This window comes from Lysobacter sp. MMG2, from assembly GCF_016735495.2.
Classification (GTDB): domain Bacteria; phylum Pseudomonadota; class Gammaproteobacteria; order Xanthomonadales; family Xanthomonadaceae; genus Lysobacter_J.
Window position 1 is genome coordinate 336,250 of record NZ_JAERQY020000004.1, and the last position, 57,477, is coordinate 393,726.

Annotated in this window: 47 protein-coding genes and 1 riboswitch (2 of these 48 cut by a window edge); of the genes, 22 read left to right on the top strand and 25 right to left on the bottom strand. The window is 68.6% G+C overall.

What is annotated here, in order from left to right; all coding sequences use genetic code 11:
• The 3 genes from groL to glnE all read left to right on the top strand — a co-directional run.
• Positions 1-1,155, top strand: partial view of a chaperonin GroEL gene (groL, locus tag JI752_RS16195; protein ID WP_216966003.1) — the 3' portion only. The gene continues 483 nt to the left of window position 1, outside the view; 1,155 of the gene's 1,638 nt are visible here — the last part of the coding sequence; its start codon lies beyond the left edge, outside the window; it ends in the stop codon at positions 1,153-1,155.
• 105 nt (positions 1,156-1,260) lie between these two features.
• The gene (locus JI752_RS16200) at positions 1,261-1,869 is read left to right on the top strand and encodes a DUF6445 family protein (RefSeq protein WP_216966005.1); all 609 of its coding nucleotides are present in this window, start codon (positions 1,261-1,263) and stop codon (positions 1,867-1,869) included.
• A gap of 340 nt (positions 1,870-2,209) precedes the next feature.
• On the top strand, positions 2,210-5,038 hold the full coding sequence (gene glnE, locus JI752_RS16205; RefSeq protein WP_216966007.1) for a bifunctional [glutamate--ammonia ligase]-adenylyl-L-tyrosine phosphorylase/[glutamate--ammonia-ligase] adenylyltransferase: 2,829 nt from the start codon (positions 2,210-2,212) through the stop codon (positions 5,036-5,038).
• Between the two features lie 11 nt (positions 5,039-5,049).
• Here glnE and JI752_RS16210 read toward each other — a convergent pair whose 3' ends face one another.
• Entirely contained in the window at positions 5,050-6,015 is a 966-nt protein-coding gene (locus tag JI752_RS16210) for a mitochondrial fission ELM1 family protein (protein ID WP_342316106.1), read from the bottom strand.
• Between the two features lie 106 nt (positions 6,016-6,121).
• On the opposite strand from JI752_RS16210, the gene JI752_RS16215 reads away from it, so the two are divergent.
• The 6 genes from JI752_RS16215 to JI752_RS16240 all read left to right on the top strand — a co-directional run bounded on the left by JI752_RS16215 (position 6,122) and on the right by JI752_RS16240 (position 10,859).
• The gene (locus tag JI752_RS16215) at positions 6,122-6,721 is read left to right on the top strand and encodes a malonic semialdehyde reductase (protein ID WP_216966010.1); all 600 of its coding nucleotides are present in this window, start codon (positions 6,122-6,124) and stop codon (positions 6,719-6,721) included.
• A 40-nt stretch (positions 6,722-6,761) separates the two neighbouring features.
• On the top strand, positions 6,762-7,343 hold the full coding sequence (locus JI752_RS16220; RefSeq protein ID WP_254200959.1) for a YceI family protein: 582 nt from the start codon (positions 6,762-6,764) through the stop codon (positions 7,341-7,343).
• A 68-nt stretch (positions 7,344-7,411) separates the two neighbouring features.
• A complete protein-coding gene (locus tag JI752_RS16225; RefSeq protein ID WP_216966014.1) occupies positions 7,412-8,122 on the top strand; it encodes a pirin family protein in 711 nt (236 codons plus the stop codon).
• An 84-nt stretch (positions 8,123-8,206) separates the two neighbouring features.
• Positions 8,207-8,407, top strand: a complete 201-nt coding sequence (locus JI752_RS16230; protein ID WP_216966016.1) for a zinc-finger domain-containing protein — start codon at positions 8,207-8,209, stop codon at positions 8,405-8,407.
• Positions 8,408-8,440: 33 nt separating this feature from the next.
• Complete coding sequence (locus tag JI752_RS16235; RefSeq protein ID WP_216966018.1) at positions 8,441-9,565, top strand: glycosyltransferase; 1,125 nt, start codon at positions 8,441-8,443, stop codon at positions 9,563-9,565.
• On the top strand, positions 9,549-10,859 hold the full coding sequence (locus JI752_RS16240; protein WP_216966020.1) for an O-antigen ligase: 1,311 nt from the start codon (positions 9,549-9,551) through the stop codon (positions 10,857-10,859). The genes JI752_RS16235 and JI752_RS16240 overlap by 17 nt, the downstream gene beginning before the upstream one ends.
• Positions 10,860-10,874: 15 nt before the next feature.
• Here the strand turns inward: JI752_RS16240 and lpxL are convergent, their stop codons facing one another.
• Positions 10,875-11,807, bottom strand: coding sequence for an LpxL/LpxP family Kdo(2)-lipid IV(A) lauroyl/palmitoleoyl acyltransferase (lpxL, locus tag JI752_RS16245; protein ID WP_254200962.1), 933 nt, complete (start codon positions 11,805-11,807; stop codon positions 10,875-10,877).
• A gap of 113 nt (positions 11,808-11,920) precedes the next feature.
• Between lpxL and waaA the strand changes: the two genes are divergently transcribed.
• On the top strand, positions 11,921-13,219 hold the full coding sequence (waaA, locus tag JI752_RS16250) for a lipid IV(A) 3-deoxy-D-manno-octulosonic acid transferase (RefSeq protein ID WP_216966022.1): 1,299 nt from the start codon (positions 11,921-11,923) through the stop codon (positions 13,217-13,219).
• 82 nt (positions 13,220-13,301) lie between these two features.
• On the opposite strand, the gene JI752_RS16255 is transcribed toward waaA, so the two are convergent.
• The 3 genes from JI752_RS16255 to JI752_RS16265 all read right to left on the bottom strand — a co-directional run bounded on the left by JI752_RS16255 (position 13,302) and on the right by JI752_RS16265 (position 16,211).
• Positions 13,302-14,720, bottom strand: a complete 1,419-nt coding sequence (locus tag JI752_RS16255) for a TolC family outer membrane protein (RefSeq protein WP_216966024.1) — start codon at positions 14,718-14,720, stop codon at positions 13,302-13,304.
• A 74-nt stretch (positions 14,721-14,794) separates the two neighbouring features.
• Positions 14,795-15,451, bottom strand: a complete 657-nt coding sequence (locus tag JI752_RS16260; RefSeq protein ID WP_216966026.1) for a protein-L-isoaspartate O-methyltransferase — start codon at positions 15,449-15,451, stop codon at positions 14,795-14,797.
• Positions 15,452-15,578: 127 nt separating this feature from the next.
• Positions 15,579-16,211: a TetR/AcrR family transcriptional regulator gene (locus tag JI752_RS16265; protein WP_254201040.1), complete on the bottom strand. Its 633-nt coding sequence runs from the start codon at positions 16,209-16,211 to the stop codon at positions 15,579-15,581.
• 171 nt (positions 16,212-16,382) lie between these two features.
• On the opposite strand from JI752_RS16265, the gene JI752_RS16270 reads away from it, so the two are divergent.
• Positions 16,383-17,516 (top strand): efflux RND transporter periplasmic adaptor subunit, encoded by a 1,134-nt coding sequence (locus tag JI752_RS16270; protein ID WP_216966030.1) that lies wholly within the window; start codon positions 16,383-16,385, stop codon positions 17,514-17,516.
• A gap of 7 nt (positions 17,517-17,523) precedes the next feature.
• On the top strand, positions 17,524-20,688 hold the full coding sequence (locus JI752_RS16275; protein WP_216966032.1) for an efflux RND transporter permease subunit: 3,165 nt from the start codon (positions 17,524-17,526) through the stop codon (positions 20,686-20,688).
• Between the two features lie 46 nt (positions 20,689-20,734).
• Here JI752_RS16275 and JI752_RS16280 read toward each other — a convergent pair whose 3' ends face one another.
• From JI752_RS16280 to thrA, 15 genes are all read right to left on the bottom strand, one after another.
• The gene (locus tag JI752_RS16280; protein ID WP_216966034.1) at positions 20,735-21,346 is read right to left on the bottom strand and encodes a hypothetical protein; all 612 of its coding nucleotides are present in this window, start codon (positions 21,344-21,346) and stop codon (positions 20,735-20,737) included.
• Between the two features lie 58 nt (positions 21,347-21,404).
• On the bottom strand, positions 21,405-22,592 hold the full coding sequence (gene leuB, locus JI752_RS16285; RefSeq protein WP_216966036.1) for a 3-isopropylmalate dehydrogenase: 1,188 nt from the start codon (positions 22,590-22,592) through the stop codon (positions 21,405-21,407).
• The gene (gene leuD / locus JI752_RS16290; protein WP_216966038.1) at positions 22,582-23,196 is read right to left on the bottom strand and encodes a 3-isopropylmalate dehydratase small subunit; all 615 of its coding nucleotides are present in this window, start codon (positions 23,194-23,196) and stop codon (positions 22,582-22,584) included. Before leuD ends, leuB begins: the two co-directional genes overlap by 11 nt.
• Positions 23,196-24,641 carry a 3-isopropylmalate dehydratase large subunit gene (gene leuC, locus JI752_RS16295; RefSeq protein WP_216966040.1) on the bottom strand — a complete coding sequence of 482 codons (1,446 nt, stop codon included), beginning with the start codon at positions 24,639-24,641 and terminating at the stop codon, positions 23,196-23,198. The genes leuD and leuC overlap by 1 nt, the downstream gene beginning before the upstream one ends.
• A gap of 70 nt (positions 24,642-24,711) precedes the next feature.
• Positions 24,712-26,289 carry a 2-isopropylmalate synthase gene (locus tag JI752_RS16300; RefSeq protein ID WP_216966042.1) on the bottom strand — a complete coding sequence of 526 codons (1,578 nt, stop codon included), beginning with the start codon at positions 26,287-26,289 and terminating at the stop codon, positions 24,712-24,714.
• Positions 26,286-27,380 carry a threonine dehydratase gene (locus tag JI752_RS16305; protein ID WP_216966044.1) on the bottom strand — a complete coding sequence of 365 codons (1,095 nt, stop codon included), beginning with the start codon at positions 27,378-27,380 and terminating at the stop codon, positions 26,286-26,288. Before JI752_RS16305 ends, JI752_RS16300 begins: the two co-directional genes overlap by 4 nt.
• Before the next feature lie 4 nt (positions 27,381-27,384).
• On the bottom strand, positions 27,385-28,359 hold the full coding sequence (locus JI752_RS16310) for an aminotransferase class IV (protein WP_216966046.1): 975 nt from the start codon (positions 28,357-28,359) through the stop codon (positions 27,385-27,387).
• Complete coding sequence (locus JI752_RS16315) at positions 28,350-28,586, bottom strand: ACT domain-containing protein (protein ID WP_216966048.1); 237 nt, start codon at positions 28,584-28,586, stop codon at positions 28,350-28,352. The genes JI752_RS16310 and JI752_RS16315 overlap by 10 nt, the downstream gene beginning before the upstream one ends.
• A complete protein-coding gene (ilvG, locus tag JI752_RS16320) occupies positions 28,570-30,306 on the bottom strand; it encodes an acetolactate synthase 2 catalytic subunit (protein ID WP_216966050.1) in 1,737 nt (578 codons plus the stop codon). The genes JI752_RS16315 and ilvG overlap by 17 nt, the downstream gene beginning before the upstream one ends.
• Positions 30,306-31,325, bottom strand: a complete 1,020-nt coding sequence (ilvC, locus tag JI752_RS16325) for a ketol-acid reductoisomerase (RefSeq protein WP_216966052.1) — start codon at positions 31,323-31,325, stop codon at positions 30,306-30,308. The genes ilvG and ilvC overlap by 1 nt, the downstream gene beginning before the upstream one ends.
• Positions 31,326-31,391: 66 nt before the next feature.
• The gene (locus tag JI752_RS16330; protein ID WP_216966054.1) at positions 31,392-33,143 is read right to left on the bottom strand and encodes a dihydroxy-acid dehydratase; all 1,752 of its coding nucleotides are present in this window, start codon (positions 33,141-33,143) and stop codon (positions 31,392-31,394) included.
• Between the two features lie 105 nt (positions 33,144-33,248).
• A complete protein-coding gene (locus JI752_RS16335; RefSeq protein WP_216966055.1) occupies positions 33,249-33,434 on the bottom strand; it encodes a hypothetical protein in 186 nt (61 codons plus the stop codon).
• Between the two features lie 94 nt (positions 33,435-33,528).
• Positions 33,529-34,818, bottom strand: a complete 1,290-nt coding sequence (thrC, locus tag JI752_RS16340) for a threonine synthase (protein ID WP_216966057.1) — start codon at positions 34,816-34,818, stop codon at positions 33,529-33,531.
• The gene (locus JI752_RS16345; RefSeq protein WP_216966059.1) at positions 34,815-35,771 is read right to left on the bottom strand and encodes a homoserine kinase; all 957 of its coding nucleotides are present in this window, start codon (positions 35,769-35,771) and stop codon (positions 34,815-34,817) included. The genes thrC and JI752_RS16345 overlap by 4 nt, the downstream gene beginning before the upstream one ends.
• Positions 35,768-38,305: a bifunctional aspartate kinase/homoserine dehydrogenase I gene (gene thrA, locus JI752_RS16350; RefSeq protein ID WP_216966061.1), complete on the bottom strand. Its 2,538-nt coding sequence runs from the start codon at positions 38,303-38,305 to the stop codon at positions 35,768-35,770. The genes JI752_RS16345 and thrA overlap by 4 nt, the downstream gene beginning before the upstream one ends.
• 454 nt (positions 38,306-38,759) lie before the next feature.
• Here thrA and JI752_RS19560 point away from each other — a divergent pair, with 454 nt between their 5' ends.
• The 7 genes from JI752_RS19560 (at position 38,760) to JI752_RS16385 (ending at position 50,169) form a co-directional block, all read left to right on the top strand.
• On the top strand, positions 38,760-39,416 hold the full coding sequence (locus JI752_RS19560; protein ID WP_216966063.1) for a CPBP family intramembrane glutamic endopeptidase: 657 nt from the start codon (positions 38,760-38,762) through the stop codon (positions 39,414-39,416).
• A 32-nt stretch (positions 39,417-39,448) separates the two neighbouring features.
• A riboswitch (TPP riboswitch) is annotated at positions 39,449-39,546 on the top strand.
• Positions 39,547-39,596: 50 nt separating this feature from the next.
• On the top strand, positions 39,597-41,474 hold the full coding sequence (gene thiC, locus JI752_RS16360) for a phosphomethylpyrimidine synthase ThiC (RefSeq protein WP_216966065.1): 1,878 nt from the start codon (positions 39,597-39,599) through the stop codon (positions 41,472-41,474).
• An 88-nt stretch (positions 41,475-41,562) separates the two neighbouring features.
• Positions 41,563-42,249, top strand: a complete 687-nt coding sequence (locus JI752_RS16365; protein WP_216966068.1) for a potassium channel family protein — start codon at positions 41,563-41,565, stop codon at positions 42,247-42,249.
• 262 nt (positions 42,250-42,511) lie between these two features.
• Positions 42,512-44,863: a winged helix-turn-helix domain-containing protein gene (locus JI752_RS16370; protein ID WP_216966070.1), complete on the top strand. Its 2,352-nt coding sequence runs from the start codon at positions 42,512-42,514 to the stop codon at positions 44,861-44,863.
• A 144-nt stretch (positions 44,864-45,007) separates the two neighbouring features.
• The gene (locus JI752_RS16375) at positions 45,008-45,931 is read left to right on the top strand and encodes a helix-turn-helix domain-containing protein (protein ID WP_216966072.1); all 924 of its coding nucleotides are present in this window, start codon (positions 45,008-45,010) and stop codon (positions 45,929-45,931) included.
• Positions 45,932-46,206: 275 nt separating this feature from the next.
• Entirely contained in the window at positions 46,207-49,035 is a 2,829-nt protein-coding gene (locus tag JI752_RS16380) for a TonB-dependent receptor (protein ID WP_216966073.1), read from the top strand.
• 144 nt (positions 49,036-49,179) lie between these two features.
• Positions 49,180-50,169 (top strand): aspartyl/asparaginyl beta-hydroxylase domain-containing protein, encoded by a 990-nt coding sequence (locus JI752_RS16385; RefSeq protein ID WP_216966075.1) that lies wholly within the window; start codon positions 49,180-49,182, stop codon positions 50,167-50,169.
• A 134-nt stretch (positions 50,170-50,303) separates the two neighbouring features.
• Here JI752_RS16385 and ppa read toward each other — a convergent pair whose 3' ends face one another.
• Together ppa and JI752_RS16395 are read right to left on the bottom strand one after the other, a co-directional pair.
• Positions 50,304-50,852 carry an inorganic diphosphatase gene (gene ppa / locus JI752_RS16390; protein WP_216966077.1) on the bottom strand — a complete coding sequence of 183 codons (549 nt, stop codon included), beginning with the start codon at positions 50,850-50,852 and terminating at the stop codon, positions 50,304-50,306.
• 198 nt (positions 50,853-51,050) lie between these two features.
• Positions 51,051-53,081 carry a sodium-translocating pyrophosphatase gene (locus JI752_RS16395; protein WP_216966079.1) on the bottom strand — a complete coding sequence of 677 codons (2,031 nt, stop codon included), beginning with the start codon at positions 53,079-53,081 and terminating at the stop codon, positions 51,051-51,053.
• Between the two features lie 202 nt (positions 53,082-53,283).
• Here JI752_RS16395 and JI752_RS16400 point away from each other — a divergent pair, with 202 nt between their 5' ends.
• A complete protein-coding gene (locus tag JI752_RS16400; RefSeq protein ID WP_216966081.1) occupies positions 53,284-53,793 on the top strand; it encodes a hypothetical protein in 510 nt (169 codons plus the stop codon).
• 60 nt (positions 53,794-53,853) lie between these two features.
• Here the strand turns inward: JI752_RS16400 and JI752_RS16405 are convergent, their stop codons facing one another.
• Genes JI752_RS16405 through JI752_RS16415 form a run of 3 tightly spaced genes read right to left on the bottom strand, consistent with a single transcriptional unit; the run spans position 53,854 to position 56,280 of the window.
• Positions 53,854-54,309 carry a DUF2846 domain-containing protein gene (locus tag JI752_RS16405; RefSeq protein WP_216966083.1) on the bottom strand — a complete coding sequence of 152 codons (456 nt, stop codon included), beginning with the start codon at positions 54,307-54,309 and terminating at the stop codon, positions 53,854-53,856.
• A gap of 13 nt (positions 54,310-54,322) precedes the next feature.
• On the bottom strand, positions 54,323-54,973 hold the full coding sequence (locus JI752_RS16410; protein WP_216966085.1) for a hypothetical protein: 651 nt from the start codon (positions 54,971-54,973) through the stop codon (positions 54,323-54,325).
• 50 nt (positions 54,974-55,023) lie between these two features.
• Positions 55,024-56,280 carry a 6-phosphofructokinase gene (locus JI752_RS16415; protein ID WP_216966087.1) on the bottom strand — a complete coding sequence of 419 codons (1,257 nt, stop codon included), beginning with the start codon at positions 56,278-56,280 and terminating at the stop codon, positions 55,024-55,026.
• Between the two features lie 179 nt (positions 56,281-56,459).
• Between JI752_RS16415 and JI752_RS16420 the strand changes: the two genes are divergently transcribed.
• Positions 56,460-57,038 carry an adenylate kinase gene (locus tag JI752_RS16420; RefSeq protein WP_216966089.1) on the top strand — a complete coding sequence of 193 codons (579 nt, stop codon included), beginning with the start codon at positions 56,460-56,462 and terminating at the stop codon, positions 57,036-57,038.
• Positions 57,039-57,211: 173 nt separating this feature from the next.
• Positions 57,212-57,477, top strand: the start of a protein-coding gene (mpl, locus tag JI752_RS16425; RefSeq protein ID WP_216966161.1) for a UDP-N-acetylmuramate:L-alanyl-gamma-D-glutamyl-meso-diaminopimelate ligase. The gene runs 1,171 nt beyond the window's last position; only the first 266 of its 1,437 coding nucleotides appear in the window; its start codon is at positions 57,212-57,214; its stop codon lies beyond the right edge, outside the window.

Sequence of the window (57,477 nt, forward strand, 5' to 3'; positions counted from 1 at the left end):
ATCGCCCAGGCGATGGACAAGGTCGGCAAGGAAGGCGTGATCACCGTCGAAGACGGCTCGGGCCTGGAGAACGAACTCGACGTCGTCGAGGGCATGCAGTTCGACCGCGGCTACCTGTCGCCGTACTTCATCAACAACCAGCAGTCGATGCAGGCCGAACTGGACGATCCGTTCATCCTGCTGCACGACAAGAAGATCTCCAACGTGCGTGACCTGCTGCCGGTGCTGGAAGGCGTCGCGAAGGCCGGCAAGCCGCTGCTGATCATCGCCGAGGAAGTCGAAGGCGAAGCGCTGGCGACCCTGGTGGTCAACACCATCCGCGGCATCGTGAAGGTCTGCGCCGTGAAGGCCCCGGGTTTCGGCGACCGTCGCAAGGCGATGCTGGAAGACATGGCCATCCTGACCGGCGGCACCGTGATCTCCGAAGAGGTCGGCCTGCAGCTCGACAAGGCCACCATCAAGGATCTGGGCCGCGCCAAGAAGGTGCAGGTCTCGAAGGAAAACACCACGATCATCGACGGCGCGGGCGAGAGCTCGGGCATCGAAGGCCGCATCAAGCAGATCAAGGCGCAGATCGAGGAGACCTCCTCCGACTACGACCGCGAGAAGCTGCAGGAGCGCGTGGCCAAGCTGGCCGGCGGCGTGGCGGTGATCAAGGTCGGTGCTTCGACCGAAATCGAAATGAAGGAAAAGAAGGCACGCGTTGAAGACGCGCTGCACGCCACCCGCGCTGCCGTGGAAGAAGGCATCGTCCCGGGCGGCGGCGTCGCGCTGCTGCGTGCCAAGGAGGCGATCGCCGGCCTGAAGGGTGCCAACGAAGACCAGAATCACGGCATCCAGATCGCCCTGCGCGCGATGGAAGCGCCGCTGCGCGAGATCGTCACCAACGCCGGTGAAGAGCCCTCCGTCATCCTCAACAAGGTGATCGAAGGCAAGGGCGCGTTTGGCTACAACGCCGCCAACGGCGAGTACGTCGACATGCTCGAAGCCGGTATCCTGGACCCGACCAAGGTCACCCGCACCGCGCTGCAGAACGCCGCGTCGATCGCCGGTCTGATGATCACGACCGAAGCGATGGTCGCCGAGCTGCCGAAGAAGGACGAGCCGGCGATGCCGGGCGGCGGCATGGGCGGCATGGGCGGCATGGACTTCTAAGTCCGGCTTTCCGCGGCACCTGGCAACACGAAGAACCCCGCAGCGATGCGGGGTTCTTTTTTGGCCGGCGTGCGGCCGGCGTGCGCGCCCGCTAAGCTCGCGCGCATGCCGACCTCCCTGATCATCGTCGACGACTTCCTCAGCCACCGCGATGCGTTGCAGTTGCGCGACGTGGGCCTGCAACTGACGTATCCCGATCAGCAGGGCGCATTCCCGGGGCGCAACTCGCTGGAACGCATCGAGATCGACGGCCTGGACCGGCGCGTCTCCGAACTCGTCGGCGAGAACGTGCGGCCGATCGCGCCGTTGCAATCGCACGCGAAGTTCCGCATGACGCTGGCGGCCGACGTGGGGCGCGCGAAGGTGCACATCGACCAGGCGTACTGGTCGGGGATTCTCTTCCTCAGCCGTCCGGAAGACTGCCGTGGCGGCACCGAGTTCTTCCGCCACCGCGCCACGAACTCCGACCGCGCCCCGCTCGACGATGCCGAGATGCGCGCGATGGGCTACGACTCGCTGGAGCAGATGCACCGCGAGATCATCGAGCGCGACAGCGTGGACGATTCCAAGTGGGAGCCGACCATGCAGGCGCCGATGCGCTTCAACCGCCTGGTGTTGCTGCGCCCGTGGCTGTGGCACACCGCGGGGCCGGCGTTCGGTGACCGCATGGAGAACGGCCGGCTGGTCTACCTGATGTTTTTCGAGGCGGTCTGACGGCGCCGATCCGTCCTTCCCGGGCTCATCGCGTCCGGGCCCAAGCCTCTTCCATACCTGAACAGGGATGCTTGTAAAGGTCTGATTGGCATGCATTTTGAACCGCAGAGTTCTATTTTGCAGTGCAGCGTGCAAACCCCCTAACGCTTCCTTCACGATCGCCCTGCATCCCGACGTGGGGGAGGGAGCAGGCCCGCAACCGGTTCGACCGGGGCGGGCTTTTTATTTGCCCGTTCGCTGGAATCCCGCGGCGCGCAGCGAAAAGGTCTCGTCGTCGCGCGCTGGCACGGTGTCTGCCGCAAGCGCGGGCTGGCACGGGCCGCATGACAGAATCGGCGCGATGATCCTCACCGCCACGTCTCCCTCGCATTCCGTCCAGTTCGAGCCATTGCTGGCACGAGCGCTCGCGCGCTTGCGCGCGGCGCTGCCCGGGCAGGACGGACGGTTGTCCGATCCGCACGCGATCGCACGCATCGAGCGCGTCGCCATCGCCAGCGACTTCGCCATCGACACCCTCGCGCGCCAGCCGGCCCTGCTCGAACGCCTGCTGCACGACGACGGCGCGCAGCCGCTCGAGGAGCCGGTGCTCGACGCCATCAACCGCGCCGACTGGCCGGCATTGCTGCGCCGCTATCGCGCCGCCGGCTCCACGCGCCTGATCTGGCGCGACGTGCTGGGCCTGGACGATGTCGACGGCACGCTCGCCGGCAGCACGCATCTGGCCGAACGCTGCCTGCAGATCGCGCTCGCCGCGATCGAGCAGGAGTTCGCACAACGCCACGGCCTCGTGCGTGATCGCGATGGCGTACCGCAGCGCCTGGTCGTGTTCGGGCTGGGCAAGTTGGGCGGTGGCGAACTCAACTTCAGTTCCGACGTCGACCTGGTCTACACCTACGAGCACGACGGCGAGTCCGACGGCGCGCGCCCGCTCGATGCCGAGCACTACTTCGCGCGTCTGGGCCAGCAACTGGCGAAGCTGCTCGACGAGCTGACCGTCGACGGCTTCTGCCACCGCGTCGATCTGCGCTTGCGTCCCTACGGCAACGCGGGCCGGGTGGCGTGGTCGTTCACCGCGATGGAGCAGTACTTTCAGCGCGAAGGCCGCGACTGGGAGCGCTACGCGTGGCAGAAGGCGCGGCCCGTCGCCGGTGACGCCGCCGCGGGCGAACGCTTCCTTGAGAGCCTGCGACCGTTCGTCTATCGCCGCTACCTGGATTTCGGCGCGCTCGACGGCCTGCGCGGCATGAAGGCGGCGATCAGCGCGGAAGTCGCGCGCAAGGAGCTGGCCGATGACATCAAGCGCGGGCCCGGCGGCATTCGCGAGATCGAATTCCTGGTGCAGGCCTTGCAGCTCATCTACGGCGGTCGCGAACCCAGCCTGCGCGATCGCCGGCTGCTGCCCTCGCTCGCCGCGCTGATGGAGGCGCGACAGATGAGCGTCGAGGCGGGCGACATGCTCGCCACCGCTTACCGCTTCCTGCGCGGCCTGGAGAATCGCCTGCAGATGCTCCGCGATGCGCAGACGCATGCGCTGCCCGAACGCGAGGAAGATCGCGACCGCATCGCCGCGTCGCTGGGCTACGCCGATTGGAGCGGGCTGCGCGAAGCACTGGATGCGCAGCGTGCGCGCGTCACCGCCGAGTTCGAGGCGCTGCTCACGCCGCGCCGTCGCCGCAACGCGCCCGACGCGCTGACCCGCTACTGGCACGCACTGCCCGACGGCAGCGACAGCGAAGCGCTGGCCGATGCCGGTTTCATCGAAGCCGGAAACGCCGACGCGGCGCTGCGCGACTTCGCGCGAAGCCCCGGCGTGCGCGGCCTATCGGACAACGCACGCGCGCGCCTGGATCGCGTGCTGCCGTCGCTCTTGCAGGCCGCGGCCGCGTCGAGCGAGCCGATGCTCGCGCTGCGGCGCCTGCTGGCGCTGCTGCACAACGTGCTGCGACGCAGCGCGTACCTCGCCCTGCTGGACGAACAGCCCGTTGCGCTTGCGCGTCTGGTGGAAGTGGTGACGCACAGCGCGCTGCTGGCCGAACGCCTCGCCTCGTATCCGTTGCTGCTCGACGAACTGCTCGACGCGCGCGTCGCCGGACCGCTGCCGGGACGCGACGAACTGCACGCCGCCTGCGCGGACGTCGCACGCGATGACGACGACGATGCCGAAGCGGTCCTGCAGGCGCTAAACGAAGTGCGCCAGGCGCTGAGCTTCCGCATCGCCATGGCGGTGCGCGACGGACGCCTGTCGGCCGCGGACGGCGCGCGCCAGCTCGCGTGGCTGGCAGACGGCGTGGTGATGCGCGTGCTGCGCCTGGCCGAGCACGAAGTCGCCGGCGCGCACGGTCGCGTGCCCGGCGCGCGCTTCGCGGTGATCGGCTACGGCAGTCTCGGCGGCGAGGAACTGGGTTTCGGTTCGGACCTGGACCTGGTCTTCATCTACGACTCGCCCGGCGGTGAGCACGCGCATTCCGATGGTGCGCGCCCACTCGAAGCCACGCGCTGGTTCGCGCGCGTGGCGCAGAAGGTCGTCGCGTTGCTGGGCGCGGTGACCGGGGCCGGTCGCCTGTACGACGTCGACGTCCGCCTGCGTCCGGACGGCGCGAAAGGACTGCTCGTGTCGAGCCTGGCGAGCTATCGCGACTACCAGCGCGAGCGCGCATGGACGTGGGAGCATCAGGCGCTGGTGCGCGCACGGTTCGTGGCAGGCGACGAATCGCTCGGCGCCGACGTGGAGGACGTGCGTCGGCAGACGCTCTCGCGCGAACGCGACGCGCAACGCGTGTGCGAGGACGTGGTCTCGATGCGCCGCCGCATGCGCGCCGAGCTCGACCGCAGCGACGCGGCAGCGTTCGATCTCAAGCAGGGCGAGGGCGGTCTGGTTGATCTGGAGTTCCTGCTGCAATACGCCGTGCTCGCGCATTCGGCACGGCACGCGCAGTGGCTTTCGTCGCGCAATACGCGCGAACTCATCCACGCGCTGGGCGAAAGCGCGTGGTTGAGCGAAGAGGAAGTCGCCGGATTGACGCAAGCGCACGCCGTGTTTGTCGATGCGGGACTGGCGTGCACGCTCGACCGCCGTCCGCGCCGGCTGCCGATCAACGACGCCATCGCGCAGGCGCGCGAGGCGATCATCGCCGCCTCGCATGCGCATGGGCTGGTGTTCGACGCCTGAGTTCGCCCGCGTTATGCGTCGATGCGTTGCCGCACCTCGGCGGCTACGCGCGCGGTCTCGCGCAGCGGCGTGATGTCGGACGCAGCGGCCCCATCGCCCAGCACGCGGATGCGGTCCATGCGCAGCAGCGCATCGACGAAACGGCGCGGGCGGCCTTCGACGCGCTCGTGTCCGGCGACGAACACCGGGGCCCAGGTGGCCGCAGCTTCGGAAAGCATGTTGACCGAATCGGCCGTGCAGACGATGCGGTCGGCCCAGGCGAGCAGGCCGGCATAGGGATTCTGGCCGTCGGCGCTGTCGGTCCAGACGATGCCGGGGATGCCGCGCAGTCGTTCGCGCACTTCAGCGCTCACGCCCGACGGCGTGCGGCGCGACGTGGTGGCCATGACGCTGCCGCCTTCGTCGCGCGCCACGCGCTCCACGTGGTGCAGCAGTGATTCGTACACGCCCGCGTCGAAGCGCGCGTGCGCGCTGTCGCCGCCGACGAGCAGCGCGGTGCGCGGGCCGGGCAGGGTGCCCAGGTCGGGAAAGGCGTGTCGTCCCGTCGCGAGCCAGAGGTCGTCCACCGGATGCAGACTGCCGAGCACGGTGATGACGTTGTCGCCGCGCAGCCCGTCGTGCTCGGGCGCGATGACGAGGTCCCAATGGCGCGTGCTCATGCGGGGATCGAGGATCTGCACCGCCCGCGCGCCGCGCTTGCGCAGCAGGCGCGTGGCGAGGGCCGCCTGACGGCCGCAGCCGATCGCCAGCGACGGCGGCATCCGCATCGCCTGTTCGAAAGTGGGGCCGAACGCGCCGTCCGCTCCCGGCCACGCACGCGGCGCGAACCATCGCCAGGGCCTGTGCGGGGCCAGCGTCCACGCGCGGAACGGTTCGCCCAGCACCGCCGCCAGCGCCTGCGCCTGGCGCACGTTGCCGGCGTGGCCGTCGGTCAGCGTCCAGGTGTCGGGGGCGTAATCGGGGCTTGTTCGTTGCACGTTTGTGATTAATCCGTTCTGGATCAGTCGGCTGTTGCGAACGTGCCAGACTCTACACTCTCGAACCTTGGCCGCGGCGATGTCGCGGTCTCCCATGGAGCACACGATGTCGCACACCCTGCACCCGCTGCCCGAGTCCGCGCTGGACCAGCTCTTCCGCACCGCCCGCACGCACAACGAGCTCAAGGGCGACGTCAGCGACGAGACCCTGCGCCAGCTCTACGACCTGGCCAAGTGGGGGCCGACCAGCGCCAACATGTCGCCGCTGCGGCTGGTGTTCGTGAAGTCGAAGGAAGCCAAGGCCAAGCTCGGCCCGGCGCTGGACGAAGGCAATTACGCCAAGACCATGGCCGCGCCGGTCACCGCCATCGTCGCCTACGACCTGGGCTTCTACGAGAAACTGCCGTACCTGTTCCCGCACACCGATGCGCGCGGCTGGTTCGACACCAAGCCCGAGGACGCGCTGACCACCATCGCACTGCGCAACGGCAGCCTGCAGGGCGCCTACGTGCTGATGGCCGCGCGCGCGCTCGGCCTGGACACCGGCCCGATGTCGGGTTTCAACAACGCGCTCGTCGACCAGACGTTCTTCGCCGGCACGAAGATCAAGTCCAACTTCCTCATCAACCTTGGCCATGGCGACACGGCCAAGCTGTTTCCCCGTTCGCCGCGCCTGTCTTTCGACGAAGCGGCGCGGATCGAGTAACCACGCAGTTCGCCCGACCACCCTCACCGGAGAACCACCCATGTTCAAGCGCATCGCCCTGGCCGCGACCCTCGCGACCCTCAGCACCGCCGCCTTCGCCGCGCCGGTCACGTACAAGATCGATCCGAACCACACCTCCGTGGTCGCCAGCTGGAGCCACTTCGGCTTCTCCAACCCGATCGCCAACTTCGGCGACGTCGACGGCTCCATCACCTACGATCCGACCAACGTCGGCACCTCGAAGGTGGAAGTGACGCTGCCGCTGTCGGGCCTGGACTCGCACGTCGCCAAGTTCGACGAACACCTGCGCAGCGCCGATTTCTTCGACGCCGAGAAGCACCCGAACATCACCTTCAAGAGCACCAAGGTCGAGGCCGCCGGCGACAAGAAGCTGCGCGTGTTCGGCGACCTGACCATCAAGGGCATCACCAAGCCGGTCGTGCTCGACACCACCATCAACAAGATCGGCGAGCAGCCGATGGCCAAGCGCGCCGCGGCGGGCTTCGACGCCACCACCACCATCAAGCGCAGCGACTTCGGTGTGGACAAGTACGCGCCGAACGTGAGCGACAACGTCACCCTGCGCATCACCACCGAAGCCGTGGTGCCGGCCGCGAAGTAAGCGGCAGGGCGGACATCCGGGGCGGGAACAGGGACAATCGCGTCCGGTTCCCGCCCTTTGTGTTTTCGATGATCCTCCAGCGTCCCTCCAGCGAACGCGGCCACGCCGCCGCCGGCCGGCCCGAGAGCCGCTACGGCTTCTCCTTCGGCGGGTACTACGACCCGGCGTGGATGGGCTTCGGCCCGCTGCGCGTGCTGAACGAGGATCGCCTCGCGCCCGGGGCCGGTTTTCCCGCGACTCGGGGCGCGAACATGGAATTGCTGGCGTTCGTCGTTTCCGGCGAACTCGCGCACGAGGACGCGATCGGCGGCCACGGCACGGTCCGTGCCGGCGAGTTGCAGTGGCTCAGCGCCGGCCACGGTGTCGAGCACACCGAGCGCAACGCCTCGGCCAGCGAACCGTTGCACCTGTTGCAGATGTGGATCCAGCCGTCGCGGCTGAACCACGAACCGGCCTACGCCCGCCGTGAGGCCGTCCCCGTGGATGCCCGCGGCTGGACGCTGCTCGCCTCCGGCGACGGTCGCGAGGGCAGCCTGGCGATCCGGCAGGACGCCCGCGTGCTGCAAATCCGGCTGGATCGCGGCGAGACGGCCGCGCTCGAACTCGATGCCTCGCGCCTGTACTGGGCGCAGGTGGTGCTGGGGCAGGTCACCGCCAACGAGGAGCGCCCGCTCGATGCCGGCGATGCCCTGGGCCTGCGCGAGGAGTCCGGCACGCTGCGCCTGCAGGGCCGCGGCGACGAGCGCGCGCTGGTCCTGCTGTTCGATCTGCCCGGATAAGCACGGCCCGCCGCGACGCGGCGAGCCGGTCTTCGCGCCGGGACTGGTAAACTTGCGGCCCCGCGTCGCCACAGCCTTCGTCCCATGACCGCAGCCAACGCCCACCCGACCCAGGCCAACGCCGAGCAGCGCTACGTCGTGCACCGCGCCGACCTTCCGCTGAGCTGCCCGCTGCCGTCGATGGCGCTGTGGAACTCGCATCCGCGCGTGTACCTGCCGATCGAGGCCGATGGCGGGGAAGTGCAGTGCCCGTACTGCGGCTCGCACTTCGTCCTGCAAGACTGATCCCGCGCCTGCCGACGCAACTCGCGACGACGCATGCGCCGGCTGACCGTCGTCCAGCTGCTGCCGGCCCTGCACTCGGGCGGCGTCGAACGTTCGACGCTTGAGATCGCCCAGGCGCTGGTCGAGGCCGGCCATCGCGCGATCGTCGTCTCCAGGGCCGGAAGGCTGGTGCCGCGCCTGGTCGACCTGGGCGCGGAGCACGTGGCCCTCGATCTGGGACGCAAATCTCCGCTGACCTTCCGCCATGCGCTCGCGCTGCGCGCATTGTTCGTGCGCGAAGGCGTGGACATCGTGCATGCGCGCTCGCGCCTGCCGGCGTGGGTCGGTGAGTTGGCGCTGCGCAGCCTGCCCAAGGCGACGCGGCCGCGCTGGGTCACGACGGTGCATGGGCTCAACTCGCCGTCGCGCTACAGCGCGGTGATGACCCACGGCGAGCGCGTGATCTGCGTGTCGCAGACCGTGCGTGAGTACGTGCTGCGCCAGTACCCTGCGACCGATCCTTCGATCTTGCGCGTGATCCCGCGCGGCATCGATCCGCGCACCTTTCCGCGCGCGCCGATGCCCGATCGCGATGCGCGCGCCTGGGCCGCGGGCCTGCATCCCGCGCTGGGCGGCGACGGACCGCTGCTGCTCCTGCCCGGCCGCGGCACGCGCCTGAAGGGGCACGCCGATGCACTCGTGCTGCTGGCGCGGCTGCGCGCGGACGGGCTCGATGCGCGGCTGTGGCTGCCCGGTGCGCGCGAGCCGGGACGCGAGGCCTACATCGCCGAGCTCGAGCGCGAGGCCGACACCTTCCACGTCGCCGACGCGGTGGCCTTCACCGCACCGACCGACGCCATCGCACGCGCCTACGCCGCCAGCGACCTGGTGTTGCAGCTCTCGCGCAAGCCCGAGGCGTTCGGCCGTACGGTGCTGGAGGCGTGGTCGGTCGGTCGTCCGGTGCTGGGCTGGGCGCATGGCGGTGTGGGCGAACTGCTCGCGCAATGGCAACCGGCAGGCGCGGTGGCGCCGTTCGACATCGACGCGCTGCACCGTGGCGGCTACGAACTTCTTACGCATCCCGTCGCCACGCCGGCTACGATTCCGCATTCCTTGCGCGACATGCAGGAGGCCACGCTTGCCGTCTACGCCGAGCTCGTCGATGAACCCCGCCGCTGACGCCACGCCGCCGGCCGGTCGGCGCGTGCGCGGCTGGCGCTGGGCGCCGGCGTGGATCCTGGCCTACGTCGCGCTGTGGCCGGCGCCGGGCTATGCCGAAGGTGTGCTCGTGCTCGGCGCGCTGGCGGCGATCGTGCACCTGGCGCTGTCGCGTTTCCGCGGCGGCGCGCAATTGCTGAGCAATCCGGCCTGGGCGCTGACCAGCGTGCTGTTCTTCGCGTACTGGACGCCGGAACTGGTCTCCGCCATCGACGCCATCGATCCGGCACGCGCGCTGCGCGAAGCGCTGGTCGATCTGCGCTACCTGCCCTTCCTGTGGCTGGTCGCCTCGGCGGTGGCCGATCCGCGCGGCCGGCGCATCACCTTCGGCGGCCTGGCGATCATCGTCGGCATCTGGACGCTCGATGCGCTGGCACAGGCGGTGAGCGGATCGAGCCCGCTGTTCTCCGGGATCGACGCCATCAAGCGCGCCATCAGCGGCCACGGCATGTGCACGCCGCAGGAAGTCGCCGGCGCCGACCGCCTCAGCGGTGTGCTGGGGCCGTGCAACCTGAAGCTCGGGCAGGTGCTGGCCAGCCTGTCGCCCTTCCTCTTGTTCGCCGGCGGACGGCGTCTGGGCACGGTCGGTTGGCTGCTGGCCGCGGCGGCGGTGGGCGTGGTGCTGGTGCTGGCCGGTTCGCGCGCTTCATGGATCACCTATGCCGTCGCGCTGGTGCTGTCGGGCTGGCGCCTGGTGGGGTGGAAGAAGCTGATCGGCGTGTTCGCCATCGGTGCGATCGCGGTGGGCACGCTGAGCATCAGCGTGCCGCAGGTGCGCGATCGCTTCACGCGCACCGCGCACGCGCTCACCGCGGACGTGGAGGGCGTGGACAGCGCGCTGTCGGGACGCGCGCGCATCTGGAGCGCCGCCGGCTGCATGGTGCGCGAGCACCCGTTCAACGGCGTCGGCGCGCGCGGCTTCCGCGAGGCCTTCCCGGCCTGCGATCCGGAGCCGGGCGAGCGCGCCATCTGGGGCGTGGGCCCGGCGCTGCATGCGCACCAGATCGTGCTGGAAATCCTCAGCGAGACGGGCGCGTTCGGCATGCTGATGTGGCTGGCCGGCGTTGCGCTGGCCTGGCGTGCATGGCGTTTCGCCGACGAAACGGCGCGCGAGCGCGCGCGGCCGGCGATGTGGGCACTGGTGGTCACCATCTTCCCGTTCAACACGCACCTGGCGTTCTATTCGACGTTCTGGGGCGGGCTGACGCTGCTGCTTGCGGCGCTGTACGCGGGCAGCCTGCTCGCGCGGGAATGAGGGCTTACTGACGCCTCAGGGCTTGGCGTAGGGCGAGCTCATTCCCGGCGGCCGGCGCTTGAAGCGGCGGTGGATCCACAGGTACTGCGTCGGTGCTTCGCGCACCATCGCCTCGATCGCCGCGTTGACGCGCGCGCTGTCCACGGCCGCGTCGCTGGACGGGAACTCCGCCAGCGGGGCGCCCACGCGCAGCACGTAGTGCGCACCTTCGCGGCGATGGAAGAACGGCACCACGGCGCAGCCGCTCAGGCGCGAGAACTGGTGCGTGGCGGTGATCGTCGCCGCCGGCACGCCGAAGAACGGCGCGAACACCGTGTCCTTGCCGCGCATGTCCTGGTCCGGCGCATACCACAGGAAGCCGCCTTGCTTGAGGTGGCGGATGGCCGGGCGGATCTCGTCGTTGGTGAACATCGCCTTGGCATAGCGCAGGCGGCCGCGCTTGACCGCCCATTCCATCACCGGGCTGCGGTGGCGGCGGTACATGCCGGTGAGCGGCAGGTGGTCGCACATCAGGCGGCCGCAGATCTCCAGCGTCATGAAGTGGCCCGAGACCATCAGCACGCCGCGGCCCTCCGCGCGGATCGCATCGAGTTGCTCCAGGCCCTCGATGCGCACCGTGCGCCGCATCGGCTCGACCGAACCCCACCATGCGCGGGCGAATTCGAAGAAGCCGATGCCTAGGTCGCGGAAGCTTTCGCGCAGGAGCCGTTCGCGTTCGCCCGGTGTCATTTCGGGAAAGCACAGCGCCAGGTTGATCTGCGCCGCGCGACGTCGAGCACCGGCCACGCGCAACGCGACCGCGCCGATCATCCGGCCAAGCCCGCGTTGCACCGGCCAGGGGAGGCTTGCGCCCACGCACATCACGCCCAGCGCGAACCACATCGGCCAGTGGCGCGGGCCGAACGGTGGCGAAGGTGGCGTGGTGGGGGACTCGACTGCCTTGGGCATGACGCGATTCTACGGGCCGACGCCCGCGCGCAGTAGACGCAAGGCCGGCATCGGCCGTGCGCATCGCGCGATCTCTTCGCCCGCTCGTCACGGGCTTCGCTATCCTAGTGCCGATGCCGACGGACACCATCGAGCGCCTGCTGCGCGGCCTGTATTCGGTCGCCCTCTATCTGTTGGCACCCATCACGGTCTATCACCTGATCTGGCGTGGCCTTCGCCAACCGGCGTATTTCCTGCGCTGGCAGGAGCGCTATGCCTTCTACGGCGACACGCCGGCGATGCGCACGCTGTGGGTGCACGCGGTGTCGGTGGGCGAGGTCAACGCCGCCGTGCCGCTGGTCAACGCGTTGCGCCGTGCGCGGCCGGACCTGCGCCTGCTCGTCACCACCATCACCCCCACCGGCTCCGAACGCGTGCAGGCGCTGTGGGGCGATGCGGTCGAACACGTCTACCTGCCGTACGACCTGCCCGGCGCGGTCGGACGCTTCCTCGCGCACTACCGCCCCCACGCCGCGCTGATCATGGAAACCGAACTGTGGCCGAGCCTGTTGTTCGGCTGCCGTGATGCGGGCATTCCCGCGGTGATCCTCAATGCGCGGTTGTCGGAGCGCTCGCTGCGCGGCTACCGCGTGCTCGCGCCGCTGGTGGCGCGCGCGCTACGCACCGTGCGCACCGTCGCCGCGCAGTCGCGCGCGGACGGCGAGCGCTTCGTGCGCCTGGGCGCGCGGCCGGAGCAGGTGCTCGAGGTCGGCAACCTCAAGTTCGACGTCGCCGTGCCCGAAGACCTGGCCGGTTTCGCCGCACGATGCCGCACGCACTGCGGTTCGCGCCCGGTGTGGATCGCGGCGAGCACGCACGAGGACGAAGAGCCGGCGGTCATCGCCATCCACCGTCAGTTGCGCGCGAAGTTTCCCGACCTGCTGATGCTGTGGGCGCCACGCCATCCGGAACGTTTCCGCACCGTCGCCGACGCCGCGCGTGCATCGGGCTGGTCGGTGTCCACGCGCTCGCGCCAGCAGTGGCCGCAAGCGGACGACGCGGTGTTCGTCATCGACACGCTGGGCGAACTGATGAGTTTCTACGCCTGCGCCGACGTGGCGTTCGTCGGCGGCAGTCTGCAGGCGATCGGCGGACATAACCTGCTCGAACCGGCGGCGACCGGCACCGCGATCGTCACCGGCCCGCACCTGCATAACTTCGTCGAGATCGCCCAGCGTCTGGAAGACGCGGGCGCATTACGCGTGGTGCCCGACGCGGAGCGTGTCGAACAGGCGCTGGCGGAGTTGCTCGGCGATCCGCAGTTGCGTGAGCGCATGACCACCGCCGGCCGCGCGCTGGTGGAAACCGGACGGGGCGCGCTGGCGCGCACGCTTCAACTGTTGCAGCCGCTGCTGCCGCCGCCGCCGGCCTGATCCCCTGAAACAGAAAACCGCCGGTGGGCCGGCGGTTTTCTGTGTTTCGTCGCAGCGTCGGTGCCGTGTTGGCCCGGCGAGATCAGCCCGGCACGTCGCCCGGGCGCAGCTGCGCTTCGGTGTCGACGGTGAGCAGGCGATTCACGTCCTGCACGTCGGCGATGTCGAGCGTGCCGGCGGCCTGCTCCAGCAGCAGGCGGCTCTGCAGGTGGTTGTAGCGCGCGCGGGCGAAATTGAGCTGCGCGGCGAAGAGGTTGTTCTGGTTCTGCAGGACGTCCAGCACGGTGCGCGTACCGACTTCCAGGCCGACCTGCGAGGCGTCGTACGCGGCCTGTGCGGACACCAGCGCGAGGCGTCGAGCCTCGACTTCGCTGATGCTCGCCACCAGCGTCTGGTAGGCGTTGCGCGTGTTGCGGACCAGGGCGCGCTTCTGCTGCTCCAGCTCGTCCTGTGCGACATCGCGGCGGGCCAGCGCCTGGCGCACGCCGGACTGCACGGCGCCACCGGAGAAGATCGGCACCGACAGGGTCAGGCCGACCGACGGACCGAAGTTGCGGCCGTCGATATCGCGCGTGGTGTCGAGCACGGTGCGCTCGCCCCAGGTCTCGCTGTCGCCATACGAACCGTTGAGGTACAGGCGCGGCCAATGGCCGGCGCGGGCGGTTTCGACGTCGGCCTCGGTGGACTGCACCTGCAGGTCCTTGGCACGCAGCGCGGGATTGTTCTCGATCGCGGTCGTCACCCAGTTCTCGACGCCGGTCGCTTCCGGCATCGCGGGCTGGTAGTCCTTCGGCAGACCCTTGATGTTGCGGATCTCCTGGCCGGTGATTTCGGCCAGCGCCTGGTAGGAATCCTCGACGGCGTTGCGGGCCAGGATCGTGTTGGCGCGCGCGCTGTCGTACTGGGCGCGGGCTTCGTGCACGTCGGTGATCGGCGCCAGGCCGACTTCCAGTCGCTTGGAGGCGTAGTCGAACTGCTTCTTCAGCGCGGTTTCCGCGGCTTCGGCGGCGGCCAGCGATTCCAGCGCGATCAGCACGTTGAAGTACGCGGCCGAGGTGCGGGTGGTCAGGTCGTTGCCCGAGGCGGCGAGCTGGAAGTCCGCGGCCTGGCTCAGCGCCTTGGCACTCTTGTGGCGGGTGAAGTTGCCGCGGTCGTAGACCATCTGGCTCAGGTTCACGCCGGTGCTGCGCGTGGTGCTTTCCGTGTCGCTGTCGCCGGTGTTGATCGAGCCGTCTGCATTGATCGAAGTATTGCCCCGGCTGTAGCTGCGACCCTTGGTGATCTGGGCGTTGCCATCGAGCTGCGGCAGCATCGCCGCACGCGTCTGCACCGCGCCTTCCTTGACCGCCAGGCGGTTGGATTCGGCGGCCGCGAGTTGCGGGTCGGCCTGGCGTGCCAGCTCATAGGTCTGCAGGAGGTCTTCGGCGGAGGCCGTGGCCGGCAACAGGGCCGACAGGCTCACGGCTGCAGCGAGGGCGATGACGAGCGGGCGGCGGATCATGCGAGGTCCTTATCCGTTTTGGCGTTCTTATGGAGCCGCCCGCGTACGTCAGGCAGGCGTATGGGGGTATCGCGTCAGAACTTGAACGTCGGGGCGGGGGCCGCACCGGCGAGGTAGGGAAGATAGGTTTCGAACAACGATTGGATGCGCGGAGCGTTGACATCGTTGCGCACCAGCACCGCTTCCATCGCCGGCGAACGGCCGCGCACCGCGAACAGGCGGCCGTCGGGCTGGAGCCAGTCGATGAAACGCTGCGGGATCGTGTCGACGGCACCGGCGACCAGGATCGCGCTGAAGCGGCGATCGGTGATCCAGGTCAGCGCGTCGGCGACGATCACCTGGGCATTGTCCACGCCCTGCTCCGACAGCGAGGCGACGGTGGCCTTGGCCAGATCGGCATGGCGCTCCAGCGCGACGACTTCGCGCGCCAGGCGGCCGGCGCAGGCGGTGAGGTAGCCGCTGCCATCGCCGATGACCAGCACTTCGTCCGAGGGATCCAGCGCCAGCGCCTGCAGCGCACGGCCCTGGACCACCGGCTTGATGGCGAACTCGCCGTGGCCCACCGGCAACGCCAGGTCGGCGTAGGCCAGGTTGCGGTGCTCCTGCGGGAGGAAGGCCTCGCGCGGCAACGTCGCCATCACGTCGAGCACGCGCGGATCGAGCACGTCCCAGGGACGTACCTGCTGCTCGACCATCAACTCGCGTGCCTTGTTGTAATCCATGGGGTTCATCGGGTGTTTCTCGCGCGGAAGACCGCGAATTGTACCGGGAATGCCACTACCGGCCGTCACGGGCGCGGCGCACAGGATGGCGTTGCGCCCCATGCAGACTGAGTGCCAGAAGTAACCGAGACGGATGTCATCGCCGCGACCGGCTCGCCGGCGCCGCGTGTTCGGGCGCGCGATCACGGACCTGATAGGCGCGCAGGAACAGGTCCACTGCCGAGGCCAGGTGCGCCCGGATTTCCTCCTCGCCGGGCCCGGGGCCGCCGAACACCAGACAGGAATGCGGTTCGCCCTTGAGCAGGCTGAAGAATTGGCCGGCCGCACGCGGCACGTCCTGGATGTCGAGCTCCCCGGCCGCGATGCGTCGCTCCAGCAGCGCAGCGAAATCTCCCTGCACGCGCAGCGGACCGGCTTCCCAGAACAGCTTGGGCAGGCCGGAATTGGCCATCTGCGGCGAGCACAGCATGCGGTGCCCGGCGACGGCTTCCGGCGCGGTCACCATGGAATAGAACGCCTGGGCGATCTCCATCAACCGTTCGCGCAGGGGCATGTCGGGCGAGGGTTCAAACAGCGAGGACGGCAGGGACAGGTCGCAGTGCGACTCCACCGCGGCGAGGAACAACGCGTCCTTGTCGCCGAAGTGGCTGTAGACGGTCAGCTTGGAAACGCCGGCTTCGGCGGCGATCTGGTCCATGCTCGCGCCGTCGAATCCATGCTGAGTAAACATTCTTTTCGCCGCCTCCAGGATGGCGGCGCGCTTGCCCATGTCCTTCGGGCGGCCGGGGCCGGCCGCTTTGGGGGCCTTCGGCGGACTGGCGGCGCCCGAGCGGGGCGCGGCGGGCTGGCGAGAAACAGGCATGCTGGCAATACTAGACTAATGAGTTTGATATTTATACAGTACCCACAGGTACATTAATTAACCGCAGGGACCCCCGCAATGCGCAGTTCTTCCCCCGCTGCGTTCCGCCTGAGTGCATGGACGCTGGCCGGACTCCTTCCCTTGCTGCTCGGCGCCTGCGGGCGCGGAGGCGCTGTCGAAGAAGCCCCCAGGCCCGTACTGGTGACCCATCCGGTCGCCTCGGATCACACCGCCACCGCGTTTGCCGGTGATGTCCGTGCCCGCGAAGAGAGCCCGCTCTCGTTCCGCGTCGGCGGCAAGCTCGTACAGCGCAATGTCGATGTCGGCGATCACGTGCGCGCCGGCCAGGTGCTGGCGACCCTCGATCCCGGCGATCTGCAGGCGCAGGCCCGCGCCGCACAGGCGCAGCTCGCGGCCGCCGAAGCTGAACTCGGCCGTGCCCGCGCCGACCAGGCCCGCTTCGCCAAACTCGCCGGCGAGCAACTGGTGAGCAAGTCCACGCTCGACGCGCAGAATGCCGCCGCCACCGCCGCGCAGGGCCAGGTCAACGCCGCGCGTGCCGAACTCGACGTCGCGCGTAACCAGGCCGCCTATTCTCAACTGCGTGCCACGCGCGATGGCGTGATCGCCGGGCGCCAGGCCGAAGCCGGCCAGGTGGTCGCGGCCGGGCAATCGGTGTTCACGCTGGCCGCCGATGGCGTGCGCGAGGTGGCCTTCGCGCTGCCGGAAGGCATGGTCGCCAACGTCCGCGCGGGGCAGCCGGTGCAGGTCGAGGCCTGGTCACAGCCGGGCCGCCGCTGGAACGGCCGGATCCGCGAGATCTCGCCCGCCGCCGATCCCGCATCGCGCACCTTCGCCGCGCGCGTCACCGTCGATGCGCCGGCCGGTGCGATCGAACTGGGCCAGAGCGCACGCGTCTACCTGCCCACCAACGGCAACGGCGGATTGAGCGTGCCGATCGCCGCCCTGCAGCGCGAGAACGGCAAGGCTTCGGTGTTCGTCGTCGACATGAAGACCTCCACGGTCAGGCTGCGTCCGGTGCAGATCGGCGTGTACGGCGAGAACCGCGTGCCGGTGAAGGCCGGCATGGACGCCAACGACTGGGTCGTCGCCGCCGGTGGCCATCTGCTGCGTGACGGGCAGAAAGTGCAGCCGGTCGATCGCGACAACCGTCCGGTCGCCGGCGCGGTCGCCGCCGCCGCCGAGCGCTGAGGCCCGCATGCGCTTCAACCTCTCCGAATGGGCGCTGCGCCACCGCAGCCTGATCGTCTACGCGATGCTGGTGATGGCGATCGCCGGTACGTTCTCGTACCTGCGCCTGGGCCGCAGCGAGGACCCGGCCTTCACCTTCAAGGCGATGGTGATCCGCACGATCTGGCCGGGCGCGACCGCCGAGGAAGTCTCGCGCCAGGTCACCGAGCGCATCGAAAAGAAGCTGATGGAGACCGGCCAGTACGAGTTCATCCGCTCGTACTCGCGCGCAGGCGAATCGCAGGTGATCTTCGTCGCGAAGGACTCGCTGCGTTCGAAGGACATCCAGCCGCTGTGGTACCAGGTGCGCAAGAAGATCGGCGACATCCGGCCGACGCTGCCGGGCGACATCGTCGGCCCGTTCTTCAACGACGAGTTCGGCGACACCTTCGGCAACATCTACGCGCTCACCGGCAAGGGTTTCGACTACGCCGTGCTCAAGGACTACGCCGAGCGCGTGCAGCTGCAACTGCAGAAGCAGCCCGACGTGGGCAAGATCGAGCTGTTCGGCGTGCAGGACGAGAAGGTCTGGGTCGAGCTGTCGAACGTGAAGCTCGCGACCCTCGGTGTTCCGGCCGCTGCCGTGCAGCAGGCGCTGGACGAACAGAACGCGATGGTGCCGGCCGGATTCTTCGAAACCGGCAGCACGCGCGTCGCGCTGCGCGTGGGCGGCAAGTTCAAGTCGGTCGAGGAGATCCGCGAGTTCCCGATCCGCGTGGGCGACCGCACGTTCCGTCTGGCCGACGTGGCCGATGTGAAGCGCGGCTTCTCCGACCCGCCGGCGCCGCGCATGCGCTTCATGGGCGAGGACGCGATCGGCATCGGCGTGGCGATGAAGGAGGGCGGCGACATCCTCAAGCTCGGCAAGCGGCTGGAGGTGGAGTTCGCCAACCTGCAGAAGACGCTGCCGGCCGGCATGGAACTGCGCAAGGTCGCCGACCAGCCCGCGGCCGTGACCGAATCGGTCGGCGAGTTCATCCGCGTGCTGTCCGAAGCCGTCGCCATCGTGCTGCTGGTGAGCTTCTTCTCGCTCGGCCTGCGCACGGGCTTTGTCGTCGCGCTGTCGATCCCGCTGGTGCTGGCGATGACCTTCGCCGTGATGGACCTGTTCGGCGTGGGCCTGCACAAGATCTCGCTGGGCGCGCTGGTGCTGGCGCTGGGCCTGCTCGTGGACGACGCGATCATCGCGGTGGAGATGATGGCCATCAAGATGGAGCAGGGATTCAGCCGACTGAAGGCCGCGGCATTTGCGTGGGATTCCACCGCGTTCCCGATGCTCACCGGCACGCTCATCACGGCGGCCGGCTTCCTGCCGATCGCCACGGCGAAGTCGAGCACCGGCGAGTACACGCGTTCGCTGTTCGAAGTGGTGACGATCGCGCTGCTGGTGTCGTGGGTGGCGGCCGTTGCCTTCATCCCGTACCTGGGCGACAAGCTGCTGCCCGATTACGGTCATGCGGCCAAGCCGATGAAGCCCGGCTCGATTCCGCATCGTTGGCACGCTTTCCGCGAGCGCATCGCCAGCCGTTTCCCGGCACTGCACGATTACATCGCGCCCAAGCCGCCGATCGACGGCCACGCCCACGATCCCTACGCGACGAAGTTCTACGTGCACTTCCGCCAATGGGTGACGTTCTGTGTGCGCCGGCGCTGGCTGGTGATCGGCATCACCGTGGCGGCATTCGTCGCGTCGATCTTCATGTTCCGCTTCGTGCCGCAGCAGTTCTTCCCGGATTCCACGCGTCCTGAACTGATGGTCGACATGGAACTGGCCGAAGGCAGCTCGCTGCGCGCGACCACCGAACAGGCGCAGCGCTTCGAGAAGATCCTCAAGGAACGCAAGGATCTGGCGAACTTCGTCGCCTACGTCGGCACCGGTTCGCCGCGTTACTACCTGCCGCTGGACCAGCAGCTGCCCGCGGCGAACTTCGCCCAGTTCGTGCTGACGCCGAAGGACCTGGAGTCGCGCGAGACGATCCGCCAGTGGCTGATCGACGATGTCTTCCAGCGTTTCCCCGAGCTGCAGATGCGTGTGACGCGACTGGAGAACGGACCGCCGGTGGGCTATCCGGTGCAGTTCCGCGTGTCGGGCGAGCACATCGACCAGGTGCGCCGCATCGCCTACCAGGCGCGCGAGAAGATCCGCGAGAACCCGCACGTGGTGAACGTCAACCTCGACTGGGACGAGCCGAACAAGGTCGTGCGCCTGGTCGTGGACCAGGAGCGCGCACGCGCGCTGGGCGTGAGCTCGGCGCGGCTGTCGCAGTTCCTGTCGAGCTCGCTGTCGGGTTCGCACATCAGCACCTACCGCGAAGGCAACGAGCTGATCGAGATGCTCCTGCGCGGCCCGGAGGAAGAACGTCTGCGCCTGGAAATGCTCGGCAGCCTGATGGTGCCGACCGAGAGCGGCAAGAGCGTGCCGCTGACGCAGATCGCCACGCTCGATTACGGCTTCGAGGAAGGCATCATCTGGCATCGCGATCGCCAGCCGACGATGACCGTGCGCGCCGACATCTACGACGGCACGCAGCCGGCCACCGTGACCGCGCAGATCTCGCCGACGCTGGACGCGTTGCGCGCGCAGCTGCCGTACGGCTATTCGATCGACATCGGCGGCAGCGTGGAGGATTCCGCGCGCGGTCAGAAGTCGATCAACGCCGGCATGCCGCTGTTCGTGTTCGTGGTGTTCACGCTGCTGATGCTGCAGCTGCGCAGCTTCTCGCGCAGCTTCATGGTGCTGCTGACCGCGCCGCTGGGCTTGATCGGCGTGACGCTGTTCCTGCTGGTGTTCCGCGTGCCGTTCGGCTTCGTGGCGATGCTGGGCACGATCGCGCTGGCGGGCATGATCATGCGCAATTCGGTGATCCTGGTGGACCAGATCGAGCACGACATCGGTGAAGGCGCGGCGCCGTGGCAGGCGATCGTGGAAGCGACCGTGCGCCGCTTCCGGCCCATCGTGCTGACCGCACTCGCCGCGATCCTGGCGATGATCCCGCTTTCGCGCAGCGCCTTCTTCGGCCCGATGGCGGTGGCGATCATGGGCGGACTGACGGTGGCGACGTTCCTGACGCTGCTGTTCCTGCCGGCGCTGTACGCGGCGTGGTTCCGCGTGAAGCCGCCGCAGGCGGCGTGATCGCGGGCCGGCACGGCGAAAGGGCGCCTTGCAGCGCCCTTTCGTTTTAGTGCTTGGGCGTGCCGCCCCACGGCGGAGGCGGGGCCGGGATGGGGTGCTTGAGGTCGAAACTGACCCGGAACTCGCGGCCCGGCCGCGCCAGTTCGTAGACGAAATGATCCTGCGGTTCGACCTCCATCGCCCAGACGTTGGCGACGGAGGTCGCGCGCTTCTCGCGTTCGAACAGCGCTTTCGACGCCGCGTCCGCCGGGAATTCCTGGCGCTGCGCCGTTCCCGCGTCGACGGTGTCGCCGCCGTACTGGCTCAACGCGTCCTCGGTGCCGTCTTCGTGGCGATGGTCGTGCTTGAGCCGAAGGCCCGTCGCTGTGCGCGTCAATACCCAGGTGCGCGAGCGGTCGCCGCCGACATAGAACGGGATGCGGATCGTGTCGCCGCTGCATTCGCGCACGTGCATGATCAGCGGCTTGCCGGCGAAGGGATCGCCGGGTGTTGCGGGCCGGTCCACTTCGACGCGACCGGCGAAAGCCTGGCCGCATAGCGCGGCCACGCTCTGGAAGAAGGCATCCTGCGGCGCCACGTCCGACGAAGCCTCCGGCGTGGAGGTGCAGGCGGCGAGGCAGCAGGACAGTGCGATCAGCAGGGCTGGACGTGTGCTCATGGGCGCACACGCTAGCCCGAAGCCCGTGCGCCGCGCAATGCGACGCCGGGTATCGCCCTCAATCGCGCATCACCACGGGCTGGCATTCCAATTCGAGCTGCTCCAGCACCGCCGCCGTGGCCGCTTGCGTGGACACGCCGCGCCCGGCCGGCGCCAGGTCGGCCGTGAACACGCCTGCGGCGAGCGCGCCGTCCACTGCCTTCTCCACGCAGCGCGCTTCCGATTCCAGATTCAGCGAATGGCGCAGCAGCATCGCCGTACTCAGGATCGTCGCGTACGGATTGGCGATGCCGCGTCCGGCGATGTCGGGGGCCGATCCGTGGATGGGCTCGTACAGGCCGATCATCCTCGAGGTGCCGTCCATGGCGTCACGCGATGGGCTTGCGGATGCCCCGGCCCGGCCATCCGTGGCCGGGTGCTCAGCAGTGCTGCGAGCAGAGCGCACTGCTTCGCCCAAGGACGCCGACGGCAGCAACCCCAGCGAGCCCGCCAGCATCGAGGCCTCGTCGGTGAGGATGTCGCCGAACATGTTCTCGGTGACGATCACGTCGTACTCGCGCGGCTTGGCGAGCAGGTGCATCGCCATCGAGTCGACCAGCTGGTGCTCGAGCGTGATCTCGGGGAACTCGTCGCGCACCACGCGCGTGGCGACTTCGCGCCACAGCCGCGAGGTCTCCAGCACGTTGGCCTTGTCCACCGACGTGACGTGGCCGCGTCGCGTGCGCGCCAGCGTGCAGGCGCGACGCACGGTACGTTCGATCTCCGCGACGGTGTACTCGCACAGGTCGCTCGCGCGGTCGGCCGCGCGCTGCTTCTGGCCGAAGTAGATGCCGCCGGTGAGTTCGCGCACCACCAGCAGGTCCACGCCGGTGAGCAGGTGCGGTTTGATCGGCGAGGCGCCGAGCGCGGCCTGGTGCGGCTTCACCGGACGCAGGTTCGCGTACAGGCCCAGCGCCTTGCGGATCGCCAGTAGGCCCTGTTCCGGGCGAACCTTCGCGCCCGGGTCGGACCACTTCGGCCCGCCGACGGCGCCGAGCAGCACGGCATCCGCACGCCGCGCGGCGTCCAGCGTGTCGGCCGGCAGCGGCTCGCCGGTCGCGTCGATGGCGGCACCGCCAATGAGCTTCTCGTTGAAATGGAACGAATGGCCGTAGCGTTTGCCCACGGCACGCAGCACCTGCACCGCCGCGGCGGTGACTTCCGGGCCGATGCCGTCGCCCGGCAGCACGACGATCTCAGCTTGCATGTTGGAACTCCTGGTCCTGGCGTTGTTGTTCATGGCGCGAGGTTTCGAAACGGGTGATCGCGTCGTTCTGCTTCAGCAGATAGCCCAGCTGGTCCACGCCATCCAGCAGGCAGGTCTGCGCGAACGCGTCCAGCGGGAAGTGCACGCGGCGACCGTCCGGCAGCGTGACGCTGCGCTGCGCCACGTCGATCCTCAGTTCCACGCCGGGCTGGTCGAGAAGCGCATCGACGACGGACTCCTCCAGCACGATCGGAAGCAGGCCGTTCTTGAGCGCGTTGCTTCGGAAGATGTCGGCGATCTCGGCGCTGATGACCGCACGCAGCCCCAGGTCGGTGAGCGCCCACGGCGCGTGTTCGCGCGAAGAGCCGCAGCCGAAATTGCGGCCCGCGACGAGGATGCGTGCGCCGATGTTGTCCGTGCGGTTGAACGGGAAGGCCGGGTTCGGCGTGCCGTCGGCGAGCAGGCGCCAGTCGTTGAACGCGTGCTTGCCCAGCCCCTTGCGCTCGGTGGTGGTGAGGAAGCGGGCGGGGATGATCTGGTCGGTGTCTATGTTGCGCTCGCGCAGCACGACCGTGCGCGAGACGACCTCGGTAAGCGGCTGCATCACGCGGTCTCCAGTTCGGCGGCGACCGGCGCCGGTGCGGTGGTGAGATAGGGGCGCGGATCGGTGATCTCGCCGGCGACCGCGCAGGCGGCCGCGGTGGCCGGCGAGGCGAGCACGGTGCGCGCGCCCTTGCCCTGGCGTCCTTCGAAATTGCGATTGCTGGTGGACACGGCCAGCTGTCCCGGACCGACGATGTCGCCGTTCATGGCGATGCACATGGAACAGCCAGGCTCGCGCCATTCCGCGCCGGCCTCGCGCACGATGAGGTCGATGCCTTCGCGCTCGGCCTCGCGCTTGACCTGCTCCGAGCCGGGCACGACCAGCATGCGCACGCGCGGATGCACGCGCCGGCCGCGCAGTACGTTCGCCGCTTCGCGCAGGTCGGACAGGCGCGAGTTCGTGCAACTGCCGACGAACACCACGTCCACCGCGCGTCCCGCCAGCGGCGCGCCGGCCTGCCAGCCCATGTACTCGCGCGCCTTGGCTTCGTCGCCGTCGTCGTTCGCCGGAACGTTGGCGCTGATCGCGGCGACCTGGCCCGGATGCGTGCCCCAGGTGACGGTCGGCTGGATGTCGCGCGCGTCGATGGTCACTTCGCGATCGAAGCGCGCGCCCTCGTCGCTGCGCAGCTGCGCCCAGCGCGCCACGGCTTCATCGAACGCGCTGCCCTGCGGCGCGCGGGGACGTCCGCGCAGGTAATCGAAGGTCACGTCATCCGGTGCGATCAGGCCCGCGCGCGCGCCGGCCTCGATCGACATGTTGCACACCGTCATGCGCTGCTCCATCGACAGCGAACGGATGGCCGAGCCGCGGTACTCGATGACATGGCCGGTGCCGCCGTTGACGCCGATCACGCCGATCACGTGCAGGATCAGGTCCTTCGCGCCGACGCCCGGCCCGAGTTCGCCGTCGATGGTGATGGCCAGCGTCTTCGGCCGGCGTTGCAGCAGGCACTGCGTGGCCAGGACGTGGCCGACTTCACTGGTGCCGATGCCGAAGGCCAGAGCGCCGAACGCGCCGTGCGTGGCGGTGTGGCTGTCGCCGCAGACGATGGTCTGGCCCGGCTGGGTGAGGCCGAGTTCCGGCCCCATCACGTGCACGATGCCGCGCTGCGGGCTGTCGTAGTCGAACAACTCCACGCCAAAGCGCGTGCAGTTGCCGCGCAGCGTTTCGACCTGGGCGCGCGCTTCGGCGTTGACGTAGGGACGCTGGCCGGCCGCGTCGACCGGCAGCGTCGGCGTGGAATGGTCCAGCGTGCCTTTCGTGCGGCCGGGGCGCCGCACCGGCAGGCCGCGCAGTTCGAGTTCAGCGAATGCCTGCGGCGAGGTGACCTCGTGGATCAGGTGCAGATCGATGTACAGGATCGCGGGCGCGGTGTCGGTCTCGGGCGTGACGATGTGCGCGTCCCAGAGTTTGTCGAAGAGGGTGCGGGGTGGGTGGGTCATGTGGGCCACTGGCTTGGGTCTTCCTGGCGTCTGGCATGGCCCCGCTCCTGCGGAACGGGGCGCGGTGGGTTCAGGCGATCGCGGCGGTGCGCGTCTGTGGCGTCTGTGCGCGCTTGCGCTGCACACGGTTGGCGATGTCCAGCCATGCGAGCGCGCTCGCTTCGAGGATGTCGGTGCTGGTGCCCGAGCCGGTGAGCTCGCGTCCTTCCACGCGCGCGATGATCTGCGCCTGTCCCTGCGCATCGTCGCCGGTGGTGACGCTGGACACCTGGTAGCTGTCGATCTCCAGCGCGATGCCGGTGGCGCGTGCGAGCGCGGCGAACAATGCGTGCACCGGCCCGTCGCCGACCGCGGCCTCGCTCACCGTCGCGCCGTCCGCATCGACCAGCTGCACGCTGGCGGTGGGCAGGCTGTCCTGCGCGACACCGGTGCTGACGTGGAAGCGCGTCAGGCGATGCCCGCGCGCCATGCGTGCGTCGGCGCCGAGCACCAGCGCTTCCAGATCCGCATCGAACACTTCGCGCTTCTTCTCGGCCAGCGACTTGAAGCCGGCGAACACCGAGTTGAGCTGCGCTTCGTCCAGCGCGAAGCCCAGCGTCTGCAGGCGGTCGCTCAGCGCGGCGCGGCCGCTGTGGCGGCCCATCACCATCTGCGACTGCGCCCAGCCCACGTCCTCCGGCCGCATGATCTCGTACGTGCCGCGATGCTTGAGCATGCCGTGCTGGTGGATGCCCGATTCGTGCGCGAACGCGTTCTGCCCCACGACCGCCTTGTTGCGCTGCACGGCCATGCCGGTGATGCGCGAGAGCAGGCGCGAGGTCGGCACCAGCCGGCGCGTGTCGATGCGCGTATGCGCGCCGTAGTACTCGCCGCGCACGCGCAGCGCCATCACCAGTTCTTCCAGCGCGCAATTGCCGGCGCGCTCGCCGATGCCGTTGATCGTGCATTCCACCTGGCGCGCACCGCCCTCGATGGCGGCCAGCGAGTTCGCCACCGCCAGTCCCAGGTCGTTGTGGCAGTGCGCACTGAAGACCACCTGCTCCGCGCCGGAGGCACCTGACTCGCGGACCGCCGCGCACAGGTACTCGAACAGGGCGCGGATCTCGCTCGGCGTCGTGTAGCCGACGGTGTCGGGGATGTTCAGCGTGCGTGCGCCGGCGGCGACGGCCGCGACGCAGACTTCGGCCAGGAAGTCCGGCTCGGTGCGCAACGCATCCTCGGCGGAGAACTCCACGTCGTCGGCGTACTTCCTGGCAAGCTGCACACCCATCACGGCGCGTTCGAGCACCTGCGCGCGGTCCAGGCCGAGCTTGTGCTCGCGGTGCAGCGGGCTGGTGGAGATGAAGACGTGGATGCGCGGATGCACGGCGTGCTCCAGCGCACGCGAGCAGGCTTCGATGTCGCCGGCATGGCAGCGCGCCAGCGTCGCCACCGTGGCGCCGCGCACTTCACGCGCGATGGCGCGCACGGCGTCCATGTCGGCTTCCGAACTGGCCGGGAATCCCGCCTCGATCACATCGACACCGAGCTCGGCAAGCGCGTGCGCGAAGCGAAGCTTCTGCGGCGCGGTCATGCTGCAACCGGGCGATTGCTCGCCGTCGCGCAGGCTCGTGTCGAAAATGCGTACTCGCGATGCGGGGTCGTTCATGCGTAGAGCTCCTCGTGGACGCGCGCGATGGCGGCGGCGCGGGGCGTGGTGGACGGGATGGGGTTCAGGGTGGCGATGGCCGGCTCCAGGGCGGCGGCCTGTTCACGATGGCGGCGGCGCGGACGGCGCGGCGCGCGCGGGCGCACGTCCGACAGCAACTGCGCGAGCACGCCCGCGTCGAGGTTGCCGCCGGAGACGACGGCGCACTTGCGCTTGCCGGCAATGCGCCGCCCGGCCGCGAGCGCGAGCGCGCCGGCGCCTTCGGCGATGACGTGCTCCTCCAGCGCGAGGCGCACCAGGGTTTCGCGCAGTTCGGCCTCGCGCACGACGATGACGTCGTCGAGCAGTTCCGCGAGCAGGCGCTGCGTGAGCTGGCCGGGTTCCTTCACCCGCACGCCGTCGGCCAGCGTGGCCGCGGGATCGCGCAGGGTCCGATCGCCGCGCAGTGCGCGTGCCATCGCGTCGACGCCTTCGACCTGCGCACCGATCACGCGCACGCCCTGCGACTTCAACGCGAGGGCGACGCCGGAGGCGAGGCCGCCGCCGCCGATCGGTACCAGTACCACGTCGGGCGCGAGCGCGGCCAGTTCCAGGCCGACGGTGCCCTGGCCGGCGATCACGTCGGGATCGTCGAAGGCCGACAGCACGCGGTAGCCGTTCTGTGCGGCGAGTTCGGCCGCGAACGCCTTGGCTTCGTCGTACGAATCGCCGTGCAGGCGCACGGTCGCGCCCCAGTGCGACACGCCGGCGATCTTGGTCTGCGGCGCGCCGCGCGGCATCACGGTGATGGCGTTGACACCCAGGCGGTAGGCGGCCCACGCCAATCCTTGCGCATGATTGCCGGCGGAGGCGGCGATCACGGGGCGATGGTCGCCGCGCTCGCGCGCGGCCAGCAGTGCATTCAGGGCGCCGCGCACCTTGTACGAACCGGTGCGTTGCAGGTTCTCCAGCTTCAGCCAGCAGCCGAAGCGCTCGGCGTGGTGCAGTGGCGTTGCCGACAGGTAGCGGCGCAGGCGGGCCTGCGCTGCCAACACGTCGGCGGCGGTGACGGTCGCGTCTGTGCGTACGTCGGTGACTACGTCGCCGTCCATGGCCTCAGACCACCGTCAGCCAGTGCGCATGTGCGGCGTCTTCGCCGCGCACGACACGCGCGTACTGTGCCTGCAGCACGCGTGTCACCGGGTTGTCGCCGAACTCGCGGCGGTCCAGTGCGCTGATCGGGGCGATCTCCGCCGCCGTGCCGCAGACGAACACTTCGTCCGCGTCCAGCAGCTCGTGATGCGTCACCGGCCGCGAGCGCGCGCCGCTCAGCGCCATCACCGTGTCGCGGGTGATGCCCGGCAGTGCGTCGCGATGCTCGACCGCGGTGACTTCGCCGTTGCGCACCATGAACACATTGGCGCCCGTGCACTCGACGACATAACCGTCGTCGTCGACGAACAGCGCTTCATCGAACCCGCGCAGGCGCGATTCGCGCTTGGCCAGGATGGAGTTGATGTAGGCCCCGCACAACTTCAGCGGCGGCAGCGACGAGGCGGGGTTGCGCTTCCACGGCGACACGGTCAGGCGCGAGCGCTTGCCGTTGAGGTGGACCACCGTGGGCAGCGTGACGACCATGAAGTGCTGGCTCAGCCCCGGCACGTCCAGGCCGACGGACACGCCTTCCGCGCCCGTGCCCAGCCACGTCAACGGGCGGACGTAGGCATCGCGGTGGCCGTTGGCGCGCAGCGTCTGCAGCGTCGCCTCGAAGGCCTGCGCGACGTCGAAGTCGATGCCCAGCAGATCCGCGCCCTTGCGCATGCGCTCCAGGTGCTCGGGCAGCCGGAACACCGCGGCGCCATCGCGCGTGGCGTAGCTGCGGATGCCTTCGAACACGCCGGTGCCGTAGTGCATCGCGTGCGTGGTCAGCGGCGCCTGCAGCGTGTCGGCGCTGCTCAGTTCGCCGTCGAACCACAGCAGCGGCATGCCGGGGCGGCGCGCCTCGTCGCGCAGTTCGATGGGGCGAGTCGCCGGCTGTGCGGCCGAATGTTGTCGCGCGGGCGGCGGTGCGGGTGTGGCGGTCACTGACATGGCGACACCTCCACCGACAGGCAGTCGTAGAGCTTGGCGAGCTGGTGCTGCAGGTTGGCGTCGTCGCGTTCGCCTTCCACGGTCAGCCGCAGGTACCAGCGGTCGCCGTCGGCCTGCGCTTCGCCGTCGACGGCAAGCGGACGGAAGCCGCGGCGCTCGGCGGCGCCCAGTACCCGCGACAGCGCGCCTTCGGCCTGACGGAGCGTGAGATCAAGCTGGTATCGCATGGCGGGGATCCTCGTTGGGGGTGGGAGGGTTGGACGCGGCGTCGAGCTCCGGATCGAGCATCTGCGCATTGTTGTGATTGGGCGGAACCAGCGGCCACACGTTGGCGGCCTGGTCGATGGCGACATGCAGCAGCGCGGGGCCGTCGATGGCGAGCAGCGCCTGCAGCGCGTCCTCCACGCGATCGGCGCGATCGACGTGCAGCGCCTGCACGCCGAACGCCGCCGCGATCGCGCCGAAGTCGGGGTTGTCGGACAGGTCGACCTCGGAATAGCGCCGGTCGAAGAACAGTTCCTGCCACTGGCGCACCATGCCCAGCGCCTGGTTGTCCAGCAGCACGATCTTGATCGGCAGGCCATAGCGGCGCAGCGTCGCCAGCTCCTGCACGTTCATCAGGAACGAACCGTCGCCGCTGACGCACACGACCTGAGCATCGGTGGATTGCAGTTGCGCGCCGATGGCGGCGGGCAGACCGAAGCCCATCGCGCCCAGCGCGCCGCTGGTGAGGTGTTGGCGCGGATCGCCGAAGCGCCAGTGCTGCGCGACCCACATCTGGTGCTGGCCGACATCGCAGGCGACGATCGCGCCCGGCGCCATTTCGGACAGACGCTTCAGCAATGCGGGCGCGTACACCGTTTCGCCGGGCGCGTCGTAGCGCGCGGCGCACTCGCGCATGCGCTGCTGGCAGGTCGCGCGCCAGGCGCGGCGCGCGGCGCCGTTGCGGCCGTGCAGGTGCGCGGCGCAGGGCAGGGTCAACGAGGTCAGGGTGCGACGGATGTCGCCGCAGACCGCGGCATCGGCATGGCGCAGCTTGCCGATCTCGCATGCATCCAGGTCCATGTGCACCACGCGCGCATTCGGCGCGAACTCGGCGAGCTTGCCGGTGGCGCGATCGTCGAAGCGCGCGCCGACGACCAGCAGCAGGTCGGCCTCCTGCACCGCCAGATTGGCGGCGCGGCTGCCGTGCATGCCCAGCATGCCCAGGTTGAGCGCGTGGCCCGACGGCAGCGCGCCCAGGCCCTTGAGCGTCAGCACCGTCGGAATCTGCGTGGCGTCGACGAAGGTGCGGAACGCCTGCACCGCATCGCCCAGCGCGATGCCGCCGCCGCCGTAGATCACCGGCTTGTGCGCCTGCGAAAGCAGGGCCAGCGCGGCATGCAGCGAGGCGTCCTTCGGCGCGGGCGCATCGTCGATGTCGTGTGGAACGTGCGGCGGCAGATGCGAGGCGTCGCCGATCTGCACGTCCTTGGGCAGATCGATCAGCACCGGGCCGGGGCGTCCGGAACGCGCCAGGCGGAACGCCTCGGCGACGACGTTCGGCAAGTCGTCCACGCGGCGCAGCAGGAAGCTGTGCTTGACGATCGGCATGGTCATGCCGAACACGTCCAGCTCCTGGAACGCATCGGTGCCCATCAGCGCCGTCGGCACCTGGCCGGTGATGATCACCATCGGCACCGAATCGAGCATCGCGTCGGCGATGCCCGTGACCAGATTCGATGCGCCGGGACCGGAGGTCGCCACGCATACACCAACGCGCCCGCTGGCCCGTGCATACCCGTTGGCCGCGAAGGCCGCACCTTGCTCGTGCCGGACCAGCACATGCTTGAGATCCGAACCGTGCAGGGCATCGTAGAAGGGCATGATCGCGCCGCCCGGATAGCCGAAGAGCGTGTCCACGCCTTCGGCCGACAGGGCTTGCGCCAGCCAGCGAGCACCGTTCATCACGCCGCCTCTGTCTGCGATTCGCGCTTTCCGGCGGCCGCGGACGGCGTCGCCTGCGGCGCGGTGGAAAGCCATTTCATGTTGGCGCGCAGCTTCTTGCCGACGGCCTCGATCGGATGCTCCAGGTCGCCCTGCTTGAGCGCCTTGTAGTTCGCGTTGCCGGCGGCGTACTCGGCGATCCACTGGCGCGCGAACGTGCCGTCCTGGATCTCGGTGAGGATCTTCTTCATCTGCGCGCGCGTGTTGTCGTCGACGACGTAGGTGCCGCGCGTGAGCGCGCCGTACTGCGCGGTCTCGCTGATGAACTCGTGCATGCGCGTGATGCCGCCTTCATAGAACAGGTCGACGATCAGCTTCAGTTCGTGCAGGCATTCGTAGTACGCGACCTCCGGCTGGTAGCCGGCTTCCACCAGCGTTTCCCAGCCGGCCTGCACCAGCTTGGTGGCGCCGCCACAGAGCACGGCCTGCTCGCCGAACAGGTCGGTCTCGGTCTCTTCCTTGAAGGTGGTGCGGATGGCGTTCTGGCGCGCGCCGCCGATGCCGGCGCAGTAGGTCAGCGCAAGCTGCTCGGCATTGCCGCTATTGTCCTGGTGGACGGCATACACCGACGGCACGCCGCGGCCGATCTCGTACTCGCGGCGCACCAGCGCGCCCGGGCCCTTGGGTGCGACCAGCACGACGTCCAGGTCCTCGCGCGGCGTGATCTGCCCGTAATGCACGTTGAAGCCGTGCGCGAACAGCAGGCACGCGCCGGGTGCGATGTTCGGCTCGATCACCTCGCCGTAGAGCTGCGGCTGGACCATGTCCGGCGTGAGCACGGCGACGAGCTGCGCGTCCTTCACCGCTTCGGCGGGCGATTTGACGGTGAAGCCGTCCGCCTTCGCCTTGATCTCGGTCGGGCCGCCGGGGCGCAGGCCGATGGTCACGTCGAAACCGGAGTCGCGCAGGTTCAGCGCGTGCGCGCGGCCCTGGCTGCCGTAGCCGACGATGGCGATGCGGGGTTTGGCTTGGGTGCTCATGTAAGTGTCCGTTGGGTGAAAGGGTGGGCGGGGCAATGCGGTAACGGGTCCGACGGAAATGCCGTCTCAGACCAGGAACAGTTCCTTCGCTTCATCAGGTTCGATGGGCTCCCCGACGACCTGCACGGGGATCTCGCGGGACTTCGCGCGCGCGGCATCCAGCGGGCCCGGCGCAGTGACCGCGCCGCGCGAGGCCGAACTCACCTGCGCGGCGTACTTGGCGAGCACACCGGTGGTGACGCGCGGCGCGATGCGCGCCACCGGCCGCGTCCGCAGGTCGGCATCGACGTCGATGCGGCGCGTGGTGACGTCGATACGCACGCGGTCGCCATCACGCAGCTTGGCGAGCGGGCCGCCGCGCCCGGCTTCGGGTGAAATGTGGCCGACCATGAAGCCGTGCGTGGCGCCGCTGAAGCGGCCGTCGGTGATCAGCGCCACGTCGTTGCCGAGCCCCTGTCCGACCAGCGCGGCCGTGACGGCGAGCATCTCGCGCATGCCCGGGCCGCCGGCGGGGCCTTCGAAACGGATCACGACGACGTCGCCGGCACGGATCGTGTGCGCCTGCACGGCGGCGAACGCGGCTTCCTCCGAATCGAACACGCGCGCCGTGCCTTCGAAATGTTCGATGCCGTGGCCGGCGAGCTTGAGGATGCAGCCTTCAGGTGCGAGATCGCCGTAGAGGATCGAATAGCCGCCGCGCGGCTTGAGCGGACGCGCGATCGGATGCACCACGTCCTGTGCGCCCGGTGCGGGAACCTCGTCCAGCTCGGCGAAGAAACTGCGGCCGGTGACGGTGGGAATGTCTTCGATGAGGCCGGCCGCGCGCAGTTCGCGCGCGACCAGGGCGGTGCCGCCGTATTCGAACATCTCCGCCGCGGTGTAGCGCCCGCCGGGTTTGAGGTCGGCGATGACGGGCGTGCGCGCGGCAGCTTCGAATTCCTCCAGGTCGAACGCCACGCCGGCTTCGTGCGCGATCGCCAGCAGATGCAGCGCGGCGTTGGTGGAGCCCGCGGTGGCCGAGACCGCGCACGCCGCGTTGCGCAGCGCGACGGGAGAGAGAATCTCGCGCGGTCCCGGTCCACCGTTGCGCAAACGCTGCATCACCATCGCGCCGCAGGCCCGCGCGGCGGCGGGCTTGTCGGCGTGGACGGCGGGAATGTCGTTGAGCTGGAGCGGCGACAGGCCGAGGAACGTCAGCACCATCGCCATCGTGTTGGCGGTGAACTGGCCGCCGCACGCGCCCGCGCCGGGACAGGCGTGCGATTCGATCCGATGCAGTTCGGCGTCGTCGATGCGACCGGCCGAGTGCGCGCCCACCGCCTCGAAAACGTCCTGCACGGTCAGCGCCTTGTCGCTGCCGTCCTTGCGGCAGTGGCCGGGCATGATGGTGCCGCCGTAGAGGATCACGGTCGGGATATCGAGCCGCGCCGCCGCCATCGCCGCGGCCGGAATCGTCTTGTCGCAGCCCACCAGCAGCACCATCGCGTCCAGGCTATGGCCGTTCACCGCCAGCTCGATGGAGTCGGCGATGGTCTCGCGCGAGGCCAGCGAAGCGCGCATGCCGTCGGAGCCCATCGCGATGCCATCGGTGACGGCGATGGTGTTGAACTCGATCGGCGTGCCGCCGTTCTCGATGACGCCGGCGCGCACGTGCTGGGCCAGGTCGCGCAGCGTGAAGTTGCACGGCGAGACGTCCGACCACGTGTGCACCACGGCGACCAGCGGCTTGGCGATCGCCTCGTCGTCCAGCCCGGTGGCGCGCAGCATGGCGCGTGCCGGAGCGCGTGCGGGGCCTTGCTTGATGGCATTGCTTCTCACGAACTGCGTTCTCCTGACTGGGGAAACCGCAGGCCCAAAACAAAGACCCCGCGCCGTTTCGGGCGCGGGGTCTTGGGTATCGACCTGGGGTGTGTGGTGTCTTACTTACACAAACCCGTACTCCGCGCTGGCAAGCCCGGTAATAAGTACGAGTACAAGAATGAGCGCCGAGAGGGGCGCGATCTTGGTCAGCAACTCGAGGGCGCGGGTGTCCGCCGCCTTGCGCAGCGCCACGGCCGGACGGCGGGTCCGGTGGTGGTCGGTCTGCGAATGGTTGCTGCGTTGCGTCATGGGTTCGAGGTAAACATGGCTTGAATGGGCGTGTCAACAGTTTCGTTCGCAACTGCGGCGAAGTCTCACCGCAGCGCGATGGTTACCGTTGCAACTACGTCGTGCCTCCGAGCAGTTGCGTTCGCAGTGCTTCGTAGTCGGCCGACAGCCGTTCGGCGGAGGCCGGCCAGGCCAGTGTTTCGGCGAGCGCGGGCGGTGCCGGCACCGCGTGGCCGACCAGCGGCTCGACGATGCCGTCGAACTTCGCCGGGTGCGCCGTCGCGACGACCGCCCACGGACGCGTATCGCCGCGCGAGCGCAGTCCTTCGAGCACCTTCAGCCCCGTCGCGGTGTGCGGACAGGGCACGATGCCGTGCCGTTCGGGCGCGCGGCGGAGCGTGTCGGTGATATCCTCATCGCTGACCGAGAACGCGGTGACACTTGCGCGCAAGTCATCGTCGTTGCGGTGCCAGTGGCGCAGGCGCTCGAAATTGCTCGGTGCGCACACGTCCATCGCATTCGCCAGCGTCGCTCTCGTTGCCTGCGGTGCGTAAGCCTCGCCCGCGAAGAAGCGCGGCAGGACGTCGTTGGCATTGCAGGCGAGGATCAGTTCGCCGATCGGCAAACCCATGCGACGTGCGACGAACGCGGCGCATGCATTGCCCAGATTGCCGGTCGGCACGATGAAGTTGAGCGGCTGCCCGTTCGCGCTCCGGAACCGCAACGCGGCGTGCGCGTAGTACGCCACTTGAGGCAGCAAGCGCCCCAGGCTGATGCTGTTGGCCGAACTCAGCGGTACGTCGCGACGCAATGCTTCGTCCGACAGCGCCTGCTTCGCCAGCCGCTGGCAATCGTCGAACGTGCCCTGCACGCGGAACGTGCGCACATTGTCGCCCCAGCATTCCAGGCCGTGCGCCTGGCGCGGCGAAACACGGCCTTCGGGGTAGAGGACGACGACGTTGAAGCCAGGGCGACGATGGAAGGCCGAGGCCACGGCCGCACCGGTGTCGCCGGACGTGGCTACGACGATCGTGGTCGGTGGTGCGTCGGCATGGCGCAGACGCGACAGCGATTCGGCCAGGAAGCGTGCGGCGTAGTCCTTGAAGGCCGCCGTCGGACCGTGGAAGAGTTCGAGAAGATGATCGTCTTTGCCGAGCGGTCGCAGCGGTGCATCGAAGGAGTACGCATGCGTGCAGATATCGGCGAGCGCATCGCGCAACGAGGACGTGGCGAAGTAGGGACGCAGCACGGCATGCGCCGTATCGGCGAGTGTGGCGCCGGGCGTGATGTCGATGTGTGGGATCGATTCGGGCACGTACAGCCCGCCGTCCGGCGCGAGGCCGGCGACCAGGGCGTCGTCGATCGAGGTGGGCGGCGTCTGGCCGCGGGTGCTGAGGAAGTTCATGCGCGTTCGATGACCTCCGCGCGCGGGCCGGCCACCGGCGTGACATAGGCGCGTGAACCGTAGCCCGCCGCGGCGAACGCAGCCTGCATCGACGGCGCCGCGGCCTGCGCCTGCTCGCGCGATTCGAACCACGCAAAGGTGCTCGGCCCTGCGCCGGAAATGCTGGCCCCGAGCGCGCCGTGTTCGAGTGCGGCGGCCTTGGCCTCGACGAAGCCGGGAATCAGTGGCGCGCGGCGCGGTTCGACCAGCAGGTCGTGCAGGCCCTCGCGCAACAGCGTTGCATCACCGCGTTGCAGCCCCGTCAGGAACAGAGCGAGATGCGCGCTCTGTTCGACCACCACCGACAGCGGATACGGATCGGCCAGCACCGCGCGCGCACGGCGTGTTTCCAGCACCTGATCCGGGTGGACCACGACCGCGTGCAGCCACTGCGGCACCTGCAGCGGGATCATGCGGGTGTCGGTCGCCATCACCACGCCGCCGAGCAGCATCGGTGCGACGTTGTCGCCGTGGCGGCTGCCGCTGGACACCGATTCGCCGTCCAGCGCGAATTCGTACAGCGCTTCGCGCGGCAGCGGTGTGTCGAGCAACGCGTTCGCCGCGACCAGCGCGGCCACGCACGAGGCCGCCGAACCGCCGAGGCCGGAGCCGAGCGGAATGCCTTTTTCCAGTTCCACGGTGAAGCCGTGAGCAAGCCCCAGCTTGTTGCGAAGACTGATCAGTGCCTGTCCGGCGGTGTTGCGTTCGGCCTGCAGCGGCAGCGAGTCCGCGCCGGGCACGTGGCCTCGGATCGCGTCGATGCGGACGACGGGTTCGGCGATGCGCCGTACGATCGCGACGTCGCGTACGCCGACGATGGAATGGCCGAGCAGATCGAAGCCCACGCCGATATTGCCGACGCTGCCCGGCGCGAACGCGCGGGCGATGGGCTGTGCCTCGATGTCGTCGCTCATGCATGGACCTCTGCGTGCGCTTCGCCCAGTGGCAGCGACAGCCCCGGCGCGGTGCCGAGCGACTGCGCGATCGCGAGCACATCGCCGAACACGCCGGCCGCGGTCACCTCGGGTCCGGCGCCCGGACCCTGTACGACCAGCGGATTGTCGGCGTAGCGGCGCGTGCGGAACTGCACGAGGTTGTCGGTCAGCCGTGTGTGGCAGCAGGCGTGCTCGGCGGGCAGGGCGACCACGCCGACGCGGGCGCGGCCATCACGGTCGAGCTGGGCGAGGTGGCGCAGCGATCGGCCTTCCGCCGCGGCCTCCCGGTAGCGGGCCAGCATCGGGGCGTCCATTTCCTCCAGGCGCGCGAGGAACGCCCCGCGGTCCACTTCGCGCAGTGCCTGCGGCACCAGGTTCTCCACTTCGACATCCTCCAGCGACAGCGCGCGACCGGCCTCGCGCGCCAGGATCACCAGTTTGCGTGCGACGTCGAGGCCGGAAAGGTCGTCGCGCGGATCCGGCTCGGTATAGCCCAGCGCCTGCGCCTCGCGTACGAGCTGCGAGAACGGCACCGTGCCGTCGAACCGGTTGAACAGCCACGCCAGTGTGCCCGAGAGCATGCCGTCGATGGCGTACAACTCGTCGCCGGTGTCGAGCAGATTGCGCAGGGTGAGCATCACCGGCAGCCCCGCGCCGACGGTGGCTTCGTAACGGAAACGTCCACCGCCACGGCGGCCGGCGTCCTGGATCGCGGCGTAGTTCGCCCACGGACCGCTGCCGGCCAGTTTGTTGGGCGTGACGACGTGGATGCCGCGCGCCAGCCAGCGCGGATAGTGTTCGGCCACGCGCGGGCTCGCGCTGCAGTCGACGATGAGCGCATGCGGGAGGTGTTCGCCACGGACGTGGTCGGCGAATTCATCCAGATCCAGCGCTCGTGCGGCCCCGCCCTGCAGGCGGGCGGCGGCGTCGGCCGGCTCCACGCCGCGTTCGTCGAGCACCATCGCGCGGCTGTTCGCGATGGCGCGCAGGCGCAGGTCCAGGCCGGAACGCTCGCGCAGCCGCGGCAACGCGGCGGACATCTGCACCAGCAGCGCGCTGCCGACCTGACCGGGGCCGATCACGCCGACCGACAGCGTCTGCGGCGAGAGCCAGAACGCGGCGTGCGCGGCACGCAAGGCGCGCGTCGCGTCGTTCGCGCCGATGGCGACGGAGATGTTGCGTTCGCCGGCGCCCTGCGCGATGGCGCGTGCATTCACGCGTGCCTGCGCCAGTCCGCTCAGCAGGCGCGCCGCGACGCCGGGCGTACCGACCATGCCGTCGCCGACCGCCGCCAGCACGGCGATGTCGCGCGTGAGCGTCACGCCTTGCGCCTGGCCGTCGGCGATGGCGTCGGCGAAGGCGGCAGCAGCGGCATCGCGCGCGCGCTCGGCCTGATCGGCGCGCAGCACGCAGCAGATCGAATGCTCGGACGAACCCTGCGAAATCATCGTCACCGATACACCCGCGCCGCGCAGCGCACCGAAGAGGCGCTCGGCCGCGCCCGGCACGCCGACCATGCCGTTGCCGACGAGTTCTACGATGGCCAGGTCACGCACCAGGCTCAGGCCTTTGACCGGCGCGGCGTCGTGGCCGCTGTGCGTGGAGATCAGCGTGCCCGGCGCTTCGGGGCGGTGCGTGTTGCGGATCCACAGCGGAATGCCGCGTTCCTGCACCGGCGCCATGGTCTGCGGATGCAGCACCTTCGCGCCGAAGTACGCCAGCTCGCAGGCCTCGGCGTAGGACATCGAAGGCAGGCACACCGCTTCGGGCACCAGGCGCGGGTCGGCGGACAACACGCCGTCGACGTCGGTCCAGATGGTGAGCCCGACGGCATCGAACAGGTTGGCGAAGATCGCGGCCGAGTAATCGCTGCCGTTGCGGCCGAGCGTGGTGGCATGGCCGTCGGCATCGCGCGCGACGAAACCGGTGACCACGACGTTGCCGTCGGCGTGGCTCGCACGCCACGCGGCCAGGCGCTCGCGCGAGGCGGCCCAGTCCACCGCCATGCCCATCTCGCCTTCGTGCACGACGAGCACGTCGCGCGCATCGAGCCGGTGCCAGCCCGCTGCATCTGCGCCGAGGGCGGCCTGCATCAGACGCGAGGACACGACTTCGCCCAGACCGGGCAAACCGCGAGCATGCACGTCGGCCGATGCATCGCCGCAGGCCAGCGCGAGGAGTTGTTCGTGCAGAACGTCGAAGTCCTGCAGCAGTGTGGCCTTGAGGACGTGATGACCATTGGGGTCCAGGGCCGCTGCGGCGACGAGATGCCGCTCGCGCAGCGCGTCCCATTCGGCGGCCCAGTCATCGCCCCGGCGTGCGGATGCCAGCAGGGCGAGGAGGGCGTCGGTGACGCCCTGCATCGCTGATACGACGACGATGCGGGTGCGCGCCGGATCCTGCAGCAAGGCGGCAGCGGCGCGATAAAGCGACGCATCGGCGAGGCTGCTGCCGCCGAACTTGTGGACGTGGCACTGCGGAGAAGGTGGAAGTGATGCGTCTGCGGGGGGCATGGTCGGGCTCCGTGTTTGAGCCCCGCGACCGCCCGGGTGCCAGACCTGCGCACCCGGTTCGGGTGCGGAGGCGAGGTCTTCAGATCAACTGGACACGCCCGTCCGCACCCGCAAGCGAGTGGTACCGGTACCGGTGGTAATCGCAAATACGCCCGCAACGGACGCCACGCCGGTCGGCGCGGTCAGGTCGGTCTGCGGAAGCGTGCTGCGATGCGTCATGGGGTCGAGAAGATCACGCGGTTTCGGGGCTTGTCAACTGTTGCATCTGTAACCGGACAACGCCGTCCGCGCTGCGATTCGGTCGCTCTTGTGCCGGAGCGTCCGGGTCGCAGGTGACCGGCAGCCCATGCCTCCACTAGCATGCGGGCTGCCGGGGAGCCGCGCGCAGGCGCGTACCAACCAACAATCGGACACCCAGCCGACGCATGCGCGGCAGGGCTCAGTGCGGGGATTCGTGAACACGTCGACGGCCAGGACCACTCTGTCGCTCCGCGAAGCTTTCGCGGTCGCGGCGATCTGCTTCGGCCTATCCGTCCTGGCGTCGGTGGAGGCCGTCGTGGTGGGGTTTCCCGATCAGGTCTTCTCGGACGCCTCGAACGTCTGGGCCGCCTTCATCGAAATCATGTTGGGTATGGCCGCGGTGTTCTACCTTCGCGTGCGCGATTTCGACGTGCATTCACTGATGCCGCGCCCCGACCTGAGCGGAACCGTGGTCGGCATCGTGCTGTTCTTCGCAACGTGGATGGCGTGCGCGGCGGTCCTCGCGATCCTCGGATTGGAGCGTGCGGTCGTCGGATTCTCCTTTACCGAGGCCTCTCTCGGCTCGACCGTTCTCATCTCGATCGTCAATGGAACGTTCGAGGAAGTCTTCCTGCTGGGCGTGCTGACCCGCAGCTTGAGGGAGCACGGTGCCTCCATCGCCATCGGTCTTTCGCTGCTGGTGCGTCTGTTGACCCACCTTTACCAGGGCCCGGCGGGCGCCGTATCGATCCTCGTATTCGGCCTGTTGCTGTCGGTGTTCTATGTGCGCACGGGGCGGCTGTGGCCGGTGGTGTTCGCGCACATCCTTGCGGATGTCGTCCCGATGACCCAGGGCGGGGCGGGCGGCTGAGTTGTCCCGCCCGCGGCCGCGTGGTGAAATGCACGCCGAAGCGGGGGTACCGGCCATGGGGCCGGTTGAGACAGACCCTTCGAACCTGATGCGGTTGAGACCGCCGTAGGGAAGCTTCGCGACACCGCCGTGCGTGCGGTGCGCGCCGCCGCTTCGTCCCGCCGCTCCAGGACGAACGCCATGAATGCTGTCCCCTCCGAACTCCTCCAGAAGGCCGAACAGCTGTCGGCCGACGTCACCCGTCCGATTCCGGGCTCGCACAAGATCCACGTCGAAGGTTCGCGCCCCGATCTGCGCGTGCCGATGCGCGAGATCGCGCTGGCGAAGACGCCGACCATGTTCGGTGGAGAAGACAACGCACCGCTCGCCGTGTACGACACCTCCGGCGCCTACACCGATGCGAACGCGCACATCGACCTTGCCCAGGGGCTGACGCCGCTGCGCGCGCAGTGGATCGCCGAACGCGGCGACACCGAAGTGCTGTCCGCGCTGTCGTCGGAATTCGGCCGCAAGCGCGAGCACGATCCCAAGCTCGACGCCGTGCGTTTCCGCAATCGCCCGCTGCCGCGCCGTGCGCTGTCCGGCGCCAACGTGACGCAGATGCACTACGCGCGTCGCGGCATCGTCACGCCGGAGATGGAGTTCATCGCCATCCGCGAGAACCAGCGGATCGAGGCGATCCGCGAGGCGCACCTGCTGCGCCAGCATCCGGGCGAAACCTTCGGCGCGAACATCCAGAAGATCATCACGCCGGAATTCGTTCGCGATGAAGTGGCGCGCGGTCGCGCGATCATCCCCAACAACATCAACCATCCGGAAAGCGAGCCGATGATCATCGGCCGCAACTTCCTCACCAAGGTCAACGCGAACATCGGCAATTCGGCCGTGTCGTCCGGCATTGCCGAGGAAGTGGAGAAGCTGGTGTGGTCGATCCGCTGGGGCGCGGACACGGTGATGGACCTGTCCACCGGCAAGCACATCCATGAAACGCGCGAGTGGATCATCCGCAATTCGCCGGTGCCGATCGGCACGGTGCCGATCTACCAGGCGCTGGAGAAGGTGGACGGCCGCGCGGAGGAGCTCAACTGGGAGATCTTCCGCGACACGCTCATCGAGCAGGCCGAGCAGGGCGTGGATTACTTCACCATCCATGCCGGCGTGCTGCTGCGTTACGTGCCGCTCACCGCGGGCCGCGTGACGGGCATCGTCTCGCGCGGCGGTTCGATCCTCGCCAAGTGGTGCCTGGCGCATCACAAGGAGAATTTCCTCTACACGCACTTCGAGGAGATCTGCGAGATCATGAAGGCCTACGACGTGGCCTTCTCGCTCGGTGACGGCCTGCGTCCGGGTTCGATCGCCGATGCGAACGACGCGGCGCAGTTCGGCGAACTGGAAACGCTGGGTGAGCTGACCAAGATCGCGTGGAAGCATGACGTGCAGACCATGATCGAAGGCCCCGGCCATGTGCCGATGCAGCTGATCAAGGAAAACATGGACAAGCAGCTGCGCGAGTGCGGCGAAGCGCCGTTCTACACGCTCGGCCCGCTGACCACCGACATCGCGCCGGGCTACGACCACATCACCAGTGCGATCGGCGCGGCGATGATTGGTTGGTTCGGCACGGCGATGCTGTGCTACGTCACGCCGAAGGAGCACCTGGGCCTGCCCAACAAGCAAGACGTGCGCGAAGGCCTGATGGCGTACAAGATCGCCGCGCATGCGGCCGACCTCGCCAAGGGCCACCCGGGCGCACAGGCGCGCGACAACGCGATGAGCAAGGCGCGTTTCGAGTTCCGCTGGGAAGATCAGTTCAACCTCGGCCTGGATCCGGAGCGTGCGCGCGAGTACCACGACGAGACGTTGCCGAAGGATGCGCACAAGGTCGCGCATTTCTGCTCGATGTGCGGCCCGCACTTCTGCTCGATGAAGATCACCCAGGACGTGCGCGACTACGCGAAGGAGCATGGCGTGGACGAGTCCGCCGCGCTGGCCGAGGGCATGGCGGAGAAGTCGGCGGAATTCCGCGCGCAGGGCGCGCAGGTCTACCGCAAGGCGTGACTTCGCAGGGCGTCGTTGTCGCACAACGACGCCCCTTCGCCCCGCGTTCGGCTACGCTTGGCCGCATCCGGAAGGGACGCGAGGCGACATGGCAGACAACCGCATCGGCAAGCTGCGCTGGCGCGCGCAAGCGCGGCGCCATCCTTCCGCATTCCTGCTGGGGGCGCAGCTGCTGAGTCTGGTGCTGTACCCGCTGTTCGACGAGATGCGCGGCGGGCGCGTGCTGTTCGGTGCACTGGGCGTGGCGGTGCTGATGCTGGCGGTGTGGGTGGTCAACCGCAGCCCGGCGAAAGTGTGGGTGGCGTGGCTGCTGGCGGCGCCTGCGCTGCTGCTGTCGGTCGCGGCCGTCGTGCTGGGCAACGACACGCTGCTGGTGGTGTCCTCCGCGCTGGAGGCGCTGCTGTACCTGTACGCCGCGGCGAGCCTGATCGCCTACATGCTCGGCGATCATCGCGTCACCACCGACGAACTGTTCGCTGCGGGCGCGACGTTCACGCTGCTCGCCTGGGGCTTCGCCTATGCGTATTTCGTATGCCAGGCCTGGTATCCGGGCAGCTTCACCGGCGCGGTGAACCCCGAGGCGCCGCGCACCTGGCTGGAACTGCTGTTCCTGAGCTTCACCACGCTCTCGGCGACGGGCCTGGGCGACATCCTGCCGCTGTCCTCGCCGGCACGCGTGCTGGTGATGCTGGAGCAGTTCGCCGGCGTGGCCTACATCGCCGTGGTGGTTTCGCGCCTGGTGGGCCTGACGATCCTGCGCTACGGCGCCCGCTGACGCTGCGGGCCGGGATCTCCAGACAAAAAAATTCGCGCCGGAGCGCGAATGCTGGAACAGAACGTTCTGTAGTACGTCGGCGAGAGAGGGCCTGAAGCCCACCCCCATGTAAACGGGAGTAAGCCTGCGGACGTTAGAATGTCCAGGCAAGTTTTGCTTTCCCCGTGACGTCTGGGCGTTTTGCCGGATTTGCCGAGTAGTCATGCCAAACCCTTTCGGCACATGACGGCTGTTCAGCTTGCCGCTCAACATCTCCGGATTCATGCCCAGACCTTCCGAACCCTCCACCTCGCCCCTGCCGTCCGAACGACTGCGCGTGGGCGAATGCGTGGTCGACGTGCCCCTGCGCGAGATCCGCGCGCCGGGCAAGCGTCGGCCGTTGCGCATCACCCCCAAGTCCATGGGCGTGCTGCTGGTGCTGGTCGAGCAGGCCGGGCGGGTGGTCAGCCGCGACACGCTGATGACCGAAGTCTGGCCGGACACGCTGCCGACCAACGACGTGGTCACGCAGGCGATCACGCAGCTGCGCAAGGCCTTCGACGACGAGCGTGGCAATCCGCGCTACATCGAGACGATCGCCAAGAACGGCTATCGCCTGCTGGCGCCGATCGAATGGGTTCACACCGCCACGCCTTCGGGCAGTGCAGACACGGTCACCGGCGACGAGCGCTGGGCCGACCCCACGCGCACGACCGCCAAGTACCCGGCGATTGCCGGCGCCGATCCGAGCGAACCGCTGGCGCCGGTGCCGTTTCCGGCCGCGTCGATGCCGCGCGGGACCTGGGCGTCGATCGCCTCGGTGGTGTTTGCCGTGGCCCTGCTGGTCGCGGGCCTGGTCGCTTGGGCCCTGCTGCGCGCGCCCGTGGATTCCGGCGAGGCGAATACGCCGGTGGCGGTGTCGGGCATGCAGGGGCTGCGAAGTGAGCGCCCCTATCGCCTGATCACCTCCGCCGTCGGGTTCGAGCTGTCGCCGACCTTGTCGCCGGACGCCGGCCTGGTGGCGTACGTCGCGATCCCCGAGGGGCAGCGCGGCACCGCGATCATGATCCAGACGACCGAGCAGACGCAGCCGCGCCAGCTCACGCGCCCCCCGGAAGGCGCCGACGACAGCGCGCCGACGTGGTCGCCCGACGGGCGCTGGATCGCCTTCATGCGCACCACGGTGGACAGTTGCAGCATCCGTCTGGTCACGCCGAACGCGCGCTCGGAGCACGAGGTCGGCGATTGCGACCGCCGCAACCCGCCCAGCTTCGACTGGACGCCCGACAGCAACGGTCTGATCTTCGGCGGCATGACCGGCGAGCACGGCAGCCTGGGGCTGCGAGTGCTCGACCTCGACAGCGGACAGTGGCGGCCGATCGAGTACCCGCACGACCCCGAAGAGCTGGACACCTCGCCGCGCTACTCGCCGGACGGCCGCTGGATCGTGTTCGTGCGCAACCCGCCGCTGGGCGATTTCTGGCGCATCCCCGCGCAGGGCGGGAATGCCGAACGCCTCAGCCGCCTGCGTGCCGACCTGCGTGGCTGGGACTGGTCGCCGAGCGGGCGCGGCCTGCTCTTCAGTGCGATGGTCGACGGCGAATACCGCGTGTTCCGGCTCGACACCGGCACCGGCGAGGCGCGGCCGGTCGGGCTCGACGAGGCGCAATCGCCGGTGGCGGCGCGCGCGCGGCGGGCGATCGCCTTCGTCCAGCGCCGTCCGTACTTCGGCCTGTACCGCGTGCGCCTGGACAGCGACGGCTCCGGCCACGGTCGCGTGCACGTGGTCGAGCCACTTTATCCGTCCTCGTCGCGCGACCTCCTGCCGGCGATCGCGCTGGACGGGCGGCAGCTGGCCTTCGTGTCGGATCGCTCCGGCAGCAATGGCCTGTGGGTGGGCGACGTGGACCAGCCCGACACGCTGCGCATGATGGGCGGGGTTCGCCCGGGCACCCGCTACGCCCCGTCCTGGTCGTCCGACGCCCGCCGCCTGCTGGTCACCGGCTCGGACGAAGGCGGCAAGGCGGTGGTCCAGGAAGTCATGGCGGCCAGCGGTCAGGTCGTGACCCTGCCGATCCCCGACCCGGACCCGCTCCAGGCCCAGTACACGCCGGACGCGAACCGCCTGCTCGTCCTGGCCGCCAACGACGACGGCCTCCCGCAGCTGCGCATGTACGACCGTTCCACCACGCCGTGGCGCTCCCTCGGCCGGGTCGATGGCGTCTCGCACTTCCAGGTGGACGGGCCGCGCCGGCGCATTCTGTTCACCCGCCTGACCGAGGCCGGGCTGTGGGAAGTCGGGCTGGACCTGTCGGCCGCGTCGATCCGGCGCATCAGCGCCGCCGACCCGACGGCCGACCGTTACCGCATGTGGTCCGTGGCGCCCGACGGCGAGGTCCGCTACATGGAGCGGCTCCAGGATTGCGCCGCCAGCCTGCGCCGGATCGTCCCCAGCGACACCGCTCCGCCGCGTTGCCTGGACCAGACCCGACGCTCGGCGATCAATGGTTTCAGCCTCGGTGGGCCGCGCGGTGACGTGGCTTATCTGGCCCTGGTCGAGTGGGACGGGGCCGATATCGGTTACATGGAGCTGCCGAAGGAAACGACGGACGTGATGCCCGGATGGATCAAGTAATTGATGCCGCTGGGAAAAGTCCTTTCGGAAGTCCTTCGGTTTTGCCGTCGTTGCGATTTCGGATAAGTCTCGACCAACTTTCCTGATGGCGACCCCGCCTCTCAGGCAAATCCATTGACCATTCTCGGCACATGAGGTGGACCAATGGAGCAAGTGCAATGGGCGGACCGCGGGCAGCTGCTGCAGCTCGACACGCCTGACGGCGCGGTTCAGGGCGGTTGCATCGGGGTTTCCCGGCTGGGCAGCGTCCAGGTTTCGGGCGGCTTCTCGTTCTGGGTGCAGCTGCATGGCAGCTCGTGGGTCGAGGCGAAAGAGGGCAAGTTCCGTCTTCGCAGCGGCGACTGGCTCGCGTTCGAAAAGGACTCCAAGCCGGTCGTCCAGGCCGACCGCTTCGGCATCGCCATCGGTCTCACCCTGTCCGGCGACGCGCTGCGGGAAATGACCCGCTTCGCCGACCGCGGCCTCTACGCCGGCCGTGGCCAGATGACCCGTCACGACGCCCGCATCGCCCTGCGCCTGTGGCGCGAAGCGGCGGCCCGTCTGGCGGAGAACCCCGGCGCCGGCTTCGACGCCTCGCTCCTGCGCCCGATCCTGCTGCACCTGGCCGGCGTCCAGCGCGAACTGGCCGCACGCATCCCGCGTTGCCCGGGCCGCTCGCGCAGCCGCAAGCGTCAGGTCTTCGGCCGCCTGCAGCGTGCCCGCCTGTACCTGGAAGGCAATTGCGACCGCGTGGTGCGCATCAGCGAACTGGCCGAGCTGACCAGCTTCTCCAGCTGGTACTTCTCCAAGACCTTCCACAGCCTCTACGAGGAAAGCCCGCAGGCGGCCTCCGCGCGCATGCGCCTGGAGCACGCGGCGGACCTGCTGACCAGCACCTCGATGATGATCGGCGAAGTCGCCGCGGCCAGCGGCTTCGACAACTGCTGCAGCTTCGCCCGTGCCTTCCGCGCGCGCTTCGGCGAGTCCGCCACGCGCTACCGCGCCGCGTCCGCTCGTGGCGATGCGAGCCGCGCGTTGGCGGTCTCGCGCAAGTCGCTGGAACGCAAGTCGCTCGCGACTGGCAACTGATCGCGCACGCACGCGTTACCACAAACGGCCGGCGATTCGCCGGCCGTTTTCGTTGTGCGTTCTCTTTGCGCGCAGGTTCTGCGAGCGCGGTCTCAGCTTGATGTCCTGCGTCGGTCGCGCGTAAGAGACACCGTCGGTTCGGAACGTTAAGGCCGTGTCCTCGCTGGCAGACTCAGCAAAGTCTCTCAACGGCACACGCAAAGCGATGGAGCTCCCCAGAACTTAAGTTTGATGAGCGTTTAACACGCCCATAACAGATATCTGGAGAGAGATAGATGAACCATCGCAATTTGCGCACCGCGATGCGCGTCGGCATGCTGCCGGCAGGCATCGCGATCGCACTGGCGCCGGCGTTCGCCGTCGCGCAGGAAGGTGGCGAGCAGGGTGCGACCACCCTCGACCGCATCGAAGTGACCGGCTCGCGCATCAAGCGCGCCGACGTCGAGACCTCGCAGCCGATCTTCACGCTGAGCCGCGCCGAGATCCAGAAGCAGGGCGTGACCTCGGTCGCCGACGTGCTGCAGCGCATCTCGAGCAACGGCGCCGCGCTGAACTCGACCTTCAACAACGGCGGTGACGGCTCGGCCGGCATCAGCCTGCGTAACCTCGGTGAAGGCCGCACGCTCGTGCTGGTCAACGGCCGTCGCTGGACCCAGGGCCTGGGCGGCAGCGTCGACCTGAACACCATCCCGGCCGCAATGATCGAGCGCGTGGAAGTCCTGAAGGACGGCGCCTCGACCATCTACGGTTCCGACGCCATCGCCGGCGTGGTGAACATCATCACCCGTTCGAACTTCGAAGGTGCCGAAGCCGGTGCGTACATCGGCCAGTACCAGCAGGGCGACGGCGAGCGTCAGGCGTATGACTTCACCATCGGCACGGGCAACGATCGCGGCAACGTGATGCTCGGCGTGTCGTACGTGAAGGAAGAGCCCGTCATGGCCGGTGATCGCAAGATCTCCGCCGGCGGTCCTCCGTTCTTCGGCGGTCAGAGCACCACGGGCTTCCCGGGTTCGTTCGTCGACACTGATAACGTCCGCTACATCATCGATCCGACCACGGGCGCCAAGACGCGCTTCAACTCGGACATCCACGGCTACAACAGCGCCCCGGACAACTACCTGCTGACCCCGCAGGAGCGTACGTCGCTGTTCACGCAGGCCAACTACGACATCACCGACAACGTGCGCTTCAAGACCGAGATGCTCTACAACGAGCGCATCTCGGAGCAGCTGCTCGCGGCGATGCCGGTGACCGGCATGCGCCTGTCGGCCAGCAGCTACTACAACCCGACCAATCCGAACGGCTTCTACGCCGGCACGCCGGCCTTCCAGACCGGTGGCGCGCGTGACCTGATCGGTGTTGCCCGTCGCTTCCAGGAGTCCGGTGGCCGTTCGTTCAATCAGAACGTCAAGAACTGGCACTTCTACGGTGGTTTCGAAGGCTACTTCGAAGTCGGCGAGCGCACGTTCGACTGGGATGCGGGCTACCGCTACGACCGTTCGGACGAGAATGACCTGACCTACGGTCTGTTCAACCGCTCCAACCTGGCCCTGGCCTACGGCCCGAGCTTCAACGACAACGGCACCATCCGTTGCGGCACCGCGGCAGCTCCGCTGGCCGACTGCGTCCCGGTCAACCCGATCGGCACCGACGGTTCGATCTCGCAGGAAGCGATCGACTACACCGCCTTCACCGCGCACGACTCCAGCCGCGTCACCTCGAAGAGCTACTACGCCAACATCAGCGGCGACATCGTCGACCTGCCGGCTGGCGCGCTTGCCTTCGCTGCGGGCTATGAGCACCGCACCGAGAGCGGCCAGTACGATCCGGACGCGTTCATCGCCGCCGGCCTGAGCACGGGCAACGGTTCCAAGCCGACCGCCGGTGGCTACAAGCTCGACGAGTACTACCTCGAGCTCGCGGTGCCGGTCCTGGCCGACCTGCCGGGCGCCAAGCTGCTCGACTTCTCGCTGGCCACGCGCTACTCGGACTTCAGCAACTTCGGCAACACGCTGAACAGCAAGTTCGGTTTCCGCTGGAAGCCGATCGACGACCTGATGGTCCGCGGTAACTGGTCCGAGGGCTTCCGTGCTCCGACGATCAACAACCTGTACGCGGGCAACCAGGATTCGTTCGAGAGCTACGACGATCCGTGCGATGCACGCACCGGCCAGCTGGGTAACCCGCAGGTCGCCGCGCGCTGTGCTTCGGAAGGCGTCTCCCCGACGTTCACGCGTTCGCAGCGTCAGACCGCCGAGGCCTTCACCTGGACCTCGAACGACAACCTGCAGCCGGAAACCTCCACCACCAAGACCCTGGGTTTCGTCTACAACCCGAGCTGGCTGGAAGGCTTCGACATCTCGCTGGACTGGTACGAGATCAAGATCGAGAACGCGATCTCGCGTCCGGAAGCTCAGTTCATCCTGGACAAGTGCTACGCCGGTACGGCGGGTGAGCAGGCCGTGTACTGCGGTCTGTACTCGCGCGATCCGGCTTACCCGGGTGCGCCGAACACGATCACGAACCTGGAAATGCCGCTGCTGAACCTCGCCGAGTACAACGTCGAGGGCTGGGACATGACCGTGAACTACAAGTTCCCGGAAACGTCGTTCGGCAAGTTCGCGATCACCTGGGACACCGCGTACACCTCCAACTGGTCGACCAAGGCCACGGTGGATTCGGTCGAAGAACAGCGTCAGGGCCTGTACCTGCCGCAGGATCCGTACTGGCGCATCAAGTCCAACATGTACCTGGACTGGACCTACGGCGACTTCGGTGCGACCTGGGGCATGCGCTACAAGTCCGGCCTGTATGAGACCTGCGTGCTCGACAACGACGAAGGCCTGGCCGATGCGTACTGCTCGGATCCGGACCGCGTGACCGCCGAGGGCCCGTCCCCGCGCAACTACCTGGGCGCCGTGACCTATCACGACATCCAGGTGCGCTACAACACGCCGTGGAACGCGACCGTCTCGGTCGGCGCCAACAACGTGTTCGACAAGGAACCGCCGACCTCGTACAGCTCGCCGTACAACAACTTCGATCCGCAGTACGACCTGCCGGGCGCGTTCTACTACGTCCAGTACCGTCAGCGCTTCTGATCGGTTGAAGTACCGCAGCACGTAACACCGCCACGGCCCCGAAAGGGGCCGTGGTTTTTTGTGCCCGGCGTCGAGGGTTTGCGGAGTCTGGCGCGGGCCCGCGCGGGCGGTACGATAGCGGCTGGTTTCCGGATCGACCTCCCGATGAAATTGCAGGTGCCGTTCATCCAGTTGCCCGTGCACTTCGACGCCGCCGCGCTGGCGGCCGAAATCGCCGCACTGGGCGAGGGGCCGTGGCGGCCGCACCCGCAGGGCTTTGCCGGCAATTCGATGCTGCCGCTGGTGTCCGCGCAGGGCGAGGCGGCCAACGAGGCGTTCTCCGGCCCCATGCGGCCGACGCCGGAACTGTTCCGCTGCCCGTATCTGACGCAGGTCTTCGCCAGCCTCGGCGCGACGGTGGGCCGCAGCCGGCTGATGCGCCTGTCAGGCCACGCCGAAGTCACGCGTCATGCCGACCAGGGCTATTACTGGACCGAGCGCGTGCGCGTGCACATTCCGATCGTCACCCAGCCGACCGTGCGTTTCGAGTGCGACAGCGCCGTGATCAACATGGCGCCGGGCGAATGCTGGATCTTCGACACCTGGCGCCAGCACCGCGTCCTCAACGATGCGGTGGAATCGCGCATCCACCTGGTCGTGGACACGGTCGGCGGCGGGCGTTTCTGGGACATGGTCAACCGTGGCCGTCCGCATGACGCGCCTACGGCGGGCTGGCAGGCCGTGCCGATCGCACCGAAGCCCGGCGAGGTCGCACCGTTCCCCTGCGAGCGCGTGAACGTGCCGGTGGTGATGAGCCCATGGGAACTCAACGATCATCTGGGCCTGCTGTTCGCCGATGCGGTGCCGCATCCGAGCCTGCCGCAGGTGCGGCAGATCGCGATGCGCTTCGCGCGTACGTGGCAGGGCTTGTGGTTCGAGTTCGGTGAACGCGAGGAAGGTCACGCGCGCTACGCGGCCGCGGTGCAGCGCCTCGTCGAGGACATCCGCGGCCCCAGCCAGCCGTTGATGCTGAAGAACGAACTGCGCTGGTTCAACGCGCTGATGACGATCGTGTGCAAGTTCGCGGTGACGGCAGGCGATGCGCAGTTGCCTGCGACGGCGCAGCGGCAGCGCGAGATGGGCGATAACGCGTAGGGGACATCTCCCGGAACGTCAGTCCAACGTCATCCCGAGGAACGGCCAGAGGTGGTGCCATGGTGTGAGCCAGGCATCATGAAGAAAAAGGCCGCCCGGAGGCGGCCTTCTTCATTCGCGAGGAGCCAGGCCGATCAGAACTTCGGCTTGTCTTCTTCCGCGTTGTAGCGGGCGATGGCGTCGTTGAGGATCGACTTGGCCTCGGCGGCGTTGCCCCAGCCTTCGATCTTCACCCACTTGCCCTTCTCCAGGTCCTTGTAGTGCTCGAAGAAGTGGCCGATGCGATCGAGCCAGTGCTGCGAGACCTGCGCGATGTCGGTGACGTGCGCGTAGCCGCCGAAGATCTTCGGCACGGGCACGGCGATCAGCTTCTCGTCGCTGCCGGCCTCATCGCTCATCTTCAGCACGCCCACCGGCACGCAGCGGATGACCGAGCCCGGCACCAGCGGCAGCGGCAGGATCACCAGCACGTCGGCCGGATCGCCATCGCCGCACAGCGTGTGCGGGACGTAGCCGTAGTTGCACGGATAGCGCATGGGCGTGGACAGGATGCGGTCGACGAAGATCGCGCCCGAAGCCTTGTCGACTTCGTACTTGACCGGCTCGGCATCCTTGGGGATTTCGATGATGACGTTGATCTCATCCGGCGGGTTCTTGCCGGTGGGGACGAGGTCCAGACCCATGTGGTGCTCCAACTGCGTGGGGGCCGCGCCGGACGGCGGGCGGGGTTTTCGGGAATGCGGGCCGGCATTTTACGTGGATGACTGCTGCGGCGCAGCAGCCGGAGTGCCGCCCCTGGGCGGGCGTCGCGCCCCGTTCAGCCCCGAAAACGAAAACGGCGGCCCGCAGGCCGCCGTCCCGTGAACCCTGCGCGGGAGCCCTTAGAGCAGCGGCACCATCAGCAGCGCGACGATGTTGATGATCTTGATCAGCGGGTTGATCGCCGGGCCCGCGGTGTCCTTGTACGGGTCGCCCACGGTGTCCCCGGTCACAGCCGCCTTGTGCGCGTCGGAACCCTTGCCGCCGAAGTTGCCGTCCTCGATGTACTTCTTGGCGTTGTCCCAGGCGCCGCCGCCGGTGGTCATCGAGATGGCGACGAACAGGCCCGTGACGATCGTGCCGATCAGCAGGCCGCCCAGCGCCTTCGGGCCCAGCAGCAGGCCGACGATGATCGGCACCGCGACCGGCAGCAGCGACGGCACGATCATTTCCTTGATCGCCGACTTGGTCAGCATGTCCACGGCCTTGTCGTACTCCGGCTTGCCGGTGCCTTCCATGATTCCCGGGATCTGTCGGAACTGGCGGCGCACTTCCTCCACCACCGCACCGGCCGCACGGCCCACGGCTTCCATCGCCATGGCGCCGAACAGGTACGGGATCAGGCCGCCGATCAGCAGGCCGATGATCACCGTGTGGTCCGACAGATCGAAGGTGAACACCTCGCCCGGATGGGCCGCCTGCAGGTTGTGCGTGTAGTCGGCGAACAGCACCAGTGCCGCCAGCGCCGCCGAACCGATCGCGTAACCCTTCGTCACCGCCTTGGTGGTGTTGCCCACGGCGTCGAGCGGATCGGTGACCGCGCGCACTTCCGGCGGAAGCTCCGCCATCTCGGCGATGCCGCCGGCGTTGTCGGTGATCGGGCCGTAGGCGTCGAGCGCGACGATCATGCCGGCCATCGACAGCATCGCCGTCGCGGCGATGGCGATGCCGTACAGGCCGCCCAGGTAGAACGCGAGCCAGATCGCCACGCACACCGAGATCACCGGCAGCGCGGTCGACTTCATCGACACGCCCAGGCCCGCGATGATGTTGGTGCCGTGGCCGGTGGTGGAGGCCGCGGCGACATGGCGCACCGGCTTGTACTGCGTGCCGGTGTAGTACTCGGTGATCCACACGATCGCGCCGGTCAGCACCAGCCCGATCAGCGCGCAGCCGTAGAGGTTCATCGCACCGTGGCTGTTGTCGCCCATCAGTTGCGTGGTGATCGGGTAGAACGCGATCGCGGCAAGCACCGCCGAGACGATCACGCCCTTGTACAGCGCGCCCATGATCGAGCCGTCGGCCTTCACCTTGACGAAGAACGCGCCGATGATCGAAGCGATGATCGACACGCCGCCCAACACCAGCGGGTAGAGCACGGCGTTGCGGCCGGCTTCGCTGGCCATCAGGCCGCCGAGCAGCATCGTCGCGATGACGGTCACCGCGTAGGTTTCGAACAGGTCCGCCGCCATGCCCGCGCAGTCGCCGACGTTGTCGCCGACGTTGTCGGCGATGACCGCCGGATTGCGCGGGTCGTCCTCGGGAATGCCGGCTTCGACCTTGCCGACCAGATCCGCGCCGACGTCGGCGCCCTTGGTGAAGATGCCGCCGCCCAGTCGCGCGAAGATGGAGATCAGCGACGAACCGAACGCCAGCCCGACCAGCGCGTGCAGCGTGTGCTCGACGTCGTAGCCCATGTAGCGCTGCAGCACGACGTAGTAACCAGCAACGCCGAGAAGGCCGAGGCCGACCACGAGCATGCCGGTGATCGCGCCGCCACGAAACGCGACGTCCATCGCCGGGCCAATGCCCCGGCGTGCGGCTTCGGCGGTGCGCACGTTGGCGCGTACCGAGACGTTCATGCCGATGTAGCCGGCGGCGCCGGACAGCACCGCGCCGATCAGGAAACCGATCGCCGAGGCCCACGTCAGGAAGAAGCCGATGAGCACGAACAGCACCACGCCTGCGATGGCGATGGTCGTGTACTGGCGATTGAGGTAAGCGCGCGCGCCTTCCTGGATCGCGCCGGCGATCTGTTGCATTCGTTCGTTGCCGGCGGGCTGCGCGCTGATCCAGCGCGCGGAGATGATCCCGTAAAGGATCGCGATGACGGCGCAGACCAGCGCCAAGGCCAAACCGTACTGCTCCAGCATGAACCCCTCCCCGTAGAAGTGGACACCAGGAATTTCGAGTTTTCGTAAACCTTTCGAGTTGTGGTGCTGCGCGGATCGTGGGGTGCCGCCGCAACGGCCCGACTATCGCACAGGCGCCGGGCCCGACGCACGCCGTAGACGCAGCATTCAGCGCATCCGTGCCAGCCTGCGGTCCCGGTCACGGAAAGGTCGTCCCGCTGCCATGCGCATGTCGCCCCTCCTTCTCCTGATGTTCACGGCACCGGCACTGGCGGCCGGTCCCGGTGCTGCGAAGCCCGAGATCTCGCGTGGTCCGGTGGCGCCGCAAGCCCAGAACGCCGTGCACACGCTGCGACAAATTCCTGAGGCCTGCGCGCGACTGGAAGGCATGTTCACCGGCCAGGCCGCCGAGCCGTACACCTTCGCCGTGGTGCGCATCAGCCCGCAGTGCCAGCCGCGCGCACGCTTCGTCGACGCGGCGAAAGCCAGGCCGGAGCAGAACGGCTGGGTCCTCAATGACGTGATCCGCGTGCCGAACGCGGCCTGCCCGTCGCAGCAGGCCGTCGTGCATGTGTGGCGCAAGCCGGTGGACAAGACGCCCAAGCTCGACGGCCAGGGGCAGGCGCGCATCTACCTCAAGGAACAGTCCGACAAGGCGAAGGCGGGGCAGCTCGACGCCGTGCCGATGTATGCCGCGCAGATGGACGTGGAAGGCACGTCCTGCGGCCGCTGATTTCCGTCACGGAGGCGACGAAAGGGGCCGCATCCAGCCCCTTCGCGTGATCCGGCCCGCTTACTTGGCCGGCTTGAGCTTGCCCGCCATCGCCAGGAACGTGGCTTCGTCCGACGGCGACAGGTTGGGCCGGCCCGCGACGATGCCCATGCCGAGCGAACCGAGCACGTAGTAGGTTTCGCCGGCCTCGACTTCCATCGTCAGCACGTCCTTGGTCTCGCCGTGCACGTTGTACTCGTGCTTGCCGGGTTCGACGTTGGTGACGAAATACTTGCCGCTGCGCAGCTTGCCCAGTTCGGCCTCGCCTTCGCGCACCTTGAAGCCGATCGCGCCGCCGACGAACTTCGATTCGCGGAAGAACACGATTTGCGCCTTGTCCTGCGGAGCCGCGGTGATGAGCGTGTTGGCGGCGGGTGCGGTCGCGACAGCGGTGGTGGCTTCACCATCCTTGGCGATGGCGAAGGCGGGTGCGACGAGCAAAGACAGGGCAAGGCTGCAGGACAGCATGGAACGCATTCGGTTTACTCCTTCAAAGTGAGGACGCGGGCTCGGCGTCATGGGGGCTTGGGGCTTCGGGCGCCGGCGCGGTGGCGTCCGTGTGCGGAGGTGACGCGTAAGGGATGCGCGTGGGCGCAAGGTCCTGCGCGAGCTTTGCGAGCGCGCGCGTACCGGCGGGGATCTCGATCTCCCCTCCGTGCACGAACAGTGCGAAGGGCCCGGCCACAAACGACGTGGCGAGCGATGCATTCATGTTGTCCTTACCGCGCGCCGCAAGCTTCATGGCACGCAGCGTGAGCGGGCCGTCGGGGAGTTCGAGGAACCGAGCCGCAAGCAGCAGTTCGCCGGGTTTGCCACCGCCACGAGAGGCTTGCGCGTGGACTACTTCACCAATGCCGGGTGTGCCGGCCGGCACGACCACTACGCCGTCGCGGATAAGGGGCTTGGCCAGGCGCAGCCGGAAGCGATAACCGTTCTTGTGGCTGGCCGAGCCGACAGGTTCCGCCAGTTCGAGCTCGACCTCCTGCCCCGCGCACAGGGAAGTGCACTCCGCCAATGGGGCATTCGCGAACTGCGCGGCAGGCGGTTCGATGATCGCGCCGCTCGTTGTTTGCGGTGCCGACTGCGCGAACGCCTGCCCGACGGCCAGGCTGGCCGCCAGCGCCCATCCATTCCAATTCATCCACTGTCCCTTGCGATCCGCGAGGCGCGACGGACGCTAGTGGAAAGGGGTTACTCCGCCAAGGGTGGCAATTTCTTGGGCACCAGCACGTTCTTCATCGCCACGTACTTCGGCAGCCCGTCGCGGCCGTAGGGCGGCGGCGCTTCGCCGCGGATCAGCGGTTCCAGGTAACGGCGCGCGGGCGGCGTGATGCCGTAGCCGTCCTTGCGGATGAAGTTCGCCGGCATCATTTTTTCGTGGTTGGCGATCTTCGACAGCGGCGCGGCTTCGATCTTCCAGCGATACGGCGAATCCGACGTGCGCACGATCACCGGCATCACCGAGTTCATGCCCTTCAACGCGAATTCCACCGCCTTGCGACCCACGGCCTGGGCCTGGTCGAGATCGGTCTTCGACGCAAGGTGCCGCGCGGAGCGTTGCAGGTAGTCGGGCAGGGCCCAGTGCACCTTGTAGCCGAGCGCGTCCTTGACACGGCCGGCCAGGAACGAGGCGACACCGCCCAGCTGCGTGTGGCCGAACGAATCCTTGCCGCCACCTGCGTCGGCGACGAACTTGCCGTCCGGCGTCTGGATGCCTTCGCTGGCGACCACCACGCAATAGCCGACGCGTTCGACGGTGGCCTTCACCTTGGCGAAGAAGTCGGCTTCGTCGTAAGGGCGCTCGGGGAACAGGATCAGATGCGGCGCGGCGTCCTCGCCTTCGCCGGCCAGTCCCGCGGCGGCGGCGATCCATCCGGCGTGGCGGCCCATCGCCTCGTAGACGAACACCTTGGTGGACGTGTCGGCCATCGCCGCCACGTCGAGCGCGCACTCGCGTATCGACACGGCGGTGAACTTGGCCACCGAGCCGAAGCCCGGGCAGCAGTCGGTCACGGCCAGGTCGTTGTCCACCGTCTTGGGCACGCCGACGCAGGTCAGCGGGTAGTCGAACTCCGCCGCAAGCTGCGACACCTTCAGCGCCGTGTCGGCCGAATCATTGCCGCCGTTGTAGAGGAACCAGCGCACGTCATGGGCGCGGAAGACCTCCAGCAGTCGCTGGTAGCGGGCGCGGTCCTGGTCGAGCGACTTCAGCTTCACCCGGCACGAACCGAATGCGCCGCCCGGCGTATGGGCGAGGCCGCGGATGGCGGCGGCGGACTCCTTCGAGGTGTCGACCAGTTCCTCCCGCAAGACCCCGAGGATGCCGTTTCGGCCGGCCAGCACGCGCACCTTGCGGGCGCGGGCGGTCTCGATGACGGCCGAGGCGGTGGCGTTGATGACGGCGGTGACGCCGCCCGACTGCGCATACAGCAGGGTTCCGGAGGCCATGTCCAATTCCAGTCGGAGATCGGGATAGGGAGCGGGATGCGGTAAAGTGGCCGCAATATTGGCCCGGCGGGGCCGGACGCTGCGAGTGTAGCGCCGCCTCGCGGGCGGGCGACGGGGCCATGCCAACGTCGTCGGCCCCCCTGAGGCCGAAGAATTTTCCCGTTCTAGGAGTGATGTTGATGCGATTGGTACTTCTGGGCGCGCCCGGCTCCGGCAAGGGCACGCAGGCCACGCGCCTCAAGGAGCATCTGCAGGTCCCCCACATCTCCACCGGCGACCTGCTGCGCGCCGAAGTGGCGGCGGGCAGCAAGCTGGGTCTTGAGGCGAAGGAGATCATGGCCTCGGGCAACCTCGTCAGCGACGAGATCCTGCTGGGCATGCTGGAGGACCGCCTCTCGCGTCCCGACACCCAGGGCGGTTTCATCCTCGATGGCTACCCGCGCAACCTGGCCCAGGCCGCTGCGCTGGACAAGCTGCTGGGCCGCATCGGCCAGCCGATGGACTATGCCGTGCAGCTGGAAGTGCCGACCGAGATGCTGGTCGAGCGCATCGCCGGCCGCGCCAAGGCCGAAGGCCGCGCGGACGACAGCCCGGAATCGGTGCGCACGCGCCTGACGGTCTACAACGACCAGACCGCGCCGGTGATCGACTTCTATCGCCAGCACGGCCAGCTGACCGTGGTGAACGGCGTGGGCTCGCTGGACGATGTGTTCAACCGCATCGTCGAGGCGTTGTCGCCGGCTAAAGAAGTCGGGTGAGGCAGGCCGCTCACGCGGCACTGCCGCGTGGCCTGCCGAACGACCGGCCATGGATGGCCGGGCCGGGCGACCCGAAGCCGATCGCGCTTCGCCATGGACGGCCGCAAACACCCATCTGATGCAGCATCCGGTCACTGCTGGCGTTCAATAAAGCGAGCGTTGAGGAAGTCGCAATCTTGAAGATTCATATCCTGGGCATCGCCGGCACCTTCATGGGCGGCGTCGCCGCGCTCGCGCGCGAACTTGGTCATGACGTCGAAGGCAGCGACCAGGCGGTCTATCCGCCGATGTCGACGCAGCTGGAAAACCTCGGCATCGCGCTGCGCCAGGGGTACACGCCCGAGAACATCTCCGCCGACTGCGAACAGATCGTCGTCGGCAACGCGCTCTCGCGCGGCAATCCGGCGGTGGAGCAGGTGCTCGACGACGGTCGCCGTTA

Bases quoted from the DNA above. Each gene is read 5' to 3' on its own strand.
- JI752_RS16335 (WP_216966055.1), bottom strand. From the start codon at position 33,434: ATGACGCAACGCAGCAACCATTCGCAGACCGACCACCACCGGACCCGC.
- leuC (WP_216966040.1), bottom strand. From the start codon at position 24,641: ATGACCCACCCACCCCGCACCCTCTTCGACAAACTCTGGGACGCGCAC.
- JI752_RS16345 (WP_216966059.1), bottom strand. From the start codon at position 35,771: ATGAGCGACGACATCGAGGCACAGCCCATCGCCCGCGCGTTCGCGCCG.
- lpxL (WP_254200962.1), bottom strand. From the start codon at position 11,807: ATGCCCAAGGCAGTCGAGTCCCCCACCACGCCACCTTCGCCACCGTTC.
- JI752_RS16280 (WP_216966034.1), bottom strand. From the start codon at position 21,346: ATGAGCACACGTCCAGCCCTGCTGATCGCACTGTCCTGCTGCCTCGCC.
- JI752_RS16315 (WP_216966048.1), bottom strand. From the start codon at position 28,586: ATGCGATACCAGCTTGATCTCACGCTCCGTCAGGCCGAAGGCGCGCTG.
- thrA (WP_216966061.1), bottom strand. From the start codon at position 38,305: ATGCCCCCCGCAGACGCATCACTTCCACCTTCTCCGCAGTGCCACGTC.
- JI752_RS16300 (WP_216966042.1), bottom strand. From the start codon at position 26,289: ATGAACGACCCCGCATCGCGAGTACGCATTTTCGACACGAGCCTGCGC.
- JI752_RS16200 (WP_216966005.1), top strand. From the start codon at position 1,261: ATGCCGACCTCCCTGATCATCGTCGACGACTTCCTCAGCCACCGCGAT.
- JI752_RS16395 (WP_216966079.1), bottom strand. From the start codon at position 53,081: ATGCTGGAGCAGTACGGTTTGGCCTTGGCGCTGGTCTGCGCCGTCATC.
- JI752_RS16310 (WP_216966046.1), bottom strand. From the start codon at position 28,359: ATGTCAGTGACCGCCACACCCGCACCGCCGCCCGCGCGACAACATTCG.
- JI752_RS16380 (WP_216966073.1), top strand. From the start codon at position 46,207: ATGAACCATCGCAATTTGCGCACCGCGATGCGCGTCGGCATGCTGCCG.
- thiC (WP_216966065.1), top strand. From the start codon at position 39,597: ATGAATGCTGTCCCCTCCGAACTCCTCCAGAAGGCCGAACAGCTGTCG.
- ilvC (WP_216966052.1), bottom strand. From the start codon at position 31,325: ATGAGCACCCAAGCCAAACCCCGCATCGCCATCGTCGGCTACGGCAGC.
- JI752_RS16235 (WP_216966018.1), top strand. From the start codon at position 8,441: ATGCGCCGGCTGACCGTCGTCCAGCTGCTGCCGGCCCTGCACTCGGGC.
- JI752_RS16240 (WP_216966020.1), top strand. From the start codon at position 9,549: ATGAACCCCGCCGCTGACGCCACGCCGCCGGCCGGTCGGCGCGTGCGC.
- leuB (WP_216966036.1), bottom strand. From the start codon at position 22,592: ATGCAAGCTGAGATCGTCGTGCTGCCGGGCGACGGCATCGGCCCGGAA.
- JI752_RS16385 (WP_216966075.1), top strand. From the start codon at position 49,180: ATGAAATTGCAGGTGCCGTTCATCCAGTTGCCCGTGCACTTCGACGCC.
- ppa (WP_216966077.1), bottom strand. From the start codon at position 50,852: ATGGGTCTGGACCTCGTCCCCACCGGCAAGAACCCGCCGGATGAGATC.
- thrC (WP_216966057.1), bottom strand. From the start codon at position 34,818: ATGAACTTCCTCAGCACCCGCGGCCAGACGCCGCCCACCTCGATCGAC.
- ilvG (WP_216966050.1), bottom strand. From the start codon at position 30,306: ATGAACGGTGCTCGCTGGCTGGCGCAAGCCCTGTCGGCCGAAGGCGTG.
- JI752_RS16255 (WP_216966024.1), bottom strand. From the start codon at position 14,720: ATGATCCGCCGCCCGCTCGTCATCGCCCTCGCTGCAGCCGTGAGCCTG.
- JI752_RS16305 (WP_216966044.1), bottom strand. From the start codon at position 27,380: ATGGACGGCGACGTAGTCACCGACGTACGCACAGACGCGACCGTCACC.
- JI752_RS16275 (WP_216966032.1), top strand. From the start codon at position 17,524: ATGCGCTTCAACCTCTCCGAATGGGCGCTGCGCCACCGCAGCCTGATC.
- JI752_RS16265 (WP_254201040.1), bottom strand. From the start codon at position 16,211: ATGGGCAAGCGCGCCGCCATCCTGGAGGCGGCGAAAAGAATGTTTACT.
- JI752_RS16225 (WP_216966014.1), top strand. From the start codon at position 7,412: ATGATCCTCCAGCGTCCCTCCAGCGAACGCGGCCACGCCGCCGCCGGC.
- JI752_RS16400 (WP_216966081.1), top strand. From the start codon at position 53,284: ATGCGCATGTCGCCCCTCCTTCTCCTGATGTTCACGGCACCGGCACTG.
- JI752_RS16220 (WP_254200959.1), top strand. From the start codon at position 6,762: ATGTTCAAGCGCATCGCCCTGGCCGCGACCCTCGCGACCCTCAGCACC.
- JI752_RS16230 (WP_216966016.1), top strand. From the start codon at position 8,207: ATGACCGCAGCCAACGCCCACCCGACCCAGGCCAACGCCGAGCAGCGC.
- JI752_RS16375 (WP_216966072.1), top strand. From the start codon at position 45,008: ATGGAGCAAGTGCAATGGGCGGACCGCGGGCAGCTGCTGCAGCTCGAC.
- JI752_RS16410 (WP_216966085.1), bottom strand. From the start codon at position 54,973: ATGAATTGGAATGGATGGGCGCTGGCGGCCAGCCTGGCCGTCGGGCAG.
- JI752_RS16215 (WP_216966010.1), top strand. From the start codon at position 6,122: ATGTCGCACACCCTGCACCCGCTGCCCGAGTCCGCGCTGGACCAGCTC.
- JI752_RS16420 (WP_216966089.1), top strand. From the start codon at position 56,460: ATGCGATTGGTACTTCTGGGCGCGCCCGGCTCCGGCAAGGGCACGCAG.
- JI752_RS16370 (WP_216966070.1), top strand. From the start codon at position 42,512: ATGCCCAGACCTTCCGAACCCTCCACCTCGCCCCTGCCGTCCGAACGA.
- JI752_RS16405 (WP_216966083.1), bottom strand. From the start codon at position 54,309: ATGCGTTCCATGCTGTCCTGCAGCCTTGCCCTGTCTTTGCTCGTCGCA.
- JI752_RS16260 (WP_216966026.1), bottom strand. From the start codon at position 15,451: ATGAACCCCATGGATTACAACAAGGCACGCGAGTTGATGGTCGAGCAG.
- waaA (WP_216966022.1), top strand. From the start codon at position 11,921: ATGCCGACGGACACCATCGAGCGCCTGCTGCGCGGCCTGTATTCGGTC.
- JI752_RS16415 (WP_216966087.1), bottom strand. From the start codon at position 56,280: ATGGCCTCCGGAACCCTGCTGTATGCGCAGTCGGGCGGCGTCACCGCC.
- leuD (WP_216966038.1), bottom strand. From the start codon at position 23,196: ATGCAGCCGCTTACCGAGGTCGTCTCGCGCACGGTCGTGCTGCGCGAG.
- JI752_RS16365 (WP_216966068.1), top strand. From the start codon at position 41,563: ATGGCAGACAACCGCATCGGCAAGCTGCGCTGGCGCGCGCAAGCGCGG.
- glnE (WP_216966007.1), top strand. From the start codon at position 2,210: ATGATCCTCACCGCCACGTCTCCCTCGCATTCCGTCCAGTTCGAGCCA.
- JI752_RS16270 (WP_216966030.1), top strand. From the start codon at position 16,383: ATGCGCAGTTCTTCCCCCGCTGCGTTCCGCCTGAGTGCATGGACGCTG.